Origin of the sequence: Pseudomonas sp. V98_8, from assembly GCF_029967975.1 — a bacterium.
Classification (GTDB): Bacteria; Pseudomonadota; Gammaproteobacteria; order Pseudomonadales; family Pseudomonadaceae; genus Aquipseudomonas; species Aquipseudomonas umsongensis.
Genome location: NZ_JASCAE010000047.1, coordinates 1 through 56,814 on the forward strand (window position 1 = coordinate 1; position 56,814 = coordinate 56,814).

The window sequence follows — 56,814 nt, forward strand, 5'->3', positions numbered from 1 at the left end:
GCGGAGTGTCAGTCGACATTAATGTGACTGACCCACCGCTTTCGCGAGCAAGCCCGCTCCCACATTTGTTTTTTGTCGCCCTCCAGATTTGTATAGACAACCCCATTCGTCGAAACAAATAGATATAAAAGTCTATTTGTCATTTTTACTCCTGTATCCTGCCCAGGCTTTTTTGAAAGCGCGGATCGACCAGATCTATCAACAGACTTAGCGAGGAGCGCGACCATGCACGAGATTCCTAATCTCCCCTTCCCAAGCCTGCACGTACCTGAGCAGACGACCACGCAACAAGCCAGTGCCCAACAGCACGAGCCGAAAGAAGCCACTGACTGCCGCCAGGCTGACAGCGAAGACTGAAACACCCGCCGTACAGACTGTGTGGAAAGCGCTAACATGCGCTTTCCACACCGCCTGAACAGTGAGCCCCGTCCATGACCGACGAATTCTCCGAAGCCCAAGCCAGCGTCCTGATCGGCACCGCCGAGAAAATGATCGAGATCTGGAATCGCCTCTCTCCCGAAAAACAAGCCGCTTTGCTTGCCCGCTTTGGCAGCGAAGAAAATGCCCTGGCCGCCCTGGTTACCACGCAATTGGTAGCGCCTGCCAAGCCCTGATCGCTCCCGCCCGACAAAATAGTTTTACTTTTTCCACGACCCACGGCCGCTCGCGCCGCTATCATAAGCAGCCTATCTAAACCTGCTTTCCCGTGGACCTTTACCCATGCCTGAACAACAGCGCCCCCTGGCGGTCACGCTGCAAGTCGTTTCCATCGTCCTGTTTACCTTCATCGGCTACCTCAACATCGGCATTCCCCTAGCGGTACTGCCAGGCTATGTCCATAGCGACCTGGGCTTTGGCGCCGTAATCGCCGGGCTGGTGATCAGCGTGCAATACCTCGCCACCCTGCTCAGCCGCCCCTACGCCGGGAAAATCATCGACAACAAGGGCAGCAAACTGGCGGTCATGTATGGCCTGGCGGGCTGTGGCTTAAGCGGCGTGTTCATGCTGCTATCGGCCTGGACCCAAAGCCTGCCGATGCTCAGCCTGATCAGCTTGCTGATCGGCCGCCTGGTGCTCGGCAGCGCCGAAAGCCTGGTGGGTTCCGGCTCGATTGGCTGGGGCATCGGCCGAGTCGGCGCGGCGAACACCGCCAAGGTCATCTCATGGAACGGCATCGCCAGTTACGGCGCATTGGCGGTGGGCGCGCCCTTGGGCGTGTTGCTGGTCAAGCAAATGGGCTTGTGGAGCATGGGCGTGAGCATTGTGCTGCTGGCAGTGCTTGGCCTGCTACTGGCCTGGCCGAAAACCGCCGCGCCCATTGTTGCCGGTGAACGCCTGCCGTTCATGCACGTGCTCAGTCGGGTGCTACCTCACGGTTGCGGCCTCGCCCTGGGCTCGATTGGCTTTGGCACCATCGCCACCTTCATCACCCTGTACTACGCCACCCAGCACTGGGACAACGCCGTGTTGTGCCTGAGCCTGTTCGGTGCGAGCTTCATCGGTGCCCGACTGCTGTTCGGCAACCTGATCAATCGCCTCGGTGGTTTTCGCGTGGCGATTGCCTGCCTGTCGGTTGAAACCCTGGGCCTGTTGCTGCTGTGGCTGGCACCCGACGCGCATTGGGCGTTGGCGGGCGCGGCATTGAGCGGTTTTGGTTTCTCGCTGGTGTTCCCGGCACTGGGTGTCGAAGCGGTCAACCTGGTGCCGGCCTCCAGTCGTGGTGCGGCGGTCGGCGCCTATTCGCTGTTCATCGACTTGTCGCTGGGGATCACCGGGCCGCTGGCCGGTGCGATTGCGGCGGGATTCGGCTTTGCCTCGATCTTCCTGTTCGCCGCCATTGCCGCGCTAAGCAGTCTGATGCTCTGCATCTACCTGTATCGGCAAGCCCCAAGGCATCGACAAGCGCGAGACGTTGGCTAGAAATCCACCTTGCCGCGCCCGGCCTTGATGTTGCCGCGCTTGCTCTTGGATTCAAGCCGACGAGTCTTCGAGCCGAGGGTCGGCTTGGTCGGCCGGCGTTTCTTCTCGACCTTGGTGGCGCTCTGGATCAACTCGACCAAACGCTCCAGGGCGTCGGCGCGGTTCTGCTCCTGGGTCCGGTATTGCTGGGCCTTGATGATCAGCACGCCTTCGCTGGTGATGCGGCTGTCGCGCAGCGCCAGCAGCCGCTCCTTGTAGAACTCGGGCAAGGACGAGGCCGGAATGTCGAAGCGCAGGTGCACGGCGCTGGAAACCTTGTTGACGTTCTGCCCACCCGCCCCCTGGGCGCGAATGGCGGTCAACTCGATCTCGGCATCCGGCAGATGCACGTTGTTGGAAATCACCAGCATGGAAAAGCGTCCGTATTCAGAGGGTGCAGGATACCGCGAATGACGTTCTGAATAGCAGGTAATCACTTTGGCAAGTGAGATCAAGGAAGCTTTGCTGGACTTTTCCTACAGCGTTGTCGGTTTTACAAAATGGAAGTTGCTTTATTTCGAATGGCGACACTAACCTATGGGCAGCACTTGGCGAAAAAAAGGGAGTCGAGCAGTGAATCTTGAAAATACTCGATATTACACATCTGTAACCCTCCTTGTTTTTGCTTGCGCCCTACTACCCGCCACCCTAATCGCACTCGGAATAACAAAACTGTTTGACATAAACGAAAAATTTCGACACATCGTCTTTTTTGCAACTTATACAATTATTGTTTTTTGGGGCTTACGATTCTACACTCCAAGAATGCGCGGCGTGATTTAAATCACCAGCTAAAGCACATCTATCTTCTGAGTTTCCCGCTGAAACCATTTTCTTTAAAGAATGCAAGGACTTACATAACGCTCGAACCAATTCCACCCAGCCTTCACAATCACCTTACTTAACACACAAAAAACAAGACCTTATAGCCAATGAACCTTGAAAATATTCGATATCACGTAGCGGTAACCTGCTTAGTTTTAGGTAGCTCTGGATTACCTGCAGGCCTTACTGTTTGGGGAATAACAAAATTCGTCCACATCAATGACAAATACCTAGATGCCGCCTATTTAACTACATACGTAATTTTTGTTTGTTTGGGACTACGATTTTACATTCCCAGAATGCGCGGCAAAACATAAACATCAACACATAAAAATCTATTCACCCCGAGGAGAAACACCCTTCTCGACTATTGCACTCAATGTAAAAAAATCAACCAACGCCTCGAAAGCCAAAGCCAGTTTCCCCGACTGCTGATATGCCACCTCATAATTAAGTGGATCATACCTAAATAACTCGAACACACCAGGCTTCTGCACCTGCCTTAATACTCCATAACTTGATAAAAGCAAGTCTAAAGAGTAATACGTGATATCCCCGCGACCCTCATCCCTCAACGCCGTTTGGTAGAGCTGTCTAACTGGGCCGAGAACGCTTGGCACACCTGGGCCATTATAGATATTCCCTAAACCTTCATATATATTATTCGCACCATGTCCAACCATCAGCCCCCCCGGAACGGCACCTAGCCCTCCTGAACCGCCAATGACCAAAACACCCGTCCTGATTTGCATCACACCACCTACAACCCCAACACCATTTTGAAGATAGAAACGCGCCTTCGACGATAAATCCTCATATTCAGCTGTTATGTCCTGCACCGCTTGCCACGCGCTAATAACCCCCTCATCAACCGCCTGAATAATTTCATCAACATAGGCAGAGATAATCGAACCAAATCGAAGCCGAGCAAAACCATCAGGAATATGCGCCATGCCTACGCTGCTTCCAACTGCAACCAAGTCAGAAGCCGCCCTGGTCACGTCATGAATGTCGCAAGAAGTTTCATTCATTTTCATTCATCCAACTGCTATAAGCACTTGTTGCCCCAGTAAGGTGCGCCCAGGCAATATCTCTATATCGAATAGATACCAACTCTTGCGGCTCTGCATCATTCATGCGGATGGCATGGGGGACTTGCTGGCTGATATGCGCAATACGCGCACCAGTGAGGCGTATCGAATAATACCGCTCTTGCCCTCCAGTCGAAGCGGTTCGGTATAAATTGATGATGCAATCCAGTTCTTCACCTGCATGCAGCGCATTCGCAAGCAGCGGTGATGATTTATCGATGGCTTTGGTGATCATGAAGGGCATGTGTTTTCCGCGACCACCGGTAATGCTTCCGTCATTGCCCGCAACCATATCGTGCGCATAAGCCAGCACCATGATTTCGTCCTGATGGCCGAATTGACATTTGTTACCGATAGAGCTCTGGCCTGAGCAGCCGGCTGAAATCAACCCTTGACGTTTACCAGTAACACTCATGTAACTATGACTCGCCATTAGCATCGCTCCTTAATGTATTTGGAGCGCCAGACTATAGAAAAATGCGCGACCTCGGGTGTAGGCCGTTTCTGATTTTTTAATTCTCCGCCAACTTTTGCTGAAAATTCTGAAATCACTGTAGGTTAATGCGACTTTGCATGTAGGACATGCATACCAACAAGATATGAATTACTACACCAAGAACAAAAAACCCGGCACTTGGCCGGGTTTGTTGTGTCTGTGCAGCGTTACTCCACGGCTGCTTGCAAGGCGCGCTGTGCATGGCGCTTGTTCTTGATGCCGTAGCAGACCCACATGAACACCAGCCACACCGGAATCGCGTACACCGACGTCTGGATCCCCGGAATCAACAACATCACACCGAGAATGAACAACACGAACGCCAGGCAGATGTAGTTGCCATACGGATACCAGAAGGCCTTGAACAGCGGCGTCTGTTTGGTCTGGTTCATGTGCTGGCGGAACTTGAAGTGCGAGTAGCTGATCATCGCCCAGTTGATCACCAGGGTGGCCACTACCAGCGACATCAGCAGTTCCAGCGCATTCTGCGGAATCAGGTAGTTCAGCAGCACCGCGATCAGGGTCACGGCGGCCGAGGCCAGGATCGAACGCACCGGCACGCCGCGCTTGTCGATCTTCGCCAATGCTTTCGGCGCATCGCCCTGCTCGGCCATGCCCAGCAGCATGCGGCTGTTGCAGTAGGTGCCGCTGTTGTACACCGACAAGGCCGCGGTCAGGACCACGAAGTTGAGAATGTGCGCAGCGGTGTTGCTGCCCAGCATCGAGAACACTTGCACGAACGGGCTGCCGCTGTAGGAATCACCGGAAGCGTTCAAGGTGGTCAGCAGGCTGTCCCACGGGGTCAACGACAGCAGGATCACCAACGCACCGATGTAGAAAATCAGGATGCGGTAGATCACCTGGTTGATCGCCTTGGGGATCACGGTTTTCGGCTTGTCGGCTTCGGCTGCGGTGAAACCGAGCATTTCCAGGCCGCCGAAGGAAAACATGATGAACGCCATGGCCATCACCAGGCCGGTGACGCCATTGGGGAAGAAGCCGCCGTGGGACCACAGGTTGCTGACCGCCGCTTGCGGGCCGCCATTACCGCTGACCAACAGGTAGCTGCCCAAGGCAATCATGCCGACGATCGCCACGACCTTGATGATCGCGAACCAGAACTCGGCCTCGCCAAAGACTTTGACGTTAGCCAGGTTGATGGCGTTGATCAGCACGAAGAAAGCGGCTGCGGAGGCCCAGGTCGGGATGTCCGGCGCCCAGTAGTGGATGTATTTGCCGACCGCCGTCAGCTCCGACATGCCGACCAGGATGTACAGGATCCAGCAGTTCCAGCCCGACAGGAAGCCGGCAAAGCCGCCCCAGTACTTGTGCGCGAAATGGCTGAAGGAGCCGGCCACCGGATCTTCGACGATCATCTCGCCCAGCTGGCGCATGATCATGAAGGCTATGAAGCCGCAGATGGCATAGCCGAGGATCATCGACGGCCCGGCGGATTTCAGCACCCCGGCCGAGCCGAGGAACAGACCGGTACCGATCGCGCCACCGAGGGCAATCAGTTGAATGTGGCGATTTTTCAGGCCGCGTTTCAGCTCGCCTGAATGCGAGTTTTGTCCACTCATGAAAAGGGTCTCACGCAAGGTTTGATGATGTTCAGTTGACGTTGCTACTCAGAAGGACGTTAAGCAGCGTCGATCAAACCCCAGCGCAGGCACCAGGAGTTCAGCGTATTTACAACGGTCATGCGTCACCTGTTTGTTTTTATCTGTGACGAAATCGAACCCGACACGCTTGTGGCGCGGCGGAGTGAACAAGGCGGATAGCCTTGAGGTTTGCGCAGATGCGCAGGAGGTCACAGGTAAAACGCGGCGCATTGTACACCTGTAACCCCCTGCTGCCAGACCCCGCTGGATCAGCGTGTCGGTAGCCGGGATTGCATGTGTCCACCCCGAAGCGATCGGGTGGCAGCAAAAAGGACGTCAGACCTTTGCAGGTCACGGACGGGGACGGCGTAAAAACCGGCCCGCGATGAGAGCTGGAAACGGATTGCGGCGGTCATTGCGCCTCCTTTTTGTTATGCACCTGCACGACAGGCATGGCGCGCATGACACCTTGCATGGGGGCGGGAAACAAGCGGGATAGAGAGGTGGAAGAAGGACCTGAGAGAATGCAGCGTAAGCATTTTCTTACGGGATCAACAGAAAGGCGATTTCATGGGTTTTACCTGTGGATTTCGTCATGAAATCTTTACAGCATGTAATTTTGGCTTTCCACTTCGGACACCTCGGTGCTGCAACTGGCGCTTTCGCGAGCAGGCTCGCTCCCACAGGAGACTGCGTTGTTTCATGGAAATGTGATCCCTTGTGGGAGCGAGCCTGCTCGCGAAGGCGCCCTCAAAAACACCACCGGGCTAAAGCCAGGCGCAAAAAAACGCCAACCCGAAGGTTGGCGTTTTTCATGAAGCGCTTACCGATTACTCCGGCTTACGACGTCCAAACCCCGGACGCTGGCCGGAACCGGCCGGCGCGCCGCGGCGCTTGCCCGACGGCTTGTCACCGTCGACCAGGCTGATGCCAGGACGCTTCGATGCCGGCTTGGCCGTGCGCTTGGTGTCGGCTGGACGATCCGCCACCGGCGTACCACGACCTTCACCACGCTCGGTACGGCCATTGGCCGGACGTGGCGTGCGTGGACCGCGTTCGCCGTCCTGACGGGCGGCTGGCTTGCGCCCTGGACGCTCGCCTTCGATCTGCGGCTCGCGGTTGGCACGCGGCGCGGCCGGTGCGGCGGCACCAGTGGCTGGACGCAGGGTACGTACGCGCTCGGTCTTGGCCATTGGACGCGACGACTTACGCTGCATCCGGTCAAGCTTGTCTTTGCTCTTGGCGTTCATCTGCGGCATCGCCACCGGCGTCAGGCCAACTTCGGCACTCAGAATGTCGACTTCGTACTGGCTCATTTCACGCCAGCGGCCCATCGGCAGGTCCGAATTGAGGAACACCGGACCAAAACGCACGCGCTTCAGACGGCTGACCACCAGGCCCTGGGATTCCCACAGGCGACGAACTTCGCGGTTGCGACCTTCCATCACCACGCAGTGGTACCAGTGGTTGAAACCTTCGCCGCCCGGCGCCTGCTTGATGTCGGTGAACTTGGCCGGGCCGTCTTCGAGGACCACGCCGGCTTTCAGACGCTCGATCATCTCGTCGTCGACTTCGCCACGCACACGTACCGCGTATTCACGGTCCATTTCGTAGGAAGGGTGCATCAGGCGGTTGGCCAGTTCACCGTCGGTGGTGAACATCAGCAGGCCGGTGGTGTTGATGTCCAGGCGACCGATGTTGATCCAGCGACCTTCTTTCGGACGCGGCATCTTGTCGAACACGGTCGGACGGCCTTCCGGGTCGACGCGGGTGCAGATTTCGCCATCGGGCTTGTTGTACATGATCACGCGGCGGACCGACTCGGCGGCCTCTTCACGCTTGATCACCTTGCCATCGATGGTGATGGCGTCGTGCATGTCGACGCGCTGGCCGAGGGTGGCGTCTTTGCCGTTGACCTTGATCCGGCCGTGGCTGATCCAGGCTTCCACGTCACGGCGCGAGCCGACGCCGATACGGGCGAGGACTTTCTGCAGTTTTTCGCCTGCTGGGCCGATTTCCTGGTCGTCTTTCTGGTCTTTGATACTCATCTGGGCACCTCCCGGTGTGTTCTGAAAACTGGGTACTTTGGCGAAGGGATCGCCGAAGGGTCGCGAATCATACGCGCATGCGGGCGTTTGCGCATCAGAGAGTAGCTGATCGAAGGTGACTTACTGATTTTTCCGCCGACCGGTGACGCGCTATTAACATCAAGATCAAAAGATCGCAGCCTGCGGCAGCTCCTACATTTGGAATGCGATTCCTGTAGGAGCTGCCGCAGGCTGCGATCTTTTCAATCTTCAAGCTCGCGGCGTTCGGCTTCGATGGCTTTGGCCAGGGCCAATGCTTCGGCTTCCTCATCGCTAAGCTCGGGTTTCGGCTGTTCCAGGGCGGCGACGGCGGCCAGCAGTTTTTCACGGGCCTCGGCAACGCCGAGGATGTCGTCTTCCTGCTCAGGTTCAGGTTCAACCGGGGCAGGTTCGACGCCCGGTTCAATGTCGAGTGGCTCCGGATCGATCCCCGGTACCTCACCATCACGCAACAAATCATCGAAGTCGGTCTTGATCCCCTCCTCCATGCTGTCCAGTTCCAGTAACAGCGTATGAAAACTGGTCTCTTCCTTGGGCTCTTCCGGCTCGGCGCTGGCATCGGCCAGTTCCTGCAGGCTGGCGGGCACTGGCGCGTCGTCGAAATCGAGCACCGGATCAGGCTTCAGCTCGCGCACCTCGGCCAGCGGCGGCAGGTCATCGAGGTTCTTCAGGTTGAAGTGATCGAGAAACGCCTTGGTGGTGGCGAACATCGCCGGCTTGCCCGGTACGTCGCGGTAGCCGACGATACGGATCCACTCACGTTCCATCAGCGTCTTGACGATCTGGCTGTTGACCGCCACGCCCCGCACATCCTCGATCTCGCCCCGGGTGATCGGCTGGCGATAGGCAATCAAGGCAATGGTTTCGAGCATGGCGCGCGAGTAACGCTGCGGCCGCTCTTCCCACAAACGCCCGACCCACGGCGAAAACTTCTCACGGATTTGCAGGCGATAGCCGGACGCAACTTCCTTCAACTCGTACGCGCGGCCATCGCACGACTTGCCCAGAATTGTCAGCGCTTTCTTGAATACCGCCGGTTCCGGGCGCTCGGCCTCTTCGAAGAGCTCGAACAGGCGCTCCAACGATTGCGGTTTTCCGGAGGCCAACAGAAAGGCTTCGAGCAGTGGCGCCAGCTCGCGGGGTTCACTCAGGTTCATGATTGGACTCGTTATTCGGCTCGTGCTCGGACGTGGATCGCGGCGAACGGCTCATTCTGCACCAGCTCGACCAAGGATTCCTTGACCAGTTCGAGGATCGCCATGAAGGTCACGACAACCCCCAGGCGCCCTTCCTCGGCGGTGAAAAGCTCGACAAACGGCACAAAACCGCCGCCCTTGAGCCGTTCCAGCACATCGCTCATGCGTTCGCGGGTGGACAGCGCCTCGCGGCTGACCTGATGGCTTTCGAACATGTCGCCCCGGCGCAGCACCTCGGCCATGGACAGCAACAACTCTGACAAACGCACATCCGGCAACAGTTTGCGCGCCCGCGCCTCCGGGGCATCGAGCTTGGGCACGACCACGTCGCGACCAACCCGGCTGAGGCCGTCGATACCTTCGGCGGCGGCCTTGAAACGCTCGTATTCCTGCAAGCGGCGGATCAGTTCGGCGCGCGGGTCTTCTTCCTCGTCTTCGACGGTTTCAGCCCGTGGCAGCAGCATCCGCGACTTGATCTCGGCCAGCATCGCGGCCATCACCAGGTATTCGGCCGCCAGTTCCAGGCGCACCGACTGCATCAACTCGACATAGCCCATGTACTGCCGGGTGATTTCCGCCACCGGAATATCGAGGATATTGATGTTCTGTTTGCGGATCAGGTACAGCAGCAGGTCGAGCGGGCCCTCGAAGGCCTCGAGAAAGACTTCCAGCGCATCCGGCGGAATGTACAGGTCCAGCGGCATTTCCATGACCGCCTGGCCATAGACCATGGCGAAAGGCAGCTCTTGCTGGGCGCCGGCCTGGCTGTCGACGGGTTCCACTGCGGACATCTAGGCCTCGACCATGAACGGCGCAGGGTCACCGCAACCGACACGGATCACTTCCGGTTCGCCATCGGCGAGGTTGATCACGGTGGACGCCTTGATCCCGCCGAAACCGCCATCGATGATCAGGTCCACCTGATGCTCGAGCAACTGGCGCATTTCGTAGGGATCGGTCATCGGGTCATCATCGCCCGGCATGATCAACGTCACGCTCATCAGCGGCTCGCCCAGCTCTTCCAGCAGCGCCAGGGCAATCGGATGGCTCGGCACCCGCAGGCCGATGGTGCGCTTCTTCGGATGCAACAGCAGTCGCGGGACTTCGCGGGTGGCATTGAGGATGAAGGTGTAGGGCCCCGGAAGATGGGCCTTGAGAATGCGGAAAGTGCCCGTATCGATCTTGGCGAACAGACCCAGTTGTGACAAGTCGCTGCAGATCAGCGCAAAGTTGTGCTTTTCATCGAGCTGACGCAGGCGGCGAACGCGCTCCACGGCGACCTTGTCGCCGATCTGGCAACCGATTGCGTAGGAGGAGTCCGTGGGATAAATCACCACCCCGCCCTTGCGGATGATCTCGACAGCCTGCTTGATCAGGCGCGCTTGCGGGTTTTCCGGATGAATCTGGAAAAATTGACTCACATTCTCTACCTGTTCAGACGGCGGCAATAATTGGGTCATGTTTGAATCGACACCACAGTGGTGGCAGATCCTCCGGGAGCGGGCGGTATTCACCGATCTCGGACCAGCCTCCAGGGCCATGAAAATCACTGCCGGCGCTGACCAGCAGACCGAACTCGCGGGCCAGGATCGCGAGGCTGCCCACTTGTTCGGCAGGCTGATAGCCATTGACCACCTCGATCGCGTGGCCCCCTGCTTGAATATAGTCGGCAATCAGGCGGCGACGCTTGCTGCGAGTGAATTCGTAATGCCAGGGATGGGCCAGGCTGACCCAGGCCTTGGCTGCGCGCAGGGTTTCGACGGTTTCTTCCAGGGTCGGCCAATGCTGCTTGACGTCTCCCAGCTTGCCGGCGCCCAGCCATTTGCGGAACGCTTCGGCGCGATCCTTGACGAAACCTTCGCGCACCATCCAGTCGGCGAAGTGCGGGCGGGCCGGTGCGTTGCCGCTGTCTCCCAGGGCCTGCTGGACTTCCCTTGCGCCGTCCAGCGCACCCGGCATGCCCTTGAGCGCCAGTTTGCGGCTGATTTCCTCGGAGCGTAGCCAGCGCCCATCGCGCAACCTGGCAATCGCCTCGACCAACGGCGCGGCATCGACGTCGAAGCCGTAGCCCAGCACGTGAATGGTCGCGCCGCCCCAGGTGCAGGACAACTCGACTCCGTTGACCAATTGCATCCCCAGCTCATTCGCGGCGTGCCGGGCCTCGTCGAGGCCCTCCAGGGTGTCGTGATCGGTCAAGGCCAGGACCTGCACACCTTTCTCGAACGCACGCGCAACCAGAACCGCGGGCGCCAGGGCGCCATCGGAGGCCGTGCTATGGCAGTGCAAATCAACATTCACAGGGCTTTGTAACCTCAAATCAGCTGGCGCTATCGCGCGCCCATATGTTTGTTATTATGCCGCCACATCCTGCTTCTGGCTGCCACTGTGAAACAATTCATCGATTTCATCCCGCTCCTGCTGTTTTTCATCGTCTTCAAAATCGATCCACGGGTCGTCGACATTGCCGGCCACGAGGTCACTGTAGGCGGTATCTACAGTGCCACCGCGATGCTGATCATCAGCTCCCTGGTGGTCTACGGCACGCTGTTCATCAAGCAGCGCAAGCTGGAGAAGAGCCAGTGGCTGACCCTCATCGCCTGCCTGGTGTTCGGCAGCCTGACCCTGGCCTTCCACAGCGAGACCTTCCTGAAATGGAAAGCCCCGGTGGTCAACTGGCTGTTCGCCCTGGCTTTCATCGGCAGCCACTTCATCGGTGACCAACTGCTGATCAAACGCATCATGGGCCATGCGCTGACCCTGCCTGAGCCGGTCTGGACGCGCCTGAACATCGCCTGGATCGCTTTTTTCCTGTTTTGCGGCGCCGCCAACCTGTTCGTCGCGTTCACCTTCCAGAGCTACTGGGTCGACTTCAAGGTCTTCGGCAGCCTGGGCATGACTTTGCTGTTCCTGGTCGGCCAGGGCATCTACCTGTCCCGCCACCTGCACGACGCCGATACCACAACGCCGAAAACCGAGGACTGACATGCTTTACGCAATCATTGCCACAGACGTCGCCAACTCCCTGGAAGCCCGCCTGGCCGCACGGCCTGCACACCTGGAGCGCCTGCAAGCGCTCAAGGGCGAAGGTCGCATCGTATTGGCCGGCCCGCATCCGGCGGTCGACAGCAATGATCCGGGGGCAGCGGGTTTCACCGGCAGCCTGATCGTCGCCGAATTCGACTCCCTGAGCGCCGCACAGGCCTGGGCCGACGCCGATCCGTACATCGCCGCAGGCGTCTACGCCAACGTTCTGGTCAAGCCTTTCAAGCAAGTCCTCCCGTAAGCTCCCCCTGCGCGGTGAACCTTCTCGGTTCATCGCGTTCTCAATCGCTCATTAATCTCGTTTGCCTGCCGACAAACTCCCCAATATCCGTATTGGAATCAGGAGTCGCGATGCGCAAGGGTCCGTTGTGTCTGATGTTGGTCACGTTGTCGATCGTGGCGCCTGCCCACGGTGAGGAAGCCGCCGAGGGCGCGAACTCCACGCCGCTGTCCTTGAGCGCCGGCAGCCAGATCAACGAACTGCAGCAACGCTTGAAGGAAAGCGAGCGGCAACGAGAAGAACTGAGCAAACAATTGAACAATGCCGATGGCGAGCGCGAAAGCGTCCAACTGGCCCGGTTGCGCCAGGAGAACCAGCGACTCAAGCTGCACCTTCGGGAAGTGCAGGCCGGCAGTTCGATCCCGCGCTTATTGACCGATCAGCAACAGTGGTTCGTCATTGGCGCCGGGGTGGCGCTATTGGCCCTGCTCTGCGGTATCTTCGCCAGTGGTGCGAGGCGAAAACGTCGACAATGGCTGAATTGAGTGATCCATGAGCGAGTTGTTACTAATTGATGATGACCAGGAGCTTTGTGAGCTCCTGGGCAGTTGGCTGAGCCAGGAAGGGTTTCAGGTGCGCGCCTGTCATGACGGTCAGAGCGCGCGCCGCGCGCTGGCTGAAACTTCCCCGGCGGCCGTGGTATTGGACGTGATGTTGCCGGACGGCAGCGGCCTGGAACTGCTCAAGCAACTGCGCAGCGATCACCCCGACTTGCCGGTGCTGATGCTTTCAGCCCGCGGCGAACCCCTGGACCGCATCCTCGGCCTGGAACTCGGCGCCGACGACTACCTGGCCAAACCCTGCGACCCGCGGGAACTGACAGCGCGCCTGCGCGCCGTGTTGCGCCGCAGTCATCCCGCAGCGGTGTCCAGCCAGATGGAGCTGGGCGACCTGTGTTTCAGCCCGGTGCGTGGCGTGGTCAGCATCGATGAACAGGAATTCACCCTTACAGTTTCCGAAAGCCGCCTGCTCGAAGCCCTGCTCAAGCAGCCCGGCGAGCCGCTGGATAAACAGGAACTGGCGCAAATCGCCCTCGGTCGCAAGCTGACCCTGTACGACCGCAGCCTCGACATGCACGTCAGTAACCTGCGCAAGAAGATTGGCCCGCATCCTGATGGCCGCCCGCGCATCGTGGCTTTGCGTAGCCGCGGTTACTACTACAGTCTCTGACGCCACGCGATTCCCTGGATGGCGGTGTGACAGACACACCACGTCGCCAGGATCGCCAGCAAGCCGGCTCCTACAGGTCAGGTCAAATACAACACCATCTTTACCCAAGCTTTACGTACCGCTGACCGCCGCTGACCTTGATCTGCGTAATCTGTACTCATCCGGAACGTACCGGGAATGAGACAAGGAGATTCACCATGCGCAAGACTCTTATCGCTTTGATGTTCGCCGCCGCCCTGCCGACCGTTGCCATGGCCATGCCTGAAGGCGCAGGCCCAAGCGGCCCGATGGACGGTTCGCACCACGGCGGTCAGATGCACGGCATGCACGGCAAAGGCCCGTACAGCCAACTGGACCTGAGCCGCGAGCAGCGCGAGCAGATCCGCAAGATCATGGGCGAGCAGATGCATGAGCGTAAGCAAGTGGTCGACAAGTACCTGGAAAAACTCTCGCCAGCCGACCAGAAAGCCATGAAAGATGAAATGGCCGCCAACCACAAGAAAGCCGAAGCCGAGGTGCGTGCGTTGCTGAAACCGGATCAACAGAAGAAATTCGACGAGATCCAGAAAAAGCAGGCTGAACGTCGCGCCGAGTGGGCCGAATTCAAGGCCTGGAAAGCGCAACAGGCACAAAAAGCGCAATAATGCGCTAACCCGAATTAACCGCTGAACTGTGGGAGCGAGCCTGCTCGCGATGGACTTCAACGATAACGGGGGGCATCAGGTAGCCCGTGTTGTCCTTGAGTTTTTCGCGAGCATGCTCGCTCCTACAGGTGATTTTGTGTTTGCTTGAGGATTTTCTGTGCGCTCATTGTTCTGGCGAATCCTGGCCAGCTTTTGGCTGGCCATCGCCCTGGTTGCAGGGCTCTCCATTCTGCTCGGGCACATGCTCAACCAGGATGCGTGGATACTCAGTCGCCACCCAGGTCTCAATACACTGGCTGAGCAATGGACGCAGACTTACGAATCCCAGGGCGAAGACGCGGCCCAGGATCTTCTGCAGCAGCGCAAGCGCCAGTATCACATCGATGTCCAGGTCCTGAATGAAAGCGGCGACCCGGTCGTACGCGGTACCTTTCCGCGACGCGCCGCTGCGTTTGAAGCGCGGCAGAACAATGATGACCGTCGCTTGCCATGGCGTCGCCTGACGGATGAATACACCAGCGACAAAAGTGGTGACACCTATCTGTTCATCTACCGGATTCCACATCCGGAACTCGACGCCTGGCACCGCGAAAGCCTGCTCTGGCCGTTGAGTGCGCTGGGGATCGCATTAGTGGTGCTGACCCTGTTCAGCCTGTTGGTCACCTTGTCCATCACCCGCCCTCTGAGCCGCTTGCGCGGTGCGGTGCATGACCTGGGACAAACCACCTATCAACAGAACAGCCTGGTCAAACTGGCCAACCGCCGCGACGAATTCGGCGTACTGGCCAACGACTTCAATCGCATGGGCGCGCGCCTGCAAAGCCTGATCGGCAGTCAACGCCAGCTGCTGCGCGATGTGTCACACGAACTGCGTTCGCCCCTCGCTCGCCTGCGCATTGCGCTGGCATTGGCCGAGCGCGCCACGCCGCAGGAACGGGAGAAACTCTGGCCGCGCCTGACCCGCGAATGTGACCGCCTCGAAGCGTTGATCAGCGAAATCCTCGTGCTGGCACGGGTTGACGCCGATAACGCCAGTGCCGAAGAGGTGGATCTCAACGCCCTGCTCAATACGTTGCAAAAGGATGCACAACTGAGTTCACCCGATCAGCTCGTGCACCTTGAAGCCGAGTCGCAACTGACCCTCAAGGGTTGGCCGACGATGATCGAGCGAGCCGTGGACAATCTGTTGCGCAACGCCCAGCGCTTCAACCCGGCGGGCGGCCTGCCGATCGAAATGCAGGCGCTGCGGCAAGGAGAACGGATTGTGGTGACCGTGCGTGACCACGGGCCGGGGGCGGACGAGGAACATTTGAGCCAGCTGGGTGAGCCGTTCTATCGTGCGCCCGGGCAGACGGCGGCCGGGCATGGCCTGGGACTGGCGATTGCCCGGCGAGCGGCGGAACGGCATGGCGGAAGCCTGGTGCTGGCCAATCATCCGGAGGGCGGGTTCATTGCCAGCCTGGAATTGCCGCTGGTGCCGGGAGTCGCCGCCTGATTGATCGTTCCCACGCTCTGCTGGGAACGATCTTTATGCGGCTGGCCAGGCGCTGACGAACTCCGCCAGATCAACCTTCTCCGCAACGCGGGGTTCCTTCAGCGGCGTACCCAGGTACAGAAAGGCAATCACCTCTTCGCCTTCAGTCAACCCTAAGCCCTTGGCCACATGCGGCGAATAGGCCAGGTCCCCGGTACGCCAGACCGCACCAATACCTTGCGCATAGGCCGCCAGCAAGATCCCGTGGGCTGCACAACCCGCCGCCAGCAGCTGCTCCGACCTCGGATACTTGACGTGATCCTGCACCCGCGCGATCACGACCACCACCAAGGGCGCCCGCAGTGGTCCGTTGCGTGCCTTGTCGATGGCCGCTTCGGTCACTTCAGCGTCCTGCAACTTTGCCGCCTCGGCCAGCAACTCGCCCATTTGCTCGCGCGCCGCGCCTTCGACCGTCAGGAAACGCCAAGGCTGCAAATGACCGTGGTCCGGGGCACGCATGGCTGCGGCAAACAGCACTTCACGTTGCGCCTGGGTGGGTGCCGGTTCGATCAGGCGCGGGACGGAAACACGGTTGAGCAAAACGTCGAGAGCCTGCATCGGCCACCTCCAGAAAAAATTGTGCGGCTATTCTAGCTGTAACTACTGAAGCAGTGCGGTTTACATGCCCCGCCCCGCAGGTAGAATGGCGCCCTCCTAACTTCAGCCGAGCGGATTTCATGGCGTTGCCGACCTTACGTCTCATTGGTTTCATCATCGGCATCTTCCTGATAACCCTGGCCATCGCCATGGTCGTGCCCATGGGTACGCTGGTGATCTTCGATCGCACCGGCGACCTGCCGTCGTTCCTCTGGGCGAGCATGATCACCTTTGTCGCGGGCCTCGCCCTGGTCATTCCCGGGCGCCCCGAGCATGTCCATTTGCGGCCACGGGACATGTACCTGCTGACTGTCAGCAGTTGGCTGGTGGTGTGTATCTTCGCCGCGCTGCCTTTCCTGCTGACCCAGCACATCAGCTACACCGATTCGTTCTTCGAAAGCATGTCCGGGATCACCGCCACCGGTTCGACGGTGCTCAACCACCTGGACGACATGTCCCCCGGCATCCTGATGTGGCGCTCGCTGTTGCACTGGATCGGCGGCATCGGATTCATCGGCATGGCGGTGGCGATCCTGCCGCTGCTGCGCATCGGTGGCATGCGGCTGTTCCAGACCGAATCCTCGGACCGCTCCGAGAAAGTCATGCCCCGCTCACACATGGTGGCGCGCCTGATCGTCGCGGCCTATGTCGGCATCACCATTTTCGGCAGCCTGGCGTTCTGGTGGGCCGGAATGAGTCCGTTCGATGCGATCAACCATGCGATGTCGGCGATTTCCACGGGCGGTTTTTCCACCTCGGACCAATCCCTGGCCAAGTGGACGCAGCCGGCGGTGCATTGGGTGGCCATCGTCATCATGATTCTCGGCAGCCTGCCGTTCACCCTGTATGTGGCGACCCTGCGCGGTAACCGCCGGGCGCTGATCAAGGACCAACAGGTCCAGGGCTTGCTCGGGATGCTGCTGGTGACCTGGCTGGTGCTCGGCACCTGGTACTGGTGGACCACCCAGTTGCATTGGCTGGAGGCGTTGCGACATGTGGCGCTGAACGTGACGTCGGTGGTCACCACCACCGGTTTCGCGCTGGGGGACTACAGCCTGTGGGGAAACTTCTCGCTGATGCTGTTCTTCTATCTGGGCTTTGTTGGCGGCTGCTCCGGCTCGACCGCTGGCGGGATCAAGATCTTCCGCTTCCAGGTCGCCTATATCCTGCTCAAGGCTAACCTTAACCAACTGATTCACCCACGGGCGGTGATCAAGCAGAAGTACAACGGTCACCGCCTCGATGAAGAGATCGTACGATCGATCCTGACCTTTTCCTTCTTCTTCGCGATTACCATCTGCGTGATCGCGCTATTGCTGTCACTGCTCGGGGTGGACTGGATGACCGCCCTGACCGGCGCCGCCAGCACCGTGTCCGGCGTCGGCCCGGGCCTGGGCGAGACCATCGGTCCGGCCGGCAACTTCGCCTCGCTGCCGGACGCCGCCAAATGGATCCTCTCGTTCGGCATGCTCTTGGGCCGACTGGAGATCATTACGGTGTTTGTGCTGTGTATTCCGGCGTTCTGGCGTCACTGACCGGCACCGGCGTTCCCGTCAATCGCGCCCGGTACTCGCCGGGCGTGGTGTCAAACCAGCGGCGGAACGCGCGGAAGAAATTGCTCGGATCAGCGAACCCCAGCAGGTAGGCAATTTCCAGCAGGGTCATGGTCGGCTGCGCCAGGTACTGTTCGGCCAGCTCACGGCGGGTGTCGTCGAGCAACGTCTGGAAACTCGTGCCCTCCTCCTGCAGACGCCGTTGCAGGGTGCGTTGCGACAGGTGCAACGTCTGCGCGACCGCATCGCGCTTGGGTTCGCCCTGGGGCAGCAATCGGCACAAAACCTGCCGCGCCTTGTGCGTGACTCGACTCTCGGAAAATCGCGCCAGGTATTCGCCGGCGAAGCGGTCGTGCAACAACGCCATGGCTTCGTTGGCCGTCGGCAGCGGCGCCTCCATGTCCGCCCGTTCGAAAATCAGCGCATCGTAGGGTGCGTTGAATACCAGTGGCGCATGGAAGGCTTGTTTGTAGGGTTCGAGATTGACCGGTTCAGCGCCTTGCACCAGGACCTTGCGCGGATGCAGCGTGCGCCCGGTCAGCCAGCCACACAGTGCCAGGGCGCAAGCCAGCGAGGCTTCGGCGCTTTGCCGGGTAGGCGGCAAATGGTCGCCATGCACCGTCAGAATCAGCGCATAGCCCTCATCCAGCAGGCGGAAACTCAGGTCGGCGCTTTCGGCGATGATCCGCTGGTAGCGCACCAGCCGCTTGAACCCTTCGGCCAGGGTCTGGCTGGACATCAAGGCATAGCCCGTCACATGAAACTGCGCGGGCCGCACCACCTTGCCCATGTTCAGGCCGATCGCCGGGTTGCCGGACAGTTCAACCGCCCGTTGCCACAGTCGTGTCATGGAATCTTGCGGGAAGCGTGCATCCGGATCATCGAGTGCCGCGTAGTCGAGCCCCAGCTGCTTGAACAAAACCCGGCAATCCAGGCCGTCCATTTCCAGTGCTTTGACAATCCCCATCGCCCAGCTTGCAGAAGTCGTTCGTTCGCTCATGGCGTCTACTGTCTTGGTGAGCCGTCTGTCGCGGCAAGTTTTCCGAAGGATACTAAAGTGGCGCCTATTGTCACTGGCTGACGCCAATGATCACTCTAGACTCAAATAAGCTACCCGCCGAACAACTTGCGGCCAGAACAATGACCACAGAGATCGCAGTCGTGGAAAACATCAAGCGTTTCAACAGTTTCGCTGAGTTTTACCCGTATTACCTCAGCGAACACAGCAATAGCACCTGTCGACGATTGCACTTCATCGGCACGACGCTGGTGATTTTCATTCTGGCGCTGACCATCGGTCGTGGCGCCTGGATGCTGTTGTGGGTTTTGCCGCTGGCGGGTTACAGCTTCGCCTGGGTCGGGCATTTCTTCTTCGAGAAGAATCGTCCTGCAACCTTCCAGCACCCTTTCTACAGCCTGCTCGGCGATTTCGTCATGTATCGCGACATGATTCTGGGACGTGTGCCGTTCTAGATCACCAGAGGATTGCCGATGAATGCCAATGCCCGTTTTACTCACATGAAGGATGGTACGCAGGAAGACTGGGCGATCATCGCCGCGGACTTCAGCGCCTATGCTCGTCAGTTGCCAATACGGATCGTCGCGCACCTGAAGTTACTGGAAGGTGACTTCGGTGGTTTCCCCGTGGACCGCCTGACCCACTCGCTGCAAACTGCCACCCGTGCCTGGCGCGATGGCCGCGACGAAGAATACGTCGTTTGCGCCCTGCTCCACGACATCGGCGACACCCTGGGTTCCTATAACCACCCGGACATCGCCGCCGCGATCCTCAAGCCTTTCGTCAGCCCTGAGAACCTGTGGATGGTGGAAAAGCACGGGATTTTCCAGGGCTATTACTTCTTCCATCACCTGGGCATGGATCGGCACCTGCGCGAACAATTTCGCGACCATCCGCAGTATCAGGCGACCATCGAGTTCTGTGCCAAGTACGATGCGGCGGCGTTTGATCCAGCGTATGACACGCTGCCGCTGAGTTTCTTCGAGCCTATGATGGAGCGCTTGTTTGCCCAGCCGAAGAATTCGCTCTACAAGGCGGCGATGGAGGAGTATTCGCCTGCATGACAGATCTGCGGTGCCCGCGCCGGCCTCTTCGCGAGCAGGCTCGCTCCCACAGGTGACCGAATTCGTTCAGTAAAGTGCGATCAAAATGTGGGAGCGAGCCTGCTCGCGAAGAGGCCAGTCCAGACGTCAAAACTCTTAGGCCAGTTCCGCCACCTTCGCCGCCTTCAACTGCGCCTCCCGCGCCTGGGCATCGGCCAACCGATACAACTCGATCGTGCCATCCCAATGCTCGATCAGCGCCGTGCACGACTCCACCCAATCACCACAATTGAGGTAATCCACCTCGCCGACCTTGCGGATCTCGGCATGGTGAATGTGCCCGCACACCACCCCATGCAGCTCGCGCTTGACGCACTCATGGGCAATGGCCTCTTCAAAATCACTGATGAAGCTGACTGCAGTCTTGACCTTGTGCTTGAGGTACGCCGACAGCGACCAGTAACCGTAGCCATATCGGGCGCGCCAATGGTTGAGCCAGCGGTTGAGGGTCAGGGTGAATTCGTAGGCCGAGTCGCCGAGAAACGCCAGCCAGCGGTGATAGCGAGTGATCACGTCAAACTGATCGCCGTGGATCACCAGCAGGTGCCGGCCATCGGCGGTCACGTGCACCGCTTCGTCCACCAACTGGATGTTGCCCAGGATCAGTTTCGAATAACGGCGCAGGAATTCGTCGTGGTTGCCGGTGACGTAGATGACCTCGGTGCCGCGCTTGCTCATGGTCAACAGGCGCCGGATCACATTGGTGTGCGCCTGGGGCCAGTACATGCCGCCGCGCAGTTTCCAGCCGTCGATGATATCGCCGACCAGGTAGATCCTGTCTGCGTGATAGCCCTTGAGAAACTGCGACAGGTGCTCGGCCTGACAATCGCGCGTGCCCAGGTGCACGTCGGAAATCCACAAGGTGCGCACACGTTGCTTACGACTGGGTTTGGCGAGCTCGGCGCTGGTCATGGGCGACCCTCAGGACAAGTTTTGGCAAGCTTGAACCGGTCGGGTTAATGACCCATGACAATGGCAAGTCAGTCCTGTGACGGCGCGCGCAAGCCGTGTCGGTGTAGACTGGGCCCTGACTCATCAACCCTGCAATGAGAGCCTGTAACGAAAGTTTGTAACGAGAGCCTGTAACGAGAGCCGCGATGAGACCGATCCTTACCCTGCGCCATTACACCCATGACCTGATCGTCCATAGCCACGAGCACGCGCAATTGGTGTTCGGGCTGTCGGGTGCGTTGGATTTCGAGGTCGACGGGCGTGGCAGCCAGGTGGTCCAGCAAAGCTTCGTGGTGATTCCCTCTGGTTTTCACCATGCCTGCGGTAGCCCCGACGGCAGTCGTTGCCTGGTCCTGGACGTGCCTGACGATCAATGGCTCGGCCAATCCCTGGGCGATCATGCCGATGCCAGTCGGCGCCTGCTCGACAACGCCGGTCGCTTGTCGCTGGATGCGGGACAGAGCCAACTGGTCGAATGGTTGGCCAACAGCCAGGTCGATGACCCGGTGATCGCGCAACAGGGCGCGGTGCTACTACTGGCCAGCCTCAACAACACCAGGCCCGACTCGGTGGGTGGCCGGCGCCTGCCTTACGCCGCCTTGAATGCGCACATTGACCAATACGCCGCCTACCCGCTGCAAGTCGCCGACTTGGCCCGCGTAGCCGGTCTATCCAGCGCACGGTTGCATGCACGGTTCGTGGCCGAATGCGGGCAGACGCCGATGGATTACATCCGCAGCCGACGCTTGCACAAGGCCATGAGCTTGCTGCGCCATTCGGCGCTGCCTATTGGCGAGATTGCCAGTCGGGTCGGCTACAGCTCCCAAAGCGCCTTTGCCGCTGCAGTGCTGCGCGAGTTCGGCGCGTCGCCCGGTAAGCTGCGGCGCGAGGCTGGCGACAAATAACGCGAGCCTGGCGACAGACACAGCGCCAGCGGGCGCGGTTAAATGACCGTGCTCACTTTCTCAAGGATAGCCATGACTCCCCGTACCGCCCTGGGCGCCCTGCATATCGGCGCATTGATGTTCGGCTTGACTGGCGTATTCGGCAAACTTGCCGTCGCCTCTGCGTCAATCATCGTCTTCGGCCGGGCAGCGTTCGCGGTGCTGGCGCTGGCGTGCTTTGCACGCTTCGCCAGCCAGACCCGCTGGCAGAAACTCGAAGCCGTGGATGTTCGCCGACTGTTGCTCAGCGGTTTGCTGCTGGCCGGGCACTGGGTGAGCTTCTTCGTTTCGGTGAAGATCGCAGGCGTAGCCATCGCCACCCTGGGCTTTGCCAGCTTCCCGGCCTTTACCGTGATCCTTGAAGGGCTGATTTTCCGCGAGCGCATCCGCGCCAATGAAATCCTGCTGGTGGCACTGGTCAGTGTCGGGCTGGTGCTGGTCACGCCTGAGTTCGACCTGGGCAGTGGCGCCACCACCGGCCTGCTCTGGTCGATCGCCTCGGGGCTGCTGTTTTCCCTGTTGTCGCTGACCAACCGCGCCAGCTCCGCGCGCATCCCGCCGGTGCAGGCGGCGTTGTGCCAGAACGTAGTGGTCGGATTATGCCTGCTGCCGGCAGCGGCCCCGCACCTGAGCGAAGTGCGAGCCATCGACTGGCTATGGATCGGTCTGCTCGGGGTGTTCTGCACCGGCGTTGCACACAGCCTGTTTGTCGCCAGCCTGGCGGTGATCAAGGCGCGGACCGCCGCTGTGGTCTTCGCCCTTGAGCCGGTTTACGGGATCACCATGGCCTGGCTGTTATTCAATGAAAACCCGACCCTGCGCATGCTGCTTGGCGGCACATTGATCATCGTCGCAATCGTGGTGTCCAGCAGGCTTTCAAGCGGTTCCAGCAAAAAAGCCGTTGTCGCAGAGGCGGTGTCTCACTGAGTGCGATCGTTATGCCCCAGGTCGCGGTCTGGATCGATCTGGTCGCGGACTCGCTGCTTGAGCACCTTGGCCTCGGGGAAACCGCCGTCCGCCTTGCGCTCCCAGAGCTGTACCTGGTCACAGAAAATGTGAAAAACCCCGCCGGTGCCGGGCACCAGAGACACCTTGCCCAGGTCATCGCCAAAGGTGCTGAGCAGTTCCTGGGCCAGCCAGGCCGCACGCAAAAGCCACTGGCATTGGGTGCAATAGGTGATGACGATTTCCGGTTTGCTGGTGGTCATGATCGGCGAAATTCCTGAGGCGTAGGGCGTTACCATGATAACGGTCTTTATTGTCCGATATGAACGATTAGGCAGCACTGTAGGAGCCAGGCGTGCCCGCGAAGAACGATAACGCGGTGCAGCAGAGACACCGCGGCGCCCGGTTCGCCGGCATGTCGGATCGCCGCACCGTTGCCCCTAAAGTTTATCGTCCGGGAAAGCGGGTTCGATGGTCCATTCGATTTCGAGCTCGGGCAGCGCTGGCGCTTCGCTGGGTGGGGTGTTTTCCGTCGGGCCCAAATCCCAATTCGTATCCATCGACAAGTCGTCCAGATTCAACTGGAACTCATCGGTAGGTAACGGCTGCGAGGGCGCTGCCGTGGACAACACCGCCGATGTAACAAGCGCGACGGGGGCAAGAGTGCTCAATTGTGGAGGGTGGACGCGGGCCTCCTGAAGTGTTTTCTCACCGTGCGCTGCGGGTGGATTGATCGGCTGGTCATGTTGCGCTGGCTCTGGCGAAGCCTGACCCTGCTGTCGTTGACGACGCCCCCATGCAAGCAGCAGCGCCAAGGCCAGCAGCGTCACAAATCCAAGCATCCATAGCCAGTTCACCCCTGGTTCCTCAACCACGACCGGCACAGGTGCCACGACAACCGGCTCCGTTGGAGCCTGCTGGACCTGCGCCAATCGGGCTTGCAACTCGCTCACCTGCCTTTTCTCAACGGCGAGCTGTTCGTCCTGTGCCTGAAGCTTTGCGTTGAGCTCATCGAGGGTCGCCTGCAACTGCTGGTTGTGCAGGACACTGGCAGACAGCTGTTCTGCCAGAGGATCCACAGGTGTTGCCGGCGATTCCCTGTTTGCAGGCAAGGATGCGACTGCCGGCTGAACACTGGGGAATGCCGAAGCAGGACGGTCCAGCGATGGTTCATCGCCAGTCGATGCAATGTCCGCGCCCCCCGGAGGATCGATGAGCACGGTGTACTCGCGCAACAAGCGGCCATTGGGCTGGTCGAGCTGAACGAGAAAATCCAGGTAGGGTTCCTTCACCGGTTTACTGGAGCTGACCCGGATCAGGCTGCGATCGCCTCGCAGGATGGGCGTGAATTTCAGGTCGTTGAGGAAAAACACACGCTCGACGCCGGCGCGACTGAACTCGTCCGCCGTTGCCAGGCGGACCGATAACTCGCCCTCTTCCAGTCCGGCAGCGTCCAGCAGGGCGATGTCAGCGCGCAGCGGCTGATTCAATGCCGAATGAAGGGTGATTTCACCCAGGCCCAACGCCGGCACCCAGGCCGAGTACGTGACGGCGGCACTGGCCAGCAACAGTCTGGCACCATACCGTACAACCAACAGCCGACTCTGGAGCATGAACATCCCTTAGGTCACCAAAAACCAATCTGCACGTGTTCGCGCATCCGGTACGAACACGATATTGCCGAGTAGTTCTTATAGACTGCCCAATACGCTCACTCAAAAGTCTGGTGGGAAGCTTTGTCTCAGGATTTTTCGAGGTTGGCCAGAATGTGCCCATGAACCCGCATGCAGACCTTTACATCGGCCTCATCGACACCCTCGAAGAGTTCATGTCGCAGTTGGGTGGCAATGGTTTCAATTTGTTCGATCAGGGGACGCGCCGGGGCACACAGCACGATTTTTTTCGCCCGACGGTCTTCCACCACCGCCTGACGTTGCACCAGGCCCTGGCTTTCCAGGCTGTCGAGCAGCCGGGCCAGGGTCGGTCCCTCGACACCGACGCTTTGCGCCAGCTCACGCTGGGTCGGGGCCTGTTCGAAGCGCGCCAGGTGCAGCAGCACCAGCCAGCGGGCCTGGGACAATCCCAGGCCGGCAAGACGACGGTCAAGCTCGGCACGCCAGCCACGCGACATCTGGGCCAGTTGCATGCCAAAACGGTGTTGATCGGTCAACGGCATAAAACACTCATGATCAGACTGAAATTAGAGAAATACTAATAATTAGTCAGCTAAGCATGAGCCTTGGCTGGAGGCAAGGCTTGTTCTGTACTGAATCGTTACATCAGCGGGACCGACCGCTCAAAGTTCGAATTCGGACTGCAGGGCGGCGCGAATACAGTACAAAACCCCTTCGGGCACCCGACCGGCAAACAGCGCGGAAATTTCCGACACAGGTGGCAGTTCGCCCTCACCGTCGAGGAACGCATCCTGGACTTCGCCCATCAAGTCCTCCGGTAGATCCAGCGCCTGTTCCAGTGACAGCTGCTGTTTGCCAATGGCTTCGGCGAGCATGGTGTAGACGTTCTTTTCCGAGCATTGCAACTGCCCGGCGATCTGCAACGGCGTCATGCCGGCACGCGCCAGGGTGATCAGTTCGTGGCGTAGGTCTGCCACCACTTTCGGTGCTTCCGCCTGGCCACCAAGGACTTCGAGGAAAGCCTCGCCATAACGCTCCAGCTTGCGCGCACCGACGCCACTGACACGGGCCATTTGCGCCAGCGAGGTGGGCTGGCTGCGCAGCATTTCCAGCAAGGTCGAATCGGGAAAAATGACGTACGGCGGTACGCCATGTTCTTCGGCCAACTTGCGGCGCAGGGCACGCAGGGCTTCCCACTGTTCGCGCTCTTCACCCCGGACGAGCTGGCTCGCCTGGCTCTTGCTGCTCTTGGCTGTGGTTTGCGCCTTCAGGTCGCGACGCAGCTCAAGGGTCACTTCGCCTTTGAGCAGTGGCCGGCACGTGTCGCTCAGGCGCAGGCCGCCATAGCCTTCCAGATCGATGTCGGCCAGGCCACGGGCGACCAACTGGCGGAACAACGAACGCCACTCGCCTTCGGCCATCGCCTTGCCGACTCCGTACACCGAGAGGTGCTGATGCCCGAAGTTGCGCACCTTTTCGTTGTCCTTGCCCAGCAAGACATCCACCAGGTGCCCGACACCGTAGCGCTGGCCTGTCCGGTAGATTGCCGACAGTGCCTGGCGGGCGGGCTCGGTGGCGTCCCAGGTTTGCACGCCGTCGACACAGTTGTCGCAATGCCCGCAGGGCTCGGGCATTTCTTCATCAAAGTAGGCGAGCAATGTCTGGCGACGGCAGCGGGTTTCCTCGCACAGCGAGAGCATGGCATCGAGCTTGTGTTGCTCTAGACGCTTGTGGCGTTCGTCGCCTTCGGAGTTCTGCAACATTTGCTTGAGCATCACCACGTCTTGCAGGCCGTAGGCCATCCAGGCGTCGGCCGGCAAACCGTCACGGCCGCCGCGTCCGGTTTCCTGGTAATAGGCCTCAAGCGACTTCGGCAAGTCGAGGTGAGCGACAAAGCGCACGTTGGGTTTGTCGATGCCCATGCCAAAGGCCACGGTCGCGACCATGATCAGGCCTTCCTCGTTGAGGAAGCGCTTCTGGTTGTGGGCGCGCAGATCGTTGGGCAGGCCGGCGTGATACGGCAGCGCCGGGAAACCTTGTTCCGTGAGGAACGCGGCCACTTCCTCGACTTTCTTGCGCGACAGGCAATAGACGATGCCGGCATCGCTGCGACGCTCGGCGAGAAACGCCAACAACTGCTTGCGCGGCTGTTCCTTGGGCACGATGCGATAAAAGATGTTCGGCCGGTCGAAGCTCGACAGGAAGCGCTCGGCGTCCTGCAGGTGCAGGCGCGTGACGATCTCTTCACGGGTCCGCTTGTCGGCGGTGGCGGTCAGTGCGATGCGCGGGACGTCGGGGAACAGTTCCGCCAACTGGCCCAATTGCAGGTATTCCGGGCGAAAGTCATGACCCCATTGGGACACGCAATGGGCTTCGTCGATGGCGAACAGTGAGATGTCCAGCCCTTGCAGAAAGCTCAGCATGCGTGGCTGGACCAGTCGCTCGGGCGCGAGGTAGAGCATTTTCACCTCGCCGCGCCGGATCCTTGCCGCCAGGTCACGCTGTTGCTCGGCACTGAGCGTTGAGTTCAATGCCGCAGCGGCCACACCGAGCTCTTCGAGGGTCGCGACCTGATCGTCCATCAGCGCGATCAACGGCGAAACCACGACCGCCAGGCCATCGCGCAGCAGCGCCGGCACCTGGAAGCACAGGGATTTACCACCGCCGGTAGGCATCAGGACCAGGGCATCGCCGCCACTGGCCACGCGCTCAATGATTGCACCCTGGCGGCCACGGAAACTGTCGTAGCCGAAGATGTCCTTGAGGACGCGCTGAGCCTGTTCGAGCATAAAAACTCCAAAAATCACCGAAACATCCCTGCAAGGCTGGTACAGGACCCGCAACTTTGCACCGACAAATCGTAAGTACAGATTGCATGACGCTGTGTATTTGAGCCGCGAAGCCAGCAGGGCATCACAAAACGCGCGAGTATACCCGACCCCTGTCCGGCAAAGGGCGCCACTGAGAAGAGGGAATCAACATGAGTTCTATGCAGGAGCTGCCGCAGGCTGTGATCTTTTGATTTTGTTTTTTTGCAAGCAAGATCAAAAGATCGCAGCCTGCGGCAGCTCCTACGGGAAATGCGGTGTCCATTAGGGTGCAAATATGCCGTGCGGCTGGCCCAAGCGCTCAAGAAGGCCTAGAATTCCCGCATCGAATATTCCCCAAGGTAGCCCTTTAATGTCCTTCGCTGAGCAACTAACCCGCCTGCAAGTCTTCCTCGACGCCGATGAACTGCATGACGAGGCGCTGGACTACGTGGCCGCCCACGGCTACCTCACCGCGCTGTCGATCTGTTCCGAAGTCGTTCCCGATCGTGAATGGATCGATGCCCTCTTCGCTGAAGAGCCGCATTACAGTAGCGAAGCCCAGCGCGAAGAGATCGAAGCCACGCTGATCGGCCTCAAGGCCCACATCGCCCGTCAACTGGCCTCCGATGAAGAGTTCGAGCTGCCGTGCGACCTGGACCTGGGCGAAGATCCGGACGATTCCGACCTGCGCGGCTGGTGCATCGGTTTCATGGAAGGCGTATTCCTGCGCGAAGAAGCCTGGTTCGAAACCGCCGAAGACGAAGTCAGCGAAATGCTGCTGCCGATCATGGTCGGTTCGGGCCTGTTCGACGAGCAACCGGAATTCTCCGACATTGCCGCCGACGCCAACCTGATGGACGACATGATCGTGCAGATCCCGGAAGCCCTGACTGCGCTGTACCTGCTGTGCAACGCACCGGACGAAAAACCGGCGATCCTCAAGCCACGTCACCACTAAGGTTTTGCCTATGGACAACCCCATAGGCAACCGCTCCCTGATGTTGCGCTACGTGCTGCTGGCTATCGGCTGGCTGAGCGTAGCGCTGGGGGTGCTCGGGATTTTCCTGCCGGTGTTACCCACCACGCCCTTCCTGTTGCTGGCGGCTGCCTGTTTCGCCCGCAGTTCACCGCGTTTCTATCATTGGCTGGTGGAGCACCCGCGGCTCGGGCCATGGATCCGTGACTACCTCGAGGGTAACGGCATTCCGCTCAAGGGCAAGGTCTACGCCATCGGCCTGATGTGGACCAGCATCCTGTTCTCCTGCTACCTGGTGCCAATGCCTTGGGCACGAGGGTTCATGCTGACCAGTGCGGTGTTGGTGACCCTGTACATCCTTCGGCAGAAAACCCTGCGTAAATCCTGACGGTTACTCCCCCGCCCAAGGGTCGACGCCTACCCAACCACCACCTAGACTTCACCTCTCTGCATTCGAGCAGCCAGGCATGCCACGAAGTCCGGGTAGTCCAGAATGGTCAACATTCCGACTTCGGTTTGGCGCATGGCTGTTGCTGGTCAGTTTTCCTTTGGTTGTGCCTGGCAGTCCCTGGCCTCGCTGGGATTTCGCGCAGATCGCGCAAACCGCCGAAAAGCGTTATGCCCGCCTGGGACCGACACAGGGACGAATCCAGTCCTGGAGTGAAATGCTGCAAGGCGAACGCAACCTGCCCGAGCAGGAGCAATTGAAGGCGGTGAATCGCTACTTCAACCAGCAGCTGGATTTCCAGGACGATGCTCGCATCTGGCAGCAGAATGATTACTGGGCCACGCCGGTCGAGGCGCTGATCAAGGCCGCCGGCGATTGCGAAGACTACGCCCTGGCGAAATATTTCAGCCTGCGCCAACTGGGCATTCCCAGCGACAAGCTGCGCATTACTTACGTGAAGGCCCTGACCCAAAACCAGGCGCACATGGTGCTGACTTATTACAGCAGCCCCGGCGCCGAACCGCTGGTACTCGACAACCTGATCGGCGAAATCCGCCCCGCTTCGCAGCGCAAGGACCTGTTGCCGGTGTATGCGTTCAACGCCGAAGGCCTGTACCTGCCCGGCAAGCCTGGTAACCCGCGCAGCGGCGACTCGAAAAAGTTGTCTCGCTGGCAAGATGTCTTGCAAAAAATGCAAGCCGAAGGATTCGCCGTGGGCGACGGTTAGCCGCCACGCCAAGGAGCGCTCGATGAAACTGCGCAACCAGTTGTTTCTCGCCATCTGCCTGTTCTTGCTGGTGGCCTTCAGCGGCAGTTTTTATGCCAGCCTGGAAAGTTCTCGCGAGCAGACGCTTGGGCAGTTGCGGGCCCACGCCCAGGACGCCGCAACCGCCCTGGGCCTGACCTTGACCACACAAATCGACGACCCGGCCATGATGGAGTTGATGGTCAGTTCGATTTTCGACAGTGGCTATTTCAGCGATATCCGCGTCACCCACCTCGAGAACCGGCAGGTGCTGGTTCAGCGCAGCAATCCTGAACAAATCGATGGCGTGCCTGGCTGGTTCGTCAACCTGGTTAATTTGCGTCCCGAGGGTGGCGATGCACTGATCACCCGGGGCTGGCAACAGGTGGCGCGGGTCGAGGTGTTGAGCAATCCACAATTCGCCCTGGCCAAACTCTGGGACAGCACACTGGGCAGTCTTGTCTGGCTGTTGCTCTGCGGGCTGCTCAGTGCGGTGTTCGGCGGCTGGTTGCTGCGTCGACAATTTCGTCCGCTCGACAACATGGTCCGCCAGGCGGAAGCCATCAGCAAACGCGAGTTTCTCAGCTTGCCGACGCTGCCGCGCACACCGGAATTGAAACGTGTAGTGCTGGCGATGAACCAGATGGTCGAGAAACTCAAGACGCTGTTCGCCGAAGAGGCTGCGCGCAGTGAAAAACTGCTCAACGAATCCTATCAGGACAGCCTGACAGGGCTGGCCAACCGGCGATTGCTCGATGAACAACTGGCCGATCAATTACTGGTCACCGAGCAAAATGGCGATGGTCACCTGCTGATGCTGCGGCTAAACGACTTGGCCGGCCTCAATCAGCGCCTCGGCGGGCAGCGCACCGATGCGTTGATCCGCGCGGTCGGCGAATTGCTCAAGCGCCTGACTCAAGTTCCGCAACGTCGCACCTGGCTGGCAGCACGCAATCGCGGCGGCGAATTCAGCCTGCTGGCACCGGACCTCGATACCGAGGATGCAACACGCCTGGCCGCCGAGATCAGCGCCACCCTGGAGAACCTGCGCCTGACCGGTGACAGTGATTGCATGCCCGTCGCCCATCTGGGCATCGTCGCCTTCCACCCCGGCGATCCGGCAAGCCACGTACTGCACCAACTGGACCAGGCACTGAACGAAGCCCGGCAGCATCCCGAGCGCCCCTGGACTGTGTTGGGCCGTAGCGACAGTGCGCCAAAGCAGGCACAACAGCACTGGCATGCCTGGCTCGACGACGCCCTGAACGAAGGGAAACTGCAGTTGTATTTCCAACCGGTGGTGCAATGCGCCGACACCCGCCAGGTGCTGCATCACAAGGTTCTTGCACGCCTGCTCGATCCACAGGGCGAAGCGATTGCCGCCGGCCAGTTCTTGCCGTGGATCGAGCGTTTTGGCTGGTCGGCACGATTCGACCTGGCGATGCTTGAAGCCACCCTCGAATACCTCGTCGTCAACCGTTTGCCGCTGGCGTTGAGCCTGTCCGGCAGCACCTTGCGCGATCAGGCGCAGGTGCAAATGATCCTCGATATGCTCGAATCCCTGCCGGAACTGGCGCCCTTGCTGACCCTGGAAATCGATGAGCGCCAACTGCCGCCGCCGGACCAGTTGCAACGCTTGAGCCACAGCCTGCTCGACACCGGTTACCGTATCGGGCTGCAGCATTTTGGCGGTCATTTCAGCCAGATTGGCAACCTCACTCAACTGGGATTGGCGTACCTTAAAATCGACGGGGCCTACATCCGTGGCATCGATGTTGAGCGTGACAAACGACTGTTCATCGAGGCGGTTTGCCGCACGACCCACAGCATCGACTTGCCCTTGATAGCGGAGAAAGTAGAAACCCAGGGCGAGTTGGACACGATCAGGGCACTGGGGGTGTTTGGCGTGATGGGGCGTTTGGTCGGGCAGCCGCTGCCGATGTGATTTGCAAAGGTTCGCACACAGAAAAAACCGCAGCCCCTTTCACAGGGACTGTGGTTTTTTGGGCTTATCCCCTGTAGGAGCGAGCATGCTCGCGATGATCTCAAGTGCACCGCGTGCATCCAGGATCCCCGCGTCATCGTTGACGTCCATCGCGAGCTTGCTCGCTCCTACAGGGATATCGGCGTTCAACCAGTTTTTCATTGCGGTTTCAGGTCACACGGTATCCACCTTCAACGAGTGGTCATTGAGCATACCGTTGATGATGGTGGCCGTGTCCGCGCCGCCGATGACCCCGCCCGCCCCCGGCGTCACCCCATAGTGACTGGCCAGGTTGACACCCGCCAGGTCGATGGTCTGGTTCGGCGCCGCACCAGCCATGGCACTGACGTCGATGCTGGTCACCAGTGAAGCGCCGCTGCCGCTGACGGTAAAATGCAGGTAGTCATCCAGTGAGGCGGCGGTACTGTTCTCCCCTTGCAGCAATTGCGACAGGTCCAGCTTGTCGGCCCCCGGCGTAAAGTCGGTGATGACGTCGTGGCCGCTGTTGCCGTTGAGCCACTGGAAGGTGTCGGCACCACTGCCGCCGGTCAGGGTGTTGTTGCCCAACCCGCCGATCAGGAAGTCGTCACCACCCTCGCCGTTGAGCACGTCGTTGCCCAGGCCGCCGGTGATGATATTGCTGTTGTGGTCTCCCGTAAGTGCGTCATTGAAATTGGAGCCGGTCAGGTTTTCGATGGCGGTCAAGGTGTCAGTGCCGGCACCGAAGGTGTCCTGTGCGCCAGTCTCGCCGAGATTGACCGTGACGCCGGCAGTGGCGTGGGCATAACTGGCGGTGTCGATGCCCGTACCACCATCGAGCAGATCGTTGCCCGGGCCGCTGTAGAGCAAGTCATTGCCGTCACCGGCATGGATGATGGCGTCGCCATTGCCGGCTACCAGCGTGTCATCCCCCGCTGTCCCGGTGAGGGTGTGGCCATCCTGGTAGCTGATGTCGCTGCCGCCATGGTTATCGCTGGCGCTGTAGGTGTCATGGTTGTCCGGTGCCATGTCGTGGGCCCCGGAGTAATCGACGGTCAGCTTCAACTGGTAGTTTTCAGCATCGCTAGCACTTGGGTCCAGACCATCAGGGAGGCTGGTGACGTGGATGTGATAGGTCGCATCCGTCGTCGCCGTGATGGTCTGGCCGTCAGCGACGGCGACGTAGGCGCCATCGTTGATCGAGTACTCCATGCTGACGTGGCCGGCGGCGAGGTTGTGATCCAGGTTGAGGGTTTCCCCCTGTTTGAGATTAACGGTGATCAGGTCATGGTCGTGGTTGCCGTTGACTGACCCCAGCGCTCCGCTGACCACCAGCACTGCGGTCATGGCTGCCGTATTGGCGACGAACGCACTGCGGGCAATGGCGGCATTGCTGCCGGTCAGGCTGTAGATCTGTTGGGTCCCGGTAAAGTCCGCGCCTTTGGCTATCAGGTCCTGACCGTCCTGGTTCAGGGTTTTGGCGTAGACGGTCACGTCGCTGTCGCAGGACGGCACGAGGCTGCTGTTGTGCACGTCGATGGTCACGGTGGTGGTGCTTTCGTCACCGTCGCCATCGCGCAGGGTATAGGTGAACACATCGCTCGCGCCCGGGCCGCTGACCGAGTTCGGGTAGCTGTGGTACAGCGCATTGCCCGCGGCATCCAGCGTCAGGTAGCCGTAGGTGCCGTTGATCTGGCTGTTCAGGCCGCCATGTACCGGGGTCGACGTGTCGTCGCCGGCACGCACACCGACCACGTCGCCGGCACGCACACCGACCACGCCGCCGCCGGCGAACTGACCATCGGCGCCTACGTGGTCGTTCCACAACACATTGCCGCCGATGTAGCCGCCCTCTCCCACCGAGGTGGCATCGGCGATAGCGGTCGGTACGTCATCGACTATGTTGACCACGATGGTGCTGGTGGCGATGTTGCCCAGGGCGTCGGTGGCCTGGTAGGTAAAACTTTCGTGCAGGGTGTTGGCGCCGTCGTTGGCCGCCGGTGTGGTGCTGGCCGGGCCGGCCAAGGTGTAGGTGTAGCTGCCGTCGGGGTGCAGCAGCAGTTGGCCGTAGGTGCCGATGGCGTTGCTGACCAGGCTGTAGGTGATGGCGCCGCTGCCGCCATGGACCGCACCGACCAGGGTGCCACTGGCGGTTTCGCCGGTGTCGCACGGCTGGTCCAGGGCTTTTTCGTACACGGTGACGTCCTGATCGCTGGCCGCCACCAGGCAGCTGTTGTGCACGTCGATGGTCACGGTGGTGGTGCTTTCGTCACCATCGCCATCGCGCAGGGTGTAGGTGAACACGTCACTCGCACCCGGGCCGCTGACCGAGTTGGGGTAGCTGTGGTACAGCGCATTACCCGCTGCGTCCAAAGTCAGGTAGCCGTAGGTGCCGTTGATCTGGCTGTTCAGACCGCCATGTACCGGGGTCGACGTGTCGTCGCCGGCACGTACGCCGACCACGCCGCCGCCGGCGAACTGGCCATCGGCGCCTACGTGGTCGTTCCACAACACATTGCCGCCGATGTAGCCGCCCTCTCCCACCGAGGTGGCATCGGCGATAGCGGTCGGCACGTCATCGACAATGTTGACCACGATGGTGCTGGTGGCGATGTTGCCCAAGGCGTCGGTGGCCTGGTAGGTAAAACTTTCGTGCAGGGTGTTGGCGCCATCGTTGGCCGCCGGTGTGGTGCTGGCCGGTGAGGTCAGGGTGTAGGTGTAGCTGCCGTCGGGGTGCAGCAGCAGTTGGCCGTAAGTGCCGATCGCATTGCTGACCAGGCTGTAGGTGATGGCGCCGCTGCCGCCATGGACCGCACCGACCAGGGTGCCACTGGCGGTTTCGCCGGTGTCGCACGGCTGGTCCAGGGCTTTTTCGTACACGGTGACGTCCTGATCGCTGGCTGCGACCAGGCAACTGTTGTGCACGTCGATGATGATGGTGGTGGTGCTTTCGTCACCGTCACCGTCACGCAAGGTGTAGGTGAACACGTCACTCGCACCCGGGCCGCTGACCGAGTTGGGGTAGCTGTGGTACAGCGCATTACCCGCTGCGTCCAAAGTCAGGTAGCCGTAGGTGCCGTTGATCTGGCTGTTCAGGCCCCCGTGTACCGGGGTCGAGGTGTCCGCGCCTGCACGCACGCCGACCACGCCGCCGCCGGCGAACTGGCCGTCGGCCCCCGCGTTGTCGTTCCACAGCACATTGCCGCCGATGTAGCCGCCCTCTCCCACCGAGGTGTGGTCGATGATAGCGGTGGGCACGTCATCGACGATGTTGATCACGATGGTGCTGGTGGCGACATTGCCCTGGGCATCTGTGGCCTGGTAGGTGAAGCTTTCGTGCAGGGTGTTGCCGCCGTCGTCGGCCTGCGGCATGGTGCTGGCCGGCGAGGTCAGGGTGTAGGTGTAGCTGCCGTCGGGGTGCAGCAACAGCTGGCCGTAGGTACCGATGGCATTGCTGAGCAGGCTGTAGGTGATGGCACCGCTGCCGCCGTGAACCGCGCCGACCAGGGTGCCGCTGGCGGTTTCGACCGGGCTGCTCGGCTGGCTGCCATTCACGTTGCCGGGGGCCAGGTCCTGGCCGTCCTGGTGCAGGTCCAGGGCTTTTTCGTAGACGGTCACGTCGTGGTCGCTGGTCGCCACAAAGCAATTGTTGTGTACGTCGATGGTGATGGTGGCGGTACTTTCGTCACCGTCACCGTCGCGCAGGGTATAGGTGAACACGTCACTCGCGCCCGGGCCACTCACCGAATTCGGGTAGCTGTGGTAAAGCGCGTTGCCCGCGGCATCCAGCGTCAGGTAACCGTAGGTGCCGTTGATCTGGGTGTTCAGGCCACCATGCACCGGGGTCGAGGTGTCGTCGCCGGCACGCACGCCGACCACGCCGCCGCCGGCGAACTGGCCATCGGCACCCGCGTTGTCATTCCACAGCACATTACCGCCGATGTAGCCGCCTTCTCCCACCGAGGCTATATCGGGAGTAGCGGTCGGCACGTCATCGACGATATTGATCACGATGGTGCTGGTCGCGACATTGCCCTGGCTGTCGGTGACCTGGTAGGTGAAGCTCTCGTGCAGGGTATTGGCACCGTCGTTGACCTGCGGCATGGTGCTGGCCGGTGAGGTCAGGGTGTAGGTGTAACTGCCGTCGGAGTGCAGCTGCAGTTGGCCGTAGGTGCCGATGGCGTTGCTGAGCAGGCTGTAGGTGATGGCGCCACTGGCGCCATGGACCGAGCCGACCAGGGTGCCGCTGGCGGTTTCACCGGCGCTATTCGGCTGGCTGCCATTCACGCTGCCGGGGGCCAGGTCCTGGCCGTCCTGGTGCAGGTCCAGGGCTTTTTCGTACACGGTGACGTCATGATCGCTGGCCGCGACCAGGCAGCTGTTGTGCACGTCGATGGTCACGGTGGTGGTGCTTTCGTCACCGTCGGCGTCGCGCAGGGTGTAGGTGAACACGTCGCTCGCACCCGGGCCGCTGACCGAGTTCGGGTAGCTGTGGTACACGGCGTTGCCCGCGGCATCCAGCGTCAGGTAGCCGTAGGTGCCGTTGATCTGGCTGTTCAGGCCGCCATGCACCGGGGTCGAGGTGTCATTGCCCGCACGCACGCCGACCACGCCGCCGCCGGAGCCATCGGCACCGCCGACGTCGTTCGACAGTACGTTGCCGGTGACGGTGCCGCCCTCGACCACCGAGGTCGCATCGGGGTTGGCGGTCGGCAGGTCGTCGACGATCTTGACGTTGATTTCCCCACGCGCCTCGCTGCCGTCGGCATCGATGGCGATGACTTCGAAGTTCTCGGTGATGCTGTTGGCACCGTCGGCGTTGGGGTGGGTGTCGGTGTAGTTCAGGGTGTAGCTGTAGCTCACCACGCCGGTGGCCGGGTCAAAGCCGGTGACGGTCAGGGTGCTGCCCAACCCGGTAGTGCCGGAGATCGGCAACGGCTGCACCACGCCACCGCTGATGATCGAGACACCGGAAATGCTCAGGCTCTGCAGGCCGTCCGGGGCGTTGACGGTGAAGGTCCCGTGCTGGGTCAGCGCCGGGGCATCGGGGTCGCTGCCGTACATGAGGTTTTTTTCGTAGACGGTCAGTTCGCCGCCTGCGACGTCCAGGCCGCCGAGGGTCACCCCGTCATCGTTGTTGTGCACGTTCAGCACCAGCTGGGCGGCGCTGCTGTCGCCGTCGGCATCGGTCAGGATGTAGGTGAAGGTTTCGGTGCCATTGCCGCCCGCGTGCAAGGCCTTGAAGTCGGCATCGCCGGGATTGAGGGTGTAGGTGTAGGTGCCATTGGCGTTGAGCACCAGGGTGCCGTAGGTGCCGACGAACGTGCCGGGGGTGATTGGGCCGCTGTTGGGTCCGCTCGCTACCCGGTCGGCACCTTGCACGTCATTGCCCAGGACGCTGCCTTCGAGGCTGAGCCGGGTTTCCGAGGCGGTGTCGGGGTTGTTGTCATCCTTCGCCTTGGGCATGTCGTCGACGATGGTGACGTCCAGGGAACCGGTGGCGGTGTCGCCATTGCTGTCACCGGCAATCACGGTGAAGTGTTCGCTGAGTTGAGTGCCGTCTCCGCTCGAATGGTTTTCGTTGTCGTTGAGGGTGTAGCTGTAACTCACGACGCCTGTGGTTGGGTTGTACCCGGTGATGGTCAGGGTGCTGCCCAGCGGCGTGGTGATCGACTGCGGAAAACCGTTGGCTACGCCAGCGCTGATCACGGCGATGCCACCGATGCTCAGGCTGGTCAGCCCGTCAGGCGCCGTGACGGTGAAGGTGCCGTTCTGGGTCAGTGCGGCGGGATTGCTGGCGGAACCGTCGGGCAGGTTGGCTTCGTTGACGGTCAGTTCACCACCCTCCACTGACAGACCATCGAGACTGACCGGATGGTTCACCGGTGGCGTGATGACCGGGGGCAAGACTTCAGGTGGCGTGACGACAGGTGGCGTGACATCCGGTGGTATGACGGCTGGCGGCGTGACGTCCGACGGTGGGGCTTCGGGCAGTGTGACCACCGGCGGCCTGATCAGCGGCGCAGGCTCAGCGTTGTCGGGGTTGTTATCGCCGTCGTGCCGCGCAAGCGGGAACTCTGGAATGCCATTGAACCCGGCGGTGGGGAAGCCAATGGTCGGTTCGACCCTCCCCCCGACTTCCTCGAGCATGACGAAACTGTGGCCCCCACCCTGTGCTCCATCGGCAGGTTCGGTCGAACCCGGACCGGCCGCGGTCGCTTCGGCGGTCTGGGTTGGGTCGTCGCCTGCGGCGATGGCTTTTTGCAATTGCTCGACATCGGTCAACTGTGCCTGGCTCGGGGTCGTCGCTTCATCCGTCACCACATGGGGCGACGACTGCGCCAGCAACTGGGCGGTCATTTGCAGGCTACTGCCGCGACCCAGCGTCAGTTCCTGGCCATTTTGCAGATGCACCGCCACCGCGCCTTCGGCCCCGGTCACCAGCTGATCGCCGGCAAACAACCGGTCCCCTTCGATCAACACTCGACGGGTGCCGTCACCCGCCACCGCGAAGACCTGACCGATAACCTTGCTGACGATACCGATGAGCGTAGCCATGTGCATTCCCTCCGCTGCCAACGCTTTGTCGGCACCTGTCTGAATGCGGAGATGCACATGGGCTCAAGCGGGATTAGCGGATAGATCGTCTGCCAGTCAATACGGACTACCTGAAGTAACCGTTGCCCTGGCGTCGATCTCGTCCAGCGTTTTGCTCGCGGCCGGTGTCCATGACCCGGATAAGACCTTTGCAATCAATGGCATTGGGCTACCTGTCGAGAACAACGTCATCCGCCAGCTTTGCGTAACAGTCCTGAACCACCCAAGTGACAAAAAACCGTCACCTCAGTCTGCGCCGCATCCCTCCCCTCCAGCACTTCTCCGCTCTTTGTCGATAAGTGGATTTGAACTTTTTTGAAATCCTGATGTGCGCCACAAAGCGCATAAATCAAGGCTTTCACAGTGAACAATGTGCTGGATTTTGCAGAGTACATAAGTTTTTTTTGGCATAAGTGTTATGAGAAATACTTCTTAGCTCTTCCTGAAAATGTTCTTAGCTCTTGTGTTACAAGCTTGAAACGGTTTTGCCTATAAATGTCGTCAAATAATTGGCGACTGATAAAGCACCATTAGGATTCAGGGAGATGCACGATGCGCCTTTTAAGCCCCCTCTACAGCGCAGTTTTGCTGGCAATTGCCTGCAGCTCCCAAGCGCATGCAATGTCACTGACGGAAGCGATCCAGAGCACTATCGCCACCCACCCGGAGCTTGCATCGCGGGTGGACAGCCGTCTGTCGGCTGATGAAGATGTGAAGGTCGCCAAGGGGGGCTTTTATCCATCGGTGGACCTGAATGCCGCATACGGGCGCGGGTACAGCGACAACACCAACACCCGGGCTCTGGGTAATCACCACACCGAGATCCTCAATTACACCCAATCAGAACTGCGCCTTCGTCAGATGCTCTTCGATGGGTTCAACACCGCCAACGAAGTCGAGCGGACCAAGGGCGTGGTCAACTCCCGGGCGTACTACGCCCAAGGCACCGCCCAGGACCTGGCCCTGCGCACCGCCGAGGTTTACCTCGAAGTGCTCAAGCGCCGTGAACTGGTGACCCTGGCCAGGAACAACCTGCAAGCGCACCTTCGAGTCAACGACCAGATCGGCATGCGCACCCAGCGGGGGATCGGCAGCAACGCCGACGCCGACCAATCCACTGCCCGTCGGGCACTGGCGGAAAACAACCTCGACACCGCCGAAGTCGATTTGGCCGATGCCGAGTCGAACTTCGCCGCCGTCGTCGGGCGCCTGCCCGATGAACTGGAAGCCCCGCCGTCGATCCGCGGTGAGGTGCCAGCCTCCCTGCCAGATGCCCAGCAAAGCATGGTGGAGAACAACCCCTACCTGAAATCCGCCCAGGCCGACGTGCAATCAGCCGAGAGCCAGTACGAAGTCGCCAAGTCGCCGTTCTACCCGCGCTTCGACGCCGAAGCCGCGGTGGGCGCGAACAACAACATCGCGGGCGAAGAAGGCCATGACAACGAGTGGCGGGTCGGGGTGGTGATGAACTACAACCTGTTCCGCGGCGGCAGTGACAAGGCGCGCCTGCAGTCCGATGCCCACAAGATCAATCAGGCGATGGACATTCGCAACAACGCCCTGCGCCAGCTCAACGAAAACATCCACCTGGCCTGGAACGCGATGGTCAACGCCAAGAAGCAAACCCCGACCGCCCGCGAATATGCCGAAACCAGCCGACGCGTACGCGTGGCGTATCAGGATCAGTTCGGCCTCGGCCAACGGACCCTGCTCGACCTGCTGGACAGCGAAAACGAGCTTTACAACGCCAATCGCCGCTACACCGAAGTACGCTACATCGAGGAGTTTTCGATGTACCGGGTGCTGGCGAACATGGGTCAGTTGCTGAGCAAGCAACGCGTGGTGCTGCCCGCCGATGCAATCGCCCAGGCCGAAGTGAAAAGCGAAGCTCGCCTGCCTGAACTCAAATAACCCCCTGTAGGAGCTGCCGCGGGCTGCGATCTTTTGATCTTTTCCTTCTTGAAATCAAAGTCAAAAGATCGCAGCCTGCGGCAGCTCCTACGGGCTGATGTGCAGGTATCTATGCAATTACCGGAGCGATCAATGTGACCAGCATGGAAACCGCCAACACCGGTGTCGATCCACGCCTGAGCTTCGATGACCCGCTTCTTGACGGTCTGTTGATCCTCTGCAAACTCCACGGCGCGACGGTCAGTCGCGCCAGCCTGAGTGCCGGGCTGCCTATGGCACACCAACGCCTGAGCCTGGACCTGCTGCCCCGCGCAGCGGCCCGGGCCGGATTGCAGGCGCGCCTGTTGCGCCGCGACCTCAAAGACATCTCTGCACTTAACCTGCCAGTGCTGCTGTTGCTCAACAACGGTCGTACCACCGTGCTGCGCCGCTTTGGCGAGGATGGCCGGGTCCTGGTTTTGCCCAGCGAAGCCGATGGCGGCGAACAATGGACCACGACGCAAGAGCTTGCCGGGCATTACAGTGGCCAGGCGCTGTTCGCCCGGCCACGGCATGAACTCGAAGACCTTCGTTCACCGCTGGTGCCACGGGTAGAGGCGTGGTTTCGCGACACCCTGAAGCTGTCGAAATGGTTGTACAGCGATGCGATCCTGGCGAGCTTCCTGATCAACCTGCTGGGGCTGATGGTGCCGCTGTTCGTGATGCAGACCTACGACCGCGTGGTGCCGAACCAGGCCACCTCGACGCTGTGGGTGTTGTCCATCGGCCTGCTGATCGGCACCGGATTCGAACTGGTGCTACGGGTGGTGCGCGCGCATCTACTGGACACCGCCGGCAAGAAGACCGACGTGATTCTCTCGGCGACCCTGTTCGAACGCATCACGGGCATGGCGATGAAAGCCAAGCCAGCGACCATTGGTGGTTTTGCCCAGAGCATTCACGATTTCCAGGGTCTGCGCGAGTTCCTCACCGCCGTCACCCTCACCAGCCTGATCGACCTGCCCTTCGCACTGCTGATGCTGGTGGTGATCGGCCTGCTGGGTGGCTGGCTGGTGGTGATTCCACTGCTGGCGTTTCCGATCACGATCATTTTCGCCATGATCATTCAGGCGCGCTTGCGTGACACCGTGCAGCGAAGCCTGGCCCTGGGCGCCGAACGCCAAGCCCTGTTGATCGAAACCCTGGGCGGCCTGGAAACCCTCAAGGCCTGCAGCGCCGAAAGCGAACGCCAGCACAAATGGGAAAGCACCCACGGCGCCCTCACCCGCCTCGACAGCCACGCGCGCAACCTCTCGGCGCTGGCCACCAATGGCACGCTGTTCATCCAACAGTTTTCCGGCATGGCCACCATCGTCGCCGGGGTCTACAGCATCATCGCCGGCAACCTCAGCGTCGGTGCGTTGGTAGCGACCTACATGCTCGGCAGTCGCGTCCTGGCGCCGCTGGGGCAAATCGCCGGCCTGATCACCCGCTACCAGCAAGCGCAACTGACCATGAAAAGCACCGACGCGCTGATGTCCCTGCCCCAGGAGCGCGATGCCAAACAACGGCCGTTGGAGCGCACGCAACTGCAAGGCGCCCTGGATGTGGTCGGCGTGACCTTCCACTACAACGGCCAGAACGCCCCGGCGCTGGCCAATGTCAGTTTCAGCGTGAAACCCGGCGAACGGATTGGCATCATCGGTCGCAGCGGCTCCGGCAAAAGCACCCTGGCGCGCCTGGTGATGGGATTCTACGAACCGGCGCAAGGCCAATTGCTGCTCGATGGCCTGGACCTGCGCCAACTGGACGTCGCCGACCTGCGCCATCAGATCGGTTACGTCGCCCATGACCTGCCTTTGCTGGCCGGCAGCCTGCGTGACAACCTGACCCTGGGCGCGCGCTACATCAGTGACGCACGAATGCTCGAAGTGGCCGAACTGACCGGCGTCACCGAACTCGCCCGGCAACATCCGCAAGGCTTCGACCGCCCGGTCGGCGAGCGTGGGCAGTTGCTGTCCGGTGGTCAACGCCAGGCAGTATTGCTGGCCCGCGCTTTATTGCTCGACCCACCGATCATGCTGCTCGACGAGCCCACCAGTGCCATGGACAACAGCAGCGAAGACGCCTTGCGGCAAAAACTCCACGCCTGGGTCCAGGGCAAGACCCTGCTGCTGGTGACCCATCGCACCTCGATGCTCAGCCTGGTCGATCGCTTGGTGGTACTGGACAACGGGAGGATCGTCGCCGACGGCCCGAAAGAAGCGGTCATCGATGCATTGCGCAAGGGCCGAGTCGGCTCTGCGGCCGTCTAGGAGTCGCCTATGTCTGCTTCATCGAATGCTTCGAAAGCACGTGGCTACTTTGACAGCTTCGGCAAAAGTGCCGAAGCCGAGTACATGCCGGAAACGGCTGGCGCCGCTCTGCAGGACTCCCCACGCTGGTCGCGGATCACCGTGTGGCTCGCCGCCGCATTGCTGATCAGCGCCTTGGTCTGGGCCAAGTTCGCGGTACTGCAGGAAGTCACCATGGGCGAAGGCAAGGCGATTCCGTCGAGCAAGGTCCAGGTGATCCAGAACCTTGAGGGCGGCATCGTCACCGAGATCTTCGTGCGTGAAGGGCAAATGGTGAACAAGGGCGATACCCTGCTACGCCTGGATGACACGCGCTACCTGTCGAACAAGGGCGAAAGCGAGGTCGATCGTTACGCGCTGACCGCTCAGGTCGAACGCCTGTCGGCGGAAGCCGAAGGACGGCCATTCAAGCTGTCGGAAGAGGTGATCGCCAAGGCGCCGCAAGTCGCCGAAGACGAACGCTCGCTGTACGAACAGCGCCAACGCCGACTGGCCAGCGAACAGCGCACCCTGACCGAACAACTGCGGCAAAAAACCCAGGAACTGGCGGAGTTTCGTTCCAAAGCCGGGCAGTACGGCTCCAGCCTGGCGTTGGTCAACCAGGAGATGGCGATGTCCGAGCCCCTGGTCAAGACCGGCGCCGTGTCGCCGGTGGAGATCCTGCGACTCAAGCGCAGCGCGGTGGAAATCCGCGGCTCACTGAACGCCACTACCCTGGCCATTCCCCGGGCGGAATCGGCCATTGCCGAGATCCGCAGCAAGATCGACGAGTCCGAACAGTCGTTCCGCTCGGATGCAGCGAAAGAGCTCAATGAAAAACGTACCGACCTGTCGAAAATCACGGCCTCGAGCATTGCCATCGACGACCGAGTGACCCGCACTACCGTGGCCTCGCCGGTCAAGGGCATTATCAAGCTGTTGAAGGTCAACACCATCGGCGGTGTGGTCCAGCCGGGCAGTGACATGGTGGAAATCGTACCGCTGGAAGACAACCTGCTGATCGAGGCCAAGGTTCGGCCACAGGACGTGGCGTTCCTGCATCCGGGCCAGAAAGCCATGGTCAAGTTCAGTGCCTACGACTACACGATCTACGGTGGCCTGAGTGCCAAGCTGGAATTGATCGGCGCCGACACCATCACCGACGACAAGGGCAACAGCTTTTACCTGATCCAGGTGCGCACCGATAAAAACCACCTTGGCGGGGACGCGAAACCCTTGCTGATCATTCCGGGGATGGTGGCGACGGTGGATATCATTACCGGGGAAAAGACGGTGCTGGACTACCTGCTTAAACCAGTACTGAAAGCACGGACCGAGGCGATGCGCGAGCGCTAACCACCGATCGTTCCCACGCTCTGCGTGGTAATGCAGCCCGGGACGCTCCGCGTCCCATTTACAAGCGTGACGCAGAGCGTCACAGGATGAATTCCCACGCAGAGCGTGGGAACTATCAGTGAGTGTGATTGCGTAGGAAAGTCTCCTCCCCCATCGCCTCAATCTGCCCCTCGATCAGTGCTTCAAACGGCTTGAGCAACGGCGCAAACGAGGTCGGCGCCTCTAGAGCTTCCAGCGCCTGCACAATCGCCTCCACTGTCGACAACGCGCCGGGCCCTGGCGCCTTGCGCAGTCGATAGCGGGACACGCCACCCTCGGCCAGGGTTACCCTGGGCAGCGCCGCCAGCAACGGGTTCAAGTGCAACATCTTGCGCGCCTTGCGCCAGGTTCCGTCCGGGACCACCAGCAACAGCGGCTTGTCGGATGCGGTATACGCCTGCATCGGTTGCGCCTCCTCGCCAGGAAACAACAACCGCGCCTGATAGCCCGGCTGACTTAATAACCTTGGCAAATCCTCGAACACCTCACCGACGATCAGCTCGGCGTTCTTCAACCCCAATGCCGCCAACCGCGCGGTGTTCAGCGCATGGTTCACTTCGCCCGGGTGTTGCAACAGCAACACCCGGGTGCGGCTGTCGAGGCTGGGGATCAGCGGACACAGGCAATGGCTCTGAGGACGCAGGCAGCGGGGGCATTGAATTCTCGGCATCTTCTTCACGCCTGGTTGAGTTGTGCTTTGAGCAAATCGCGAAAGGTCTGGATCAACGGCTCGCGACTACGCCCCCGGCGTACGATCATCGAGAACGGAGCCTGATAACCGAAGGTCGCCGGCAACAACACACGCAGGTCGCCCTTGTCGGCCCACGCCTGGGCATAGTGTTCCGGCAAGTAACCGATGTAGGCGCCGGACAGCACCAGGATCAGCTGCGCCTCCATACTCTCCACGGTCGCGGCGCTGTGCTTGAAGCCGTGACGGGCCAGTTCGGCCTGACTCCAGTAGCCTCGGCCGACCATGCGTTGCTGGGTGATGACTTGCTCGGGAATGCGCCGTTCATTGAACAACGGGTGCCGCGTGCTGCAATACAACCAGTGCTGCTCTCGGTACAGGGGCATGTACACCAGACCGCTCATGCGCGTGGAAAACGCGCCGATGGCCAGGTCGAGGCGGTTGTCCTGCACACCCAGTTGCAGTTCATAGGGGCTCATCACCGACAGGTGCAAGTGCACCGCCGGGTGCTCCTGGCTGTAGGCGCCAATGGCTTCGGCGAACGGCAAGGCCTTGTCGCTGACCGTGGAGTCGATCACTCCCAGGTTCAGCGTACCGCGCAATTCGCCTTTGAGCGCGGCGGCATATTGCTCGAAACCTTCGAGTTCGCCCAATAGACGCAAGGTTTCCTGATGAAACAGCTCACCCTTGCTGGTCAGGCTGAACCCGCCACGGCCGCGATGGCACAACACCAGCCCCAGGGCGGATTCGAGCTGGCTCATGTAGGTGCTGATGGCCGATGTCGAAAGGTTGAGCTCTTGCTGGGCGTTGGCGAAGCCCTGATGGCGGACCACGCTGACGAAAATGCGCAAAAGTTTCAGGTCGGGTAAAGCGTTGGCCATGGGGGCTCCGATTACAAAATAGCGCGTGATGCTCATGGCGATGGAGATCAACTGTGGGAGCGGGCTTGCTCGCGAAGGCGGTGTATCAGGCAACATTGATATCGACTGACACGACGCCTTCGCGAGCAAGCCCGCTCCCACATGGGTTGCGGCGTTCAACCTGTGAAGTCTATCTCTCCCACTTCCATTAGTTTAGAAAAATCTGAACTAAGTATTTGCCCGTAGCGATTCTTCCCGGCCACTACATTTCGCAGAATCGCTGCCACAAGGTTCGCCCGTGCCCTCCGTGAACGGCGAAACCCAATAAATAAAACAACGACGATGAGGCCCTACCTGTGGACAAGATTCTTCACCAACCACTGGGCGGCAACGAAATGCCGCGCTTCGGCGGCATCGCCACCATGATGCGACTCCCCCACGTACCGACCGCTGCAGGTCTGGACGCCGCTTTTGTCGGCGTGCCGCTGGACATCGGTACTTCCCTGCGCCCTGGCACCCGCTTCGGGCCTCGCGAAATTCGCGCTGAATCGGTCATGATTCGCCCGTACAACATGGCCACTGGCGCTGCGCCTTTCGATTCGCTGTCGGTTGCCGATATCGGCGACGTGGCGATCAACACCTTCAACCTGCTGGATGCCGTACGGATCATCGAAGAATCCTACGACAACATCCTCGAACACGATGTGATCCCCCTGACGCTGGGAGGCGACCACACCATCACCCTGCCGATCCTGCGTGCCATCCATAAAAAGCACGGCAAGGTCGGCCTGGTGCACATCGACGCCCACGCCGATGTGAACGATCACATGTTCGGCGAGAAAATCGCCCACGGCACCACGTTCCGTCGCGCCGTCGAAGAAGGCCTGATCGACCCGGACCGTGTGGTCCAGATCGGCCTGCGCGCTCAGGGCTACACCGCTGACGATTTCAACTGGAGCCGCAACCAGGGCTTCCGCGTGGTTCAGGCCGAAGAGTGCTGGCACAAATCCCTGGCACCATTGATGGCCGAAGTGCGCGAGAAAGTCGGCGGCGGTCCGGTGTACCTGAGCTTCGACATCGACGGTATCGACCCGGCCTGGGCACCTGGCACCGGCACCCCGGAAATCGGTGGCCTGACGACCATTCAGGCAATCGAGATCGTTCGTGGCTGCCAAGGCCTGGACCTGGTCGGTTGCGATCTGGTAGAAGTCTCGCCCGCTTACGACACCACCGGTAACACCTCGCTGCTGGCCGCCAACCTGCTGTACGAAATGCTCTGCGTACTGCCTGGCGTGGTCCATCGCTGAGGATCGGTCATGAATGAACGCGATCAGGTCTTGAAAGCGGCTGCCGATCTGGTGTCCGCCTTCGCCCGCAACGATCGCGAAGCCTACTTCGGCGCTTTCAGCGCCGATGCCAGCTTCGTCTTCTACACCCTCGAACAGCCCCTGCTGTCGCGCGATGCCTACCAGGGATTGTGGGACAGCTGGCGCGCCGAGGACGGCTTCGAGGTGCTCTCGTGCACCTCGAGCAACGCTTTCGTCAGCCTGCAGGGTGATGTGGCGATTTTCATCCATGACGTGGCCACCGAGCTGCGCATGCAAGGGGAGCAGCACTTTAGCCAGGAGCGCGAGACGATTGTTTTCAGGAAACAAGCGTCTGGCCAAGAACAACAAGGCCTATGGCTGGCCTGCCACGAACATTTGTCCGCGATGCCGGAAGGGCTGCCATCCCCTTAGCCAACACAGGTGACGCTCACGCACGATGAGCGCGCCTTTATGATCGGAGCAGATCATGAATAACAACAACAACGACCAAAGCCTTACGCAAATTGAAACCCACGGGGTCGAACAGATCCCGGACAACGAACGCACCGCAGGCCCGACGGATTTGTTCCGGATGATCTTCGGGGGTTCCAACACCTTTGCCACCGCCGTACTTGGCAGCTTCCCGGTGCTGTTTGGCCTGTCCTTTCAGGCGGGCGTGCTGGCGATTGTGCTGGGCGTGTTGCTGGGTTCGCTGATCCTCGCGCCGATGGGCCTGTTCGGCCCGATCAACGGGACCAACAACGCCGTGTCTTCCGGTGCGCACTTCGGCGTGCACGGGCGGATCGTCGGTTCGTTCCTGTCGCTGTTGACCGCCATCGCGTTCTTCTCGCTGTCGGTGTGGAGTTCGGGTGATGCACTGATCGGTGGCGCCAAACGCCTGATCGGCCTGCCGGAAACCGACCTGACCCTGGGCCTGGCCTACGGTCTGTTCGCGATCCTGGTGCTGACCGTTTGCATCTATGGTTTCCGTTTCCTGCTGTGGGTCAACAAGATCGCCGTGTGGAGTGCCAGCCTGCTGTTCCTGCTGGGCGTCTTCGCTTTCGCCGGTCCCTTCGATGTGAACTACGCCGGCACCGTGAACATGGGACAACCGGGTTTCTGGGCGGCGTTTATCGGCGCCGCGCTGGTGGCCATGAGCAACCCGATCTCCTTCGGGGCGTTCCTGGGCGACTGGTCGCGCTACATTCCGCGTGATACCTCCAAGCGCCGGATCATGGCAGCGGTAGTGATGTCGCAGATCGCGACCTTCATCCCGTTCCTGTTCGGCCTGACCACCGCCACCATCGTAGCGATCAAGGCACCGGACTATATCGCGGCCAACAACTATGTCGGCGGCTTGCTGGCGGTATCGCCGAGCTGGTTCTTCCTGCCTGTCTGCCTGATTGCGGTGATCGGCGGCATGTCCACGGGTACGACTTCGCTGTACGGCACTGGCCTGGACATGTCCAGCGTGTTCCCCCGGGTACTGTCGCGGGTCAAGGCCACGCTGCTGATCGGTGTGATGTCGATTGCCTTCATCTTCATCGGTCGCTTCGCGGCGAACCTGGTGCAGAGCGTCTCGACCTTCGCCGTGCTGATCATCACCTGCACCACCCCGTGGATGGTGATCATGATCATCGGCCTGCTGGTGCGTCGCGGCTTCTACTGCCCGGATGACCTGCAAGTGTTTACCCGTGGCGAGAAAGGTGGCCGCTACTGGTTCACCCACGGCTGGAACTGGCGTGGCCTGGGTGCCTGGATCCCGAGCGCGGCTGTCGGCCTGTGCTTCGTGAACCTGCCGGGGCAATTCGTCGGACCGCTGGGCGAAATGGCTGGCGGCATCGATATCAGCCTGCCGGTCACCCTGGGCCTGGCCTCGCTGGTGTACCTGGCGCTGCTGAGCCTGTTCCCGGAATCGAGCGCGGTGTTCGGACCCAATGATTCACGCAGCAAGAGCACAAGCATTACGACAAAACCTGATCTGCGTCAGCCGGCCTGACGCAGATCCACCTGTGGGAGCGGGCTTGCTCGCGAAGACGGCGGCACATTCAACCCTGATGTGACTGACAGACCGCTTTCGCGAGCAGGCTCGCTCCCACAGAAAGCAGCCCCACAGAAACGCTTTTGTTTCACATAAAAAAGACAATCGGAGACACGCCACAATGGCTTTGGATTTATTCGTCGTACTCATCTACGCCGCCGCGATGCTGATACTCGGCTATTACGGCATGCGCAAGGCCAAGACCCACGAAGACTACCTGGTTGCCGGTCGTAACCTCGGCCCGAGCCTGTACATGGGCACCATGGCCGCCACCGTCCTCGGCGGCGCGTCCACAGTTGGCACCGTGCGTTTGGGCTACGTACATGGCATCTCTGGCTTCTGGCTCTGCGCTGCACTGGGTTGCGGGATCATCGCGCTGAACCTGTTCCTTGCCAAACCTTTGCTGAAACTCAAAGTGTTCACCGTCACCCAAGTGCTGGAGAAACGCTATAACCCAATGGCCCGTACCGCCAGCGCGACCATCATGCTGGCCTATGCCCTGATGATCGGCGTGACTTCGATCCTGGCCATCGGCACGGTGCTGCAGGTGTTGTTCGACCTGCCATTCTGGATATCCGTGCTGCTGGGTGGTGGCATCGTCGTGATCTACTCGACCATTGGCGGCATGTGGTCGCTGACCCTGACCGACATCGTACAGTTCGGCATCCAGACCGTCGGCTTGATGTTCCTGCTGCTGCCGATCTGCCTGTACCGTGTCGGTGGCTGGGATCAACTGGTCGCGCAACTGCCGGCCGCCAGCTTCAGCTTCACCAGCATTGGCTGGGACACCATCATCACTTATTTCATGATCTACTTCTTCGGCATCCTGATCGGCCAGGACATCTGGCAACGGGTGTTCACCGCTCGCAGCGAAAAAGTAGCGAAGTATGCCGGCACTTCGGCCGGTATCTACTGCGTCATCTACGGTCTGGTGTGCGCACTGATCGGTATGGCCGCACACGTTTTGATCCCGGACCTGGATAATGTCAACAACGCCTTTGCCGCTATCGTCAAAGTCTCGCTGCCGGACGGCATCCGTGGCCTGGTGATCGCCGCAGCCCTGGCAGCCATGATGTCCACCGCCAGCGCCGGCCTGCTTGCCGCATCCACCACCCTGACCGAAGACCTGCTGCCGAAACTGCGTGGTGGCAAACAGTCGAACGTCACCATCAACCGCCTGTTCACCCTGTTGACCGGAATTGTAGTGCTGGGTATCGCCCTGGTCGTGAATGACGTCATCAGCGCCCTGACCCTGGCCTATAACCTGCTGGTAGGCGGCATGCTGATCCCACTAATGGGGGCAATTTTCTGGAAGCGCGCCACCACGGCAGGGGCAATCACCGCCATGGCACTAGGGTTTATCACCGCCCTGGTCTTCATGTTCAAGGACGGAATGGATGCCAACACGCCAATCTACTACAGCCTCGGTGTCAGCCTGGTGAGCTTCGTGGTGGTCAGCCTGTTGTCCCCTCGCCCGGCGATGCAGGCAAGCGCCGCCTAAGCTGACATATAACGACTTGATGCTTTCTTCGACGAGTGTGGCGTCGGTTGCCACACTCGTTTTTTTTCGCCTGAAGGAAACCGCCCATGAAGATCGTCAGCCGCGATCAGTGGTTCGAAGTCAAACAGCTCAGTGATGGCATCCGCCTGATTCACGAGCCTTACATCCGCCCTTTCTATCGCTGCAACCTTTGGCACATTCAAGGCCGCGACAAAGACCTGTTGCTCGACAGCGGCTCGGGGCTGGTCAGCCTGCGCGAACAACTGCCGTGGATTACCGAGCGGCCCTTGGTGGCAGTGGCCAGTCACTGCCATTTCGACCACATCGCCGGGCACCACGAATTCGCGCAGCGCCTGGTACACCCGGCCGAAGCGGATATCCTGGCCGCGCCGGACGGCGAAAATGACTTGAGCAAAGCCTTTGTCGGCGATGACATGTTCGAAGCGCACCCCGATTGCCCATTGTGCTACGCCGAATATCGGGTCAAGGCCGCACCGGCCACCGGGACGATCGACGAAGGCGACGTGCTCGACCTGGGCAACCGGGTGCTGCAAGTGCTGCATACACCGGGGCACTCGCCGGGAGGCATCAGCCTGTACGAAGCCGCGACCGAGACCCTGTTCAGCGGCGACATCATCTACGACGGGCCGTTGATCGAAGACGCCTACCACTCCAACCTCGACGATTACGCCCGCAGTTTGCAGCGCTTGCGCGCCCTGCCGATCCGTACGGTACATGGCGGGCATTTCGGCAGTTTTTCCGGGGACCATCTGCGGCACATGATTGACCAGTGGCAGCGCTCACACGCCTGAAGCCTGCTGTACTCAACTTCAGGAACAACCCGCAGGGACAGTCACCACAATCGTGGAAGACCTGCCATGAAGAGAGCTGCCGTGCGCGCCGCTGTACATCACTTCATCAGCCGCCTGCTGGAAGGCCAGGATGACTTCGACGACAACGCCAGCCTGGCGCAGTTAGGATTGGATAGAGCGGATATCGAAGACTTGATCTTCCATCTCGAAGACGAACTTGGCTTGACGGCTTTTACCGCCGAGGAAGACCAGATGCTCAAGACCGCCAGGACGGCGAACGACTTGAGCCGGTTCTTGATGGAGATCGGGCGGCATTGACCTGGCCGATCTTCCTGCACGCATCACTGCGCATGGAGTAGCCAGCAGCAACCCTTGGCTGCTGCTGCAAAGACGGCGTCGCGATTACCGGCGACGCTGCTGGCGTCGGCGCTGTTCGTCGTCGGTGCGAATAGGCACAGGTTGCAGAGGCGGTTCGATCAAACCGAGTGCAACACCCAAGTCGTGCAGCCAGTTTTGAATTTTCTCTTTCATGATGCCCCCTTCAGGGTAGTGCCGGGCGACCGGAATTCTGTAGCCGCTTCGCACTGATAATAGTCCGAAGTGTCGAGCAATGCTCGCCGAACATGACAACGATCTGTTACTGAATGGGTCACAATCCGACGACCTGAGTTCATCCGGGCGTATCACCGACCGCTGGCGGCCTGCATGGCAGCCGTTCAAGCCTGCCCAAGGACCCTGCGCAACCGGCGACGCACCCAGTGTTCAGCGCTGACGAAGGTAATCCCCAGCAACACCAGCACGGCACCGATGACGAAGTTGAGGCTCAGCGCCTCCCCCAGCAGGACAACCCCGAACGTGACGCCAAACAAGGGCGTCATGAACGAAAAAACCGCGAGATTGGCCGCCAGATAACGGCGCAGCAACCAGAACCAGACCAGGTAGCTGAAGAACGACACCACGATGCCCTGGAACAAAACACTGGCCAGCGCGACACCGGTCAGGCTGACATGGGTGATCTGGCCGCTGAGCAATGCAATCAGCAGCAGCAGGCCGACAAAACCGACGATCAACTGGTAAAACAACGTCAGGGTCACCGGCGCCTCCGACAGACGCGACGCGCGCACCACCACAGTGGTCGCCCCCCAGCAAGCCCCCGCCAGTACGCCCAAAGCATCGCCCAGCAACATGCGGCGATCGAGGTTATCCCAGGACAACCCTGCAGCAAACGCAATGCCGATCCCGACGAAGGCCAGGAAAATGCCCAGCCATTGCAGAGGCCGCAGACGCTCACTCGGCAGCAACCAGTGCACGCCCAACGCCGTGAAAATCGGCGCGGTGTAGAGGAACACCGACATGTGCGCCGCCGTGGTCAATTGCAGGCCTTCGGAAATGAACAGGAACTCCAGGCCAAACAAGGCCCCGGCCAACAGCCCGCCACGCCAGGTGGCGCCTACCTGATTCCAGCCGCCCTTCCAGCAGATCAACAACCCCACCAGCAGCGCGGACATACCCGAACGCCCCGCTGCCTGCATGACCGGCGCAATATCGGGCGCCGCCCACTTGATCATCACCTGCTGAATGCCCCAGACCAGGCACAACCCCACCATCACTTGCAGGGCAAATCCGTCGGCGCTGCGCCGGGTGGCGCTCACCCTGAAACCTCGACATCAAAGCACATGGGCGACTCAGCTCAATTCAATACGATCGGCATGAATCACGATCTGGCCGTTCTTGTACAACGCGCCGATAGCCTTTTTGAAGTTGCCCTTGCTGACGCCGAACATGCTGCTGATCAGGGTCGGATCGCTCTTGTCGCTGACTGCCAGGCTGCCGTTGTTCTCGCGCAACTTGGCGAGGATCTTGGCGTTCAGGCTACTGGCCGCTTCGACGCCTACCGGTTGCAGGCTCAGGCTGATCTTGCCGTCGCTGCGAACTTCCTTGATGAAGCCCTTCTCTTCCTTGCCAGCGCGCATGAACTTGAAGATTTCGTTCTTGTGAATCAAGCCCCAGTGCTTGTTGTTAATGATGGCCTTGAAACCCATGTCGGTGGCTTCGGCCACCAGCAAGTCAACTTCCTGGCCTGGGGTGTAGTTGGCGGGCGTCTTGTCCAGGTACCGATCCAGGCGCGCGGTCGCCGTAATGCGACGGGTATGCTTGTCGAGATAGACATGCACCACGGCGTATTCCCCGGCCGTCATCTGGCGCTTTTCTTCCGAATACGGCAGCAACAGGTCTTTGGGCAGCCCCCAATCCAGGAACACGCCAATGCTGTTGACTTCAACAACTTTCAAACTGGCGAATTCACCGACTTGAACTTTCGGCTTTTCAGTCGTAGCGATGAGTTTGTCATCGCTGTCCAGATAAACAAAAACGTTTAGCCAGTCTTCATCTTCGCTGGGAATATCTTTTGGAATATAACGATTAGGCAACAGGATTTCGCCATCCGCGCCACCGTCCAGATATAAACCGAAGTTAGTGTGTTTAACTACTTGCAAACTGTTGTAACGCCCAACTAAAGCCATGTCCAATACCCTCATTGCGTGGCGGCATTCTACCCGGTTTTAGCGGTCAGGATCGCCAGTCAGCCCGATGGCACCGGAAATTCCTTGCAAAGCCTTAATTTTTCCCGGCTTTGCCATTTTCTGGCCGCCGCTCGTCAGACCGGATCGACGATTTTCGTTGCCGCCCGCCCAAGGCGAAAACGCTATATTTCCATCAGGTTCATAGTTAAAACAGCGGCTTAGGGTGATATTTCATAATCCAACTTGCCTATTATGGCACCCCCACTCAATGTGCCCCAGCGGATATTTGCCAAGCAAATAGACAGTTAATCCTGTACGATGCCTGGCCAAGTTAATTTTCTACAGGTTAATGGCCGCCATGCGCGTAAAAGCATCCAACAGCAAAGCAAAGCCAGCTCCAGCCGTCGAAACCAGCGAATCGATCAACAACCAGATCGCTGCGTTCCTCAAATCCGGTGGTGAAATCCAGCAAATTGCCAAAGGTGTCAGCGGCCAGTCGTTCGGCCCATCCAAGCAGATCACCTTGGGCAAGAAGTAATCCCCTGAGCTGTACCTGGTCCCTAAGCGCTTTGAGCTTCGAAGCGCTTGGACTGGAACCCTGCAACATTCTCGCCTGACCCTCCTTTCTTGTAAAAATCGACGAACGGCCTACGCGGCCCGCTATTCGTCGGTATCCTTGCACGCGTCTAGATCAAGCGTTTCAGCAGGCCCCAGCCTGTCCGCGGTTCATGGAGTGACGCATGCGCACACCCTCTTGTTTGTCCTTGCTGCTCGGCGGCCTGCTGGCGTGCCAGGGGGTGCACGGGCAAATCTTTCAACGCGAGCTGGGGGATTTCGACCTCAAGCTCGGGAGCAGTCCCAGCCGCAGCATGGCCCAAGGCCTCGTCAAGCCATCGGCCATCGGCTCGTTCCATGGCGGCCTGGACCTGACCCATGACAGCGGTTTCTACGTCGGCCAATGGTCGCCGAGCATGGGCATCAGCCCGGGAAAAAACCTCGAAATCGACTCTTACGCGGGCTTCAAGCAACCCTTCGACCAGGTCCTCGGCTACGAAGTAGGCGTCATCCATTACAGCTACCCCGAAGTCGCGACCCTCGACAGCCAGGAAATCTTCGGTGGCCTGACCCTGCTGGGCAGCCGTTTCGGCGCCGCCTTGAGCAACGATCCAGACAAGCAGAACAGCACGCTGTTTGCCGACCTGCGCGGCAACCAGCCGTTCGGCATCGGCGTCAGCATGAAATACACCACCCATCAATTGAACACGCCGGTCGCCGTGGACGGTGGGTATGTCGGCAGCTTCACCGATTGGTCGGTAAAACTGTCCCGACCGTTCATGGGCATCGACCTCGATTTGATCTATAGCGATTCCAGCCTCAGCGGCAGCTATTGTTCAGCCTATACCGGGCAAAACAGCCAGTGCGACGCACTCCTCACCCTCAAGGCCGAACGCACGTTCTACTGATGGGCTGAACTGCCGGGTTGATTGCGCGTTCAGATGAGAATCAGCGCCAGAAACCAGGCTTTCGCAAGGATTCGCCCATGTCACGCTGGATCAAACACATTGCCTTTGTGCTCATGCTCACCCTCGCCCTCGGCGCGTGCAACCGCATGGGCCTGGCTTATCGCAACCTCGACGTGATCATTCCCTGGACGCTCAGCGATTACCTGGACATGAACGGCGAGCAGAAAAGCTGGCTCAACGAACGCTTGAAGGAACACCTGAGCTGGCATTGCACGACACAAATGCCGGGATATCTCGACTGGCTGGAGCGCTTGCAGACCATGATCGCGACCAATCAGGTAACCGATGACGCGCTGAAGGCGCGTACGGTGGAGGCCGAAAGAGCGATTGCCGAAACAGCCCGGGAAATCACCCCGTCAGCCATCGAATTGCTGCAAGGCCTGGACGACAATCAGGTCGCGGAAATGAACGAGGCCTTCGCCAAGGACCAGCGCAAGCGTCAGGAGCGATACGTGAAACCCCCGCTGGACCAGCAGATAAAACAGCGTGGCGAGCGCATGGTGAAACGCCTGAATGAATGGCTCGGACCACTCGACCCCTCGCAACAACAGCGAGTCATGGCCTGGTCAAATGCCTTGGGCGACCAAAATACCCAGTGGATTGCCAACCGCGTCCACTGGCAGAAACAGTTCAGCGCCGCCGTGGCGCAGCGTCAGGCACCACAATTCCCACAGCGAATCGAGACGCTCCTGGTCAACCGCGAAAGCTTATGGACACCTGCCTATCGACAGGCCTTCGCCAACACCGAAGCCCAGGCGCGGGCGTTGTTTGTGGATTTGATGGCGCAAAGTACGCCACAACAACGTGAGCGCTTGTTGACGAAGATCGAGGGCGTGAAGAAGGATTTCAGTGACCTGAAATGCCTGAAAGCTGCAAAGCAGAGTTGAACGCTACACAAATCCCTTCTCGTAGGAGCGAGTTTGCTCGCTCCTACAAGGTGCATGAACGTCAGGCAATCTGCGCCTTGGAAGCCACTTCATCAAACGTCGATTCGTTTAATGCGTCCTCCTGCTCGTCCAGCACCTGACGCGGATGCTCATCGCCCGGAATACTGCTGTCGATCAGGCTTAACAGCCTCGAACCACGCACCGTTAAAATGTAATTCGAACCGGTACCGCCCTGCTCCTCGGGCCGCGGCTCGATATAACCGCGCGTTAGCAGCAACTTTTCATACTCGCCGGCCACCGCCTTCAGGTGGTCCAGGTTTTCAGGCTGCTCACCTTCAGCGGCTTTCTGCGCGGCGTAATCCTCAGCGTAGTCCCGTGGCGCAAAGCTGACCTGCCCGTTCTGCACTTCATGCAGCAAGCGCTCAATCAAATCCCAGTTATAAGTCATCATCCTGATTCAACCTCCGGTAGCCGTGAGTGAGAGGGTCTTCATAGCTTGTGACAAAAGAGCACGGCAGCCGTTCAGCCCGAGTTTCCATACGGCTACCGACCGACGGTATGTCGATTTACCGGTACGTCAAACGACTAGGCTGTGTAAGTCGCCTCCCCGCCTCACGCAGGAGAAAGCCAAATGAATATTCAGAACCACCCCGTTGTGTCGCGGGAAGAATGGCTCACCGCGCGCAAACAACACCTGGTCCATGAAAAAGCCTTCACCCAGGAGCGGGACAGGCTCAGCGCAGAGCGCCGCGCCTTGCCCTGGGTGAAAATCGACAAGGACTACCACTTCCAAGGGCCTGACGGTGAACTGAAACTCGCCGACCTGTTCGGTGGCCGTAGCCAATT

The 56,814-nt window shown here is 60.1% G+C and carries 55 protein-coding genes (1 of these 55 only partly in view); 31 read left to right on the forward strand and 24 right to left on the reverse strand.

Features of this window, described 5'->3' with window-relative positions; genetic code table 11:
- Positions 1-225 precede the first annotated feature (225 nt).
- From QLG10_RS15105 to QLG10_RS15115, 3 genes are all read left to right on the forward strand, one after another.
- The gene (locus QLG10_RS15105; RefSeq protein WP_262927145.1) at positions 226-357 is read left to right on the forward strand and encodes a hypothetical protein; all 132 of its coding nucleotides are present in this window, start codon (positions 226-228) and stop codon (positions 355-357) included.
- A gap of 74 nt (positions 358-431) precedes the next feature.
- The gene (locus tag QLG10_RS15110; RefSeq protein WP_020796929.1) at positions 432-614 is read left to right on the forward strand and encodes a hypothetical protein; all 183 of its coding nucleotides are present in this window, start codon (positions 432-434) and stop codon (positions 612-614) included.
- Positions 615-720: 106 nt separating this feature from the next.
- Complete coding sequence (locus QLG10_RS15115) at positions 721-1,920, forward strand: MFS transporter (RefSeq protein ID WP_282487633.1); 1,200 nt, start codon at positions 721-723, stop codon at positions 1,918-1,920.
- Here the strand turns inward: QLG10_RS15115 and arfB are convergent.
- The 9 genes from arfB to QLG10_RS15160 form a co-directional block, all read right to left on the reverse strand.
- Entirely contained in the window at positions 1,917-2,330 is a 414-nt protein-coding gene (gene arfB, locus QLG10_RS15120) for an alternative ribosome rescue aminoacyl-tRNA hydrolase ArfB (RefSeq protein WP_008055510.1), read from the reverse strand. The genes QLG10_RS15115 and arfB overlap by 4 nt on opposite strands.
- Positions 2,331-3,119: 789 nt before the next feature.
- The gene (locus QLG10_RS15125) at positions 3,120-3,815 is read right to left on the reverse strand and encodes a DUF4225 domain-containing protein (protein WP_282487634.1); all 696 of its coding nucleotides are present in this window, start codon (positions 3,813-3,815) and stop codon (positions 3,120-3,122) included.
- Complete coding sequence (locus QLG10_RS15130) at positions 3,808-4,308, reverse strand: Hcp family type VI secretion system effector (RefSeq protein ID WP_282487635.1); 501 nt, start codon at positions 4,306-4,308, stop codon at positions 3,808-3,810. The genes QLG10_RS15125 and QLG10_RS15130 overlap by 8 nt, the downstream gene beginning before the upstream one ends.
- A 230-nt stretch (positions 4,309-4,538) precedes the next feature.
- Positions 4,539-5,951, reverse strand: coding sequence for an amino acid permease (locus QLG10_RS15135; protein ID WP_110752688.1), 1,413 nt, complete (start codon positions 5,949-5,951; stop codon positions 4,539-4,541).
- Positions 5,952-6,802: 851 nt separating this feature from the next.
- A complete protein-coding gene (rluB, locus tag QLG10_RS15140) occupies positions 6,803-8,020 on the reverse strand; it encodes a 23S rRNA pseudouridine(2605) synthase RluB (RefSeq protein ID WP_282487636.1) in 1,218 nt (405 codons plus the stop codon).
- 242 nt (positions 8,021-8,262) lie between these two features.
- On the reverse strand, positions 8,263-9,216 hold the full coding sequence (gene scpB, locus QLG10_RS15145) for an SMC-Scp complex subunit ScpB (protein WP_282487637.1): 954 nt from the start codon (positions 9,214-9,216) through the stop codon (positions 8,263-8,265).
- 11 nt (positions 9,217-9,227) lie between these two features.
- Positions 9,228-9,926 carry a ScpA family protein gene (locus QLG10_RS15150; RefSeq protein WP_172901685.1) on the reverse strand — a complete coding sequence of 233 codons (699 nt, stop codon included), beginning with the start codon at positions 9,924-9,926 and terminating at the stop codon, positions 9,228-9,230.
- 120 nt (positions 9,927-10,046) lie between these two features.
- On the reverse strand, positions 10,047-10,676 hold the full coding sequence (locus QLG10_RS15155; protein ID WP_033041944.1) for an L-threonylcarbamoyladenylate synthase: 630 nt from the start codon (positions 10,674-10,676) through the stop codon (positions 10,047-10,049).
- 13 nt (positions 10,677-10,689) lie between these two features.
- Positions 10,690-11,553, reverse strand: a complete 864-nt coding sequence (locus tag QLG10_RS15160; RefSeq protein WP_110752682.1) for a PHP domain-containing protein — start codon at positions 11,551-11,553, stop codon at positions 10,690-10,692.
- 87 nt (positions 11,554-11,640) lie between these two features.
- Between QLG10_RS15160 and QLG10_RS15165 the strand changes: the two genes are divergently transcribed.
- The 6 genes from QLG10_RS15165 (at position 11,641) to QLG10_RS15190 (ending at position 15,886) form a co-directional block, all read left to right on the forward strand.
- Positions 11,641-12,237 (forward strand): septation protein A, encoded by a 597-nt coding sequence (locus tag QLG10_RS15165; RefSeq protein ID WP_033041940.1) that lies wholly within the window; start codon positions 11,641-11,643, stop codon positions 12,235-12,237.
- Position 12,238: 1 nt separating this feature from the next.
- Positions 12,239-12,538, forward strand: coding sequence for a YciI family protein (locus QLG10_RS15170; protein WP_008021382.1), 300 nt, complete (start codon positions 12,239-12,241; stop codon positions 12,536-12,538).
- Between the two features lie 110 nt (positions 12,539-12,648).
- Complete coding sequence (locus QLG10_RS15175) at positions 12,649-13,062, forward strand: translation initiation factor 2 (RefSeq protein ID WP_282487638.1); 414 nt, start codon at positions 12,649-12,651, stop codon at positions 13,060-13,062.
- Positions 13,063-13,069: 7 nt separating this feature from the next.
- A complete protein-coding gene (locus QLG10_RS15180; protein ID WP_008055526.1) occupies positions 13,070-13,747 on the forward strand; it encodes a response regulator transcription factor in 678 nt (225 codons plus the stop codon).
- 197 nt (positions 13,748-13,944) lie between these two features.
- On the forward strand, positions 13,945-14,391 hold the full coding sequence (locus QLG10_RS15185; protein ID WP_110752678.1) for an LTXXQ domain protein: 447 nt from the start codon (positions 13,945-13,947) through the stop codon (positions 14,389-14,391).
- A gap of 157 nt (positions 14,392-14,548) precedes the next feature.
- Positions 14,549-15,886, forward strand: a complete 1,338-nt coding sequence (locus tag QLG10_RS15190; RefSeq protein WP_110752676.1) for a HAMP domain-containing sensor histidine kinase — start codon at positions 14,549-14,551, stop codon at positions 15,884-15,886.
- 33 nt (positions 15,887-15,919) lie between these two features.
- Here QLG10_RS15190 and QLG10_RS15195 read toward each other — a convergent pair whose 3' ends face one another.
- Positions 15,920-16,483, reverse strand: a complete 564-nt coding sequence (locus QLG10_RS15195) for an NAD(P)H nitroreductase (protein ID WP_282487639.1) — start codon at positions 16,481-16,483, stop codon at positions 15,920-15,922.
- Between the two features lie 119 nt (positions 16,484-16,602).
- Here QLG10_RS15195 and QLG10_RS15200 point away from each other — a divergent pair, with 119 nt between their 5' ends.
- Entirely contained in the window at positions 16,603-18,057 is a 1,455-nt protein-coding gene (locus QLG10_RS15200) for a TrkH family potassium uptake protein (RefSeq protein WP_110752672.1), read from the forward strand.
- Here the strand turns inward: QLG10_RS15200 and QLG10_RS15205 are convergent.
- On the reverse strand, positions 18,014-19,075 hold the full coding sequence (locus tag QLG10_RS15205) for an AraC family transcriptional regulator (RefSeq protein WP_223194262.1): 1,062 nt from the start codon (positions 19,073-19,075) through the stop codon (positions 18,014-18,016). The genes QLG10_RS15200 and QLG10_RS15205 overlap by 44 nt on opposite strands.
- A 161-nt stretch (positions 19,076-19,236) precedes the next feature.
- Here QLG10_RS15205 and QLG10_RS15210 point away from each other — a divergent pair, with 161 nt between their 5' ends.
- A complete protein-coding gene (locus QLG10_RS15210; RefSeq protein ID WP_033043007.1) occupies positions 19,237-19,548 on the forward strand; it encodes a DUF962 domain-containing protein in 312 nt (103 codons plus the stop codon).
- Positions 19,549-19,566: 18 nt separating this feature from the next.
- Positions 19,567-20,157 (forward strand): HD domain-containing protein, encoded by a 591-nt coding sequence (locus QLG10_RS15215; RefSeq protein ID WP_110752668.1) that lies wholly within the window; start codon positions 19,567-19,569, stop codon positions 20,155-20,157.
- Between the two features lie 135 nt (positions 20,158-20,292).
- Here the strand turns inward: QLG10_RS15215 and QLG10_RS15220 are convergent, their stop codons facing one another.
- Positions 20,293-21,108 (reverse strand): UDP-2,3-diacylglucosamine diphosphatase, encoded by an 816-nt coding sequence (locus QLG10_RS15220; protein WP_110752666.1) that lies wholly within the window; start codon positions 21,106-21,108, stop codon positions 20,293-20,295.
- A gap of 185 nt (positions 21,109-21,293) precedes the next feature.
- Here QLG10_RS15220 and QLG10_RS15225 point away from each other — a divergent pair, with 185 nt between their 5' ends.
- A complete protein-coding gene (locus QLG10_RS15225) occupies positions 21,294-22,052 on the forward strand; it encodes an AraC family transcriptional regulator (protein WP_248677057.1) in 759 nt (252 codons plus the stop codon).
- A gap of 72 nt (positions 22,053-22,124) precedes the next feature.
- Entirely contained in the window at positions 22,125-23,018 is an 894-nt protein-coding gene (locus tag QLG10_RS15230; protein ID WP_110752663.1) for a DMT family transporter, read from the forward strand.
- On the opposite strand, the gene QLG10_RS15235 is transcribed toward QLG10_RS15230, so the two are convergent.
- From QLG10_RS15235 to recQ, 4 genes are all read right to left on the reverse strand, one after another.
- Positions 23,012-23,299, reverse strand: coding sequence for a SelT/SelW/SelH family protein (locus tag QLG10_RS15235; protein ID WP_110752661.1), 288 nt, complete (start codon positions 23,297-23,299; stop codon positions 23,012-23,014). The two genes, QLG10_RS15230 and QLG10_RS15235, sit on opposite strands and share 7 nt — an antisense overlap.
- Positions 23,300-23,476: 177 nt before the next feature.
- Positions 23,477-24,604: a hypothetical protein gene (locus QLG10_RS15240; RefSeq protein ID WP_282487640.1), complete on the reverse strand. Its 1,128-nt coding sequence runs from the start codon at positions 24,602-24,604 to the stop codon at positions 23,477-23,479.
- 173 nt (positions 24,605-24,777) lie between these two features.
- Entirely contained in the window at positions 24,778-25,212 is a 435-nt protein-coding gene (locus tag QLG10_RS15245) for a MarR family transcriptional regulator (protein ID WP_008055544.1), read from the reverse strand.
- A gap of 120 nt (positions 25,213-25,332) precedes the next feature.
- Positions 25,333-27,459: a DNA helicase RecQ gene (recQ, locus tag QLG10_RS15250; protein WP_110752659.1), complete on the reverse strand. Its 2,127-nt coding sequence runs from the start codon at positions 27,457-27,459 to the stop codon at positions 25,333-25,335.
- Positions 27,460-27,850: 391 nt separating this feature from the next.
- Between recQ and QLG10_RS15255 the strand changes: the two genes are divergently transcribed.
- The 4 genes from QLG10_RS15255 to lapD all read left to right on the forward strand — a co-directional run bounded on the left by QLG10_RS15255 (position 27,851) and on the right by lapD (position 31,594).
- Positions 27,851-28,438, forward strand: a complete 588-nt coding sequence (locus QLG10_RS15255; RefSeq protein ID WP_020795388.1) for a YecA family protein — start codon at positions 27,851-27,853, stop codon at positions 28,436-28,438.
- A 10-nt stretch (positions 28,439-28,448) separates the two neighbouring features.
- Positions 28,449-28,844, forward strand: a complete 396-nt coding sequence (locus tag QLG10_RS15260; protein ID WP_110752657.1) for a YbaN family protein — start codon at positions 28,449-28,451, stop codon at positions 28,842-28,844.
- Between the two features lie 79 nt (positions 28,845-28,923).
- Complete coding sequence (lapG, locus tag QLG10_RS15265; protein ID WP_110752655.1) at positions 28,924-29,631, forward strand: cysteine protease LapG; 708 nt, start codon at positions 28,924-28,926, stop codon at positions 29,629-29,631.
- A gap of 22 nt (positions 29,632-29,653) precedes the next feature.
- Entirely contained in the window at positions 29,654-31,594 is a 1,941-nt protein-coding gene (gene lapD, locus QLG10_RS15270; RefSeq protein WP_110752653.1) for a cyclic di-GMP receptor LapD, read from the forward strand.
- Positions 31,595-31,633: 39 nt separating this feature from the next.
- Here the strand turns inward: lapD and QLG10_RS15275 are convergent, their stop codons facing one another.
- Both QLG10_RS15275 and QLG10_RS15280 read right to left on the reverse strand, forming a co-directional pair.
- Positions 31,634-31,795 carry a hypothetical protein gene (locus tag QLG10_RS15275; protein ID WP_177411656.1) on the reverse strand — a complete coding sequence of 54 codons (162 nt, stop codon included), beginning with the start codon at positions 31,793-31,795 and terminating at the stop codon, positions 31,634-31,636.
- A 12-nt stretch (positions 31,796-31,807) separates the two neighbouring features.
- Complete coding sequence (locus tag QLG10_RS15280; RefSeq protein ID WP_282487641.1) at positions 31,808-38,170, reverse strand: retention module-containing protein; 6,363 nt, start codon at positions 38,168-38,170, stop codon at positions 31,808-31,810.
- A 591-nt stretch (positions 38,171-38,761) separates the two neighbouring features.
- Here QLG10_RS15280 and QLG10_RS15285 point away from each other — a divergent pair.
- The 3 genes from QLG10_RS15285 (at position 38,762) to QLG10_RS15295 (ending at position 43,788) form a co-directional block, all read left to right on the forward strand.
- A complete protein-coding gene (locus tag QLG10_RS15285) occupies positions 38,762-40,120 on the forward strand; it encodes a TolC family outer membrane protein (protein ID WP_110752651.1) in 1,359 nt (452 codons plus the stop codon).
- 134 nt (positions 40,121-40,254) lie between these two features.
- On the forward strand, positions 40,255-42,414 hold the full coding sequence (locus QLG10_RS15290; RefSeq protein WP_282487642.1) for a type I secretion system permease/ATPase: 2,160 nt from the start codon (positions 40,255-40,257) through the stop codon (positions 42,412-42,414).
- Between the two features lie 9 nt (positions 42,415-42,423).
- Positions 42,424-43,788: an HlyD family type I secretion periplasmic adaptor subunit gene (locus QLG10_RS15295; protein WP_110752647.1), complete on the forward strand. Its 1,365-nt coding sequence runs from the start codon at positions 42,424-42,426 to the stop codon at positions 43,786-43,788.
- A 115-nt stretch (positions 43,789-43,903) separates the two neighbouring features.
- On the opposite strand, the gene QLG10_RS15300 is transcribed toward QLG10_RS15295, so the two are convergent.
- Together QLG10_RS15300 and QLG10_RS15305 are read right to left on the reverse strand one after the other, a co-directional pair.
- Positions 43,904-44,497, reverse strand: coding sequence for a DTW domain-containing protein (locus tag QLG10_RS15300; protein ID WP_282487643.1), 594 nt, complete (start codon positions 44,495-44,497; stop codon positions 43,904-43,906).
- A gap of 5 nt (positions 44,498-44,502) precedes the next feature.
- On the reverse strand, positions 44,503-45,396 hold the full coding sequence (locus QLG10_RS15305; protein ID WP_007984914.1) for a LysR family transcriptional regulator: 894 nt from the start codon (positions 45,394-45,396) through the stop codon (positions 44,503-44,505).
- Between the two features lie 335 nt (positions 45,397-45,731).
- Here QLG10_RS15305 and speB point away from each other — a divergent pair, with 335 nt between their 5' ends.
- The 6 genes from speB to QLG10_RS15335 all read left to right on the forward strand — a co-directional run bounded on the left by speB (position 45,732) and on the right by QLG10_RS15335 (position 51,354).
- On the forward strand, positions 45,732-46,682 hold the full coding sequence (gene speB, locus QLG10_RS15310; RefSeq protein WP_008060136.1) for an agmatinase: 951 nt from the start codon (positions 45,732-45,734) through the stop codon (positions 46,680-46,682).
- A gap of 9 nt (positions 46,683-46,691) precedes the next feature.
- Entirely contained in the window at positions 46,692-47,114 is a 423-nt protein-coding gene (locus tag QLG10_RS15315) for a nuclear transport factor 2 family protein (protein ID WP_110752641.1), read from the forward strand.
- Positions 47,115-47,169: 55 nt separating this feature from the next.
- A complete protein-coding gene (locus QLG10_RS15320; RefSeq protein WP_248677067.1) occupies positions 47,170-48,681 on the forward strand; it encodes a cytosine permease in 1,512 nt (503 codons plus the stop codon).
- A gap of 163 nt (positions 48,682-48,844) precedes the next feature.
- Entirely contained in the window at positions 48,845-50,224 is a 1,380-nt protein-coding gene (locus QLG10_RS15325) for a sodium:solute symporter (RefSeq protein WP_020795400.1), read from the forward strand.
- An 86-nt stretch (positions 50,225-50,310) separates the two neighbouring features.
- Positions 50,311-51,036, forward strand: coding sequence for an MBL fold metallo-hydrolase (locus QLG10_RS15330; protein WP_188264191.1), 726 nt, complete (start codon positions 50,311-50,313; stop codon positions 51,034-51,036).
- A 66-nt stretch (positions 51,037-51,102) separates the two neighbouring features.
- Positions 51,103-51,354 carry an acyl carrier protein gene (locus tag QLG10_RS15335; protein ID WP_110752635.1) on the forward strand — a complete coding sequence of 84 codons (252 nt, stop codon included), beginning with the start codon at positions 51,103-51,105 and terminating at the stop codon, positions 51,352-51,354.
- An 84-nt stretch (positions 51,355-51,438) separates the two neighbouring features.
- Here the strand turns inward: QLG10_RS15335 and QLG10_RS15340 are convergent, their stop codons facing one another.
- The 3 genes from QLG10_RS15340 to QLG10_RS15350 all read right to left on the reverse strand — a co-directional run bounded on the left by QLG10_RS15340 (position 51,439) and on the right by QLG10_RS15350 (position 53,558).
- Positions 51,439-51,567 carry a PA1414 family protein gene (locus QLG10_RS15340; RefSeq protein WP_007914492.1) on the reverse strand — a complete coding sequence of 43 codons (129 nt, stop codon included), beginning with the start codon at positions 51,565-51,567 and terminating at the stop codon, positions 51,439-51,441.
- 185 nt (positions 51,568-51,752) lie between these two features.
- Positions 51,753-52,688 (reverse strand): DMT family transporter, encoded by a 936-nt coding sequence (locus QLG10_RS15345; protein ID WP_282487645.1) that lies wholly within the window; start codon positions 52,686-52,688, stop codon positions 51,753-51,755.
- A gap of 33 nt (positions 52,689-52,721) precedes the next feature.
- Positions 52,722-53,558 (reverse strand): S1-like domain-containing RNA-binding protein, encoded by an 837-nt coding sequence (locus QLG10_RS15350; protein ID WP_179056192.1) that lies wholly within the window; start codon positions 53,556-53,558, stop codon positions 52,722-52,724.
- Positions 53,559-53,907: 349 nt separating this feature from the next.
- On the opposite strand from QLG10_RS15350, the gene QLG10_RS15355 reads away from it, so the two are divergent.
- From QLG10_RS15355 to QLG10_RS15365, 3 genes are all read left to right on the forward strand, one after another.
- Positions 53,908-54,096: a hypothetical protein gene (locus QLG10_RS15355; RefSeq protein WP_020795406.1), complete on the forward strand. Its 189-nt coding sequence runs from the start codon at positions 53,908-53,910 to the stop codon at positions 54,094-54,096.
- 202 nt (positions 54,097-54,298) lie between these two features.
- A complete protein-coding gene (locus QLG10_RS15360) occupies positions 54,299-55,021 on the forward strand; it encodes a TorF family putative porin (RefSeq protein ID WP_188264193.1) in 723 nt (240 codons plus the stop codon).
- A 77-nt stretch (positions 55,022-55,098) separates the two neighbouring features.
- Positions 55,099-55,968, forward strand: a complete 870-nt coding sequence (locus QLG10_RS15365; protein WP_282487646.1) for a DUF6279 family lipoprotein — start codon at positions 55,099-55,101, stop codon at positions 55,966-55,968.
- Between the two features lie 61 nt (positions 55,969-56,029).
- On the opposite strand, the gene QLG10_RS15370 is transcribed toward QLG10_RS15365, so the two are convergent.
- The gene (locus QLG10_RS15370; RefSeq protein ID WP_282487647.1) at positions 56,030-56,419 is read right to left on the reverse strand and encodes a transcriptional regulator; all 390 of its coding nucleotides are present in this window, start codon (positions 56,417-56,419) and stop codon (positions 56,030-56,032) included.
- 180 nt (positions 56,420-56,599) lie between these two features.
- On the opposite strand from QLG10_RS15370, the gene QLG10_RS15375 reads away from it, so the two are divergent.
- Positions 56,600-56,814, forward strand: the start of a protein-coding gene (locus tag QLG10_RS15375; RefSeq protein ID WP_110752623.1) for a thioredoxin family protein. It continues 520 nt past the right edge of the window; only the first 215 of its 735 coding nucleotides appear in the window; its start codon is at positions 56,600-56,602; its stop codon lies beyond the right edge, outside the window.

Bases quoted from the DNA above. Each gene is read 5' to 3' on its own strand.
- QLG10_RS15105 (WP_262927145.1), top strand. From the start codon at position 226: ATGCACGAGATTCCTAATCTCCCCTTCCCAAGCCTGCACGTACCTGAG.
- QLG10_RS15110 (WP_020796929.1), top strand. From the start codon at position 432: ATGACCGACGAATTCTCCGAAGCCCAAGCCAGCGTCCTGATCGGCACC.
- QLG10_RS15115 (WP_282487633.1), top strand. From the start codon at position 721: ATGCCTGAACAACAGCGCCCCCTGGCGGTCACGCTGCAAGTCGTTTCC.
- arfB (WP_008055510.1), bottom strand. From the start codon at position 2,330: ATGCTGGTGATTTCCAACAACGTGCATCTGCCGGATGCCGAGATCGAG.
- QLG10_RS15125 (WP_282487634.1), bottom strand. From the start codon at position 3,815: ATGAATGAAACTTCTTGCGACATTCATGACGTGACCAGGGCGGCTTCT.
- QLG10_RS15130 (WP_282487635.1), bottom strand. From the start codon at position 4,308: ATGGCGAGTCATAGTTACATGAGTGTTACTGGTAAACGTCAAGGGTTG.
- QLG10_RS15135 (WP_110752688.1), bottom strand. From the start codon at position 5,951: ATGAGTGGACAAAACTCGCATTCAGGCGAGCTGAAACGCGGCCTGAAA.
- rluB (WP_282487636.1), bottom strand. From the start codon at position 8,020: ATGAGTATCAAAGACCAGAAAGACGACCAGGAAATCGGCCCAGCAGGC.
- scpB (WP_282487637.1), bottom strand. From the start codon at position 9,216: ATGAACCTGAGTGAACCCCGCGAGCTGGCGCCACTGCTCGAAGCCTTT.
- QLG10_RS15170 (WP_008021382.1), top strand. From the start codon at position 12,239: ATGCTTTACGCAATCATTGCCACAGACGTCGCCAACTCCCTGGAAGCC.
- QLG10_RS15175 (WP_282487638.1), top strand. From the start codon at position 12,649: ATGCGCAAGGGTCCGTTGTGTCTGATGTTGGTCACGTTGTCGATCGTG.
- QLG10_RS15180 (WP_008055526.1), top strand. From the start codon at position 13,070: ATGAGCGAGTTGTTACTAATTGATGATGACCAGGAGCTTTGTGAGCTC.
- QLG10_RS15185 (WP_110752678.1), top strand. From the start codon at position 13,945: ATGCGCAAGACTCTTATCGCTTTGATGTTCGCCGCCGCCCTGCCGACC.
- QLG10_RS15195 (WP_282487639.1), bottom strand. From the start codon at position 16,483: ATGCAGGCTCTCGACGTTTTGCTCAACCGTGTTTCCGTCCCGCGCCTG.
- QLG10_RS15200 (WP_110752672.1), top strand. From the start codon at position 16,603: ATGGCGTTGCCGACCTTACGTCTCATTGGTTTCATCATCGGCATCTTC.
- QLG10_RS15205 (WP_223194262.1), bottom strand. From the start codon at position 19,075: ATGAGCGAACGAACGACTTCTGCAAGCTGGGCGATGGGGATTGTCAAA.
- QLG10_RS15215 (WP_110752668.1), top strand. From the start codon at position 19,567: ATGAATGCCAATGCCCGTTTTACTCACATGAAGGATGGTACGCAGGAA.
- QLG10_RS15220 (WP_110752666.1), bottom strand. From the start codon at position 21,108: ATGACCAGCGCCGAGCTCGCCAAACCCAGTCGTAAGCAACGTGTGCGC.
- QLG10_RS15225 (WP_248677057.1), top strand. From the start codon at position 21,294: ATGAGACCGATCCTTACCCTGCGCCATTACACCCATGACCTGATCGTC.
- QLG10_RS15230 (WP_110752663.1), top strand. From the start codon at position 22,125: ATGACTCCCCGTACCGCCCTGGGCGCCCTGCATATCGGCGCATTGATG.
- QLG10_RS15235 (WP_110752661.1), bottom strand. From the start codon at position 23,299: ATGACCACCAGCAAACCGGAAATCGTCATCACCTATTGCACCCAATGC.
- QLG10_RS15245 (WP_008055544.1), bottom strand. From the start codon at position 25,212: ATGCCGTTGACCGATCAACACCGTTTTGGCATGCAACTGGCCCAGATG.
- recQ (WP_110752659.1), bottom strand. From the start codon at position 27,459: ATGCTCGAACAGGCTCAGCGCGTCCTCAAGGACATCTTCGGCTACGAC.
- QLG10_RS15255 (WP_020795388.1), top strand. From the start codon at position 27,851: ATGTCCTTCGCTGAGCAACTAACCCGCCTGCAAGTCTTCCTCGACGCC.
- QLG10_RS15260 (WP_110752657.1), top strand. From the start codon at position 28,449: ATGGACAACCCCATAGGCAACCGCTCCCTGATGTTGCGCTACGTGCTG.
- lapG (WP_110752655.1), top strand. From the start codon at position 28,924: ATGCCACGAAGTCCGGGTAGTCCAGAATGGTCAACATTCCGACTTCGG.
- lapD (WP_110752653.1), top strand. From the start codon at position 29,654: ATGAAACTGCGCAACCAGTTGTTTCTCGCCATCTGCCTGTTCTTGCTG.
- QLG10_RS15275 (WP_177411656.1), bottom strand. From the start codon at position 31,795: ATGAAAAACTGGTTGAACGCCGATATCCCTGTAGGAGCGAGCAAGCTC.
- QLG10_RS15280 (WP_282487641.1), bottom strand. From the start codon at position 38,170: ATGGCTACGCTCATCGGTATCGTCAGCAAGGTTATCGGTCAGGTCTTC.
- QLG10_RS15285 (WP_110752651.1), top strand. From the start codon at position 38,762: ATGCGCCTTTTAAGCCCCCTCTACAGCGCAGTTTTGCTGGCAATTGCC.
- QLG10_RS15295 (WP_110752647.1), top strand. From the start codon at position 42,424: ATGTCTGCTTCATCGAATGCTTCGAAAGCACGTGGCTACTTTGACAGC.
- QLG10_RS15300 (WP_282487643.1), bottom strand. From the start codon at position 44,497: ATGCCGAGAATTCAATGCCCCCGCTGCCTGCGTCCTCAGAGCCATTGC.
- QLG10_RS15305 (WP_007984914.1), bottom strand. From the start codon at position 45,396: ATGGCCAACGCTTTACCCGACCTGAAACTTTTGCGCATTTTCGTCAGC.
- QLG10_RS15315 (WP_110752641.1), top strand. From the start codon at position 46,692: ATGAATGAACGCGATCAGGTCTTGAAAGCGGCTGCCGATCTGGTGTCC.
- QLG10_RS15320 (WP_248677067.1), top strand. From the start codon at position 47,170: ATGAATAACAACAACAACGACCAAAGCCTTACGCAAATTGAAACCCAC.
- QLG10_RS15325 (WP_020795400.1), top strand. From the start codon at position 48,845: ATGGCTTTGGATTTATTCGTCGTACTCATCTACGCCGCCGCGATGCTG.
- QLG10_RS15330 (WP_188264191.1), top strand. From the start codon at position 50,311: ATGAAGATCGTCAGCCGCGATCAGTGGTTCGAAGTCAAACAGCTCAGT.
- QLG10_RS15335 (WP_110752635.1), top strand. From the start codon at position 51,103: ATGAAGAGAGCTGCCGTGCGCGCCGCTGTACATCACTTCATCAGCCGC.
- QLG10_RS15340 (WP_007914492.1), bottom strand. From the start codon at position 51,567: ATGAAAGAGAAAATTCAAAACTGGCTGCACGACTTGGGTGTTGCACTC.
- QLG10_RS15350 (WP_179056192.1), bottom strand. From the start codon at position 53,558: ATGGCTTTAGTTGGGCGTTACAACAGTTTGCAAGTAGTTAAACACACT.
- QLG10_RS15355 (WP_020795406.1), top strand. From the start codon at position 53,908: ATGGCCGCCATGCGCGTAAAAGCATCCAACAGCAAAGCAAAGCCAGCT.
- QLG10_RS15360 (WP_188264193.1), top strand. From the start codon at position 54,299: ATGCGCACACCCTCTTGTTTGTCCTTGCTGCTCGGCGGCCTGCTGGCG.
- QLG10_RS15365 (WP_282487646.1), top strand. From the start codon at position 55,099: ATGTCACGCTGGATCAAACACATTGCCTTTGTGCTCATGCTCACCCTC.
- QLG10_RS15370 (WP_282487647.1), bottom strand. From the start codon at position 56,419: ATGATGACTTATAACTGGGATTTGATTGAGCGCTTGCTGCATGAAGTG.